Raw genomic sequence first — 57,671 nt, 5'->3', positions numbered from 1 at the left:
TGATCTTTGTTGGATTAGGAGCGCTCGCGTCTGCCGTATTGATCACAAATGTTCATGCTTTCCAGGGGACACCGGCCGGTTTCAGGATAGAGAATGGAAAATTCGTCGATATTGACCCTTGGGCGGCATTTTTCAACCCAAGCTTTTTTGTCACTTCGGGACATGTCGCTTTAACTGCTTATGTCGTTGGTGCTTTCGTCGTTGCGTCGGTGGCGGCCTTTAAAATGATGCGGAATCCACATGGCTCGCGGCTATACGCATTTCACCAAAAAGCGCTGATGATCAGTCTTGTTATCGGCGGGATTTTTGCAATTCTCTCCGCTTTAAACGGGCATGCCTCCGCTCAATACTTACATAAATACCAGCCTGAAAAGTTGGCTGCGGCTGAAGGGTTGTTTGAGACGCAATCCCATGCCCCGCTGGCAATTGGCGGAGTCACCGACAGAGAGACAAAAGAAATCAAAGGGGCGATTGAAATTCCTTGGGCCCTTAGCTTTCTTGCCGGAAACAGCTTTGATACGGTTGTCGTCGGCTTGAATGATTTTCCAGAAGAGCTCTGGCCCCCTTTATTCATCCATACCCTGTTCAATGCGATGGTATTGATCGGCTCCTTGCTTATTATGATTGCCATAGCAGGGTTTGCATGGAGAAAGTGGCTGAAGAAGGATAAATATCCGAAGCCTTTTCTGTGGCTTTTAGTTGCCTCGGGGCCTCTGGCTGTTGCAGCGATTGAGTGCGGATGGATTTTCGCCTGTACCGGCCGTCAGCCATGGGTCATTTACCATGTGTTAAAGACATCGGAATCTGCGACAACCGCAACGAACCTGGGCATCCTCTTCATTCTGTTCATTTCGGTTTATGTCATCCTGGCCATTGCTGTCGTAGCGGTTCTCTTATACTTCTTCAGAAAAAATACGGAGTTGGATGATTTTCGCAAAGCCGAGGCAAAACTGCTGGCGAGCAAAAATGGAGGCGGTCCAAAATGACGAGTGCTTTACTTGCAATCTCAGTCTTATGGGGATTTGTGTTTATCTATTCCATCATGGCAACGATGGATTTCGGGGCCGGATTTTGGTCCATGCTTTATATAAACCGGGAAAAAACAAAAGCGACCAATATTGCGAACCGCTATTTATCCCCGACATGGGAAGTGACCAATACATTCATCGTCGCCCTTGTCGTGGCTGTATATAGTCTGTTCCCCAAAGCCGCCTATACCCTCGGGACAATCCTGCTCATCCCGGGCAGCGCCATACTCCTGCTTCTCGCCTTACGAAGTGCTTTTCTCGTGTTTTCCAATATTGCGATCGAATATAAAAAGCCGCTTACGTATATATCAGGAATTACCGGAATCCTGATCCCGGGCCTGCTGATCAGTGTACTTCCGATCACCCACGGAGGCTTCATCGATTACATCAATGGCAACCCGGTTCTGAACTTGGGAGCGCTATTTTCCAGTCCGAATGTGTATGCCTTTATCGGTTTTGCAATCAGCAGTACGTTATTCTTGTCCTCACTGCTTCTGGCCGATTATTCAAAGGCTTCCGATGAAATGGAGGCATATAAGGTATACATGCGTGACGGCCGCGTTTTAGGCCCGGTTTCCGTCTTGATGGCCTTTCTTATCATGCTCACGATGAGGGGAGAGGCTCCCTGGCTATTTGAGCGGATGATGGATCACCTCCCGTTATTGCTGCTCTCTTTGGTATTCTTCCTCGTTGCCGGGGTCGGGCTGTTCTCTCGCTCCGTTACGGATAAAAACGTCAGGGGGATGCCGAGGCTGTCCGTCATCGCGGCCATCCTGCAATACTTTGTGGCAAGTTATGTGTATGGAAAAGCCCATCTGCCTTATATCGTTTATCAGGATATTAACATCCATGATGCTTTCACGGATCCCAACTCCTTCCGGGCCGTGTTCATCACCTATATCGTGGGATTCGCCATCCTCTTCCCGGGCTTCATCTATTTCTGGAGTCTTTTTATGAACGACAAACGCTATCTCCGGCAAAAAAACTAAGGGGGTCTGTTCTCTGCTGTAAAGCAGCAGAGACAGACCCCCTTTTCCTCATTTTCTCGAAGGAAGAAGAAAGGTGAGGAGGAGAATGAATGCACAAAAGGCGAGACAGATGAGCGCGACATTATGGAGGTGTTGGGTGTCCAAGTGCCGGTTGAAGGCGATGCCGAGCAGGCTGGAGGACAGAATGGAGCCGATGTAACGGCTTGTTTGGAATAGGCCTGAAGCTGACCCTGTTTCCTCCGGCTTTACATGTTCATACAGTGCTGTTTGCATCGAAATGTTGTTAAAGCCATTGCTCATGCCAAGTACGGCCATAATAACGAGCAGCCACAATAAAGAAGAATCTTCATGTAATGTCAGCAATAGAGCCGTTCCTGCAGTTAAAATGGCGGCCCCGGCAAGCAGCGGCACCTTGGAGCCGTAACGTTCAATCATCCGGCCGGCAATAGGTGCGACGATGACTCCGAATCCGGCCAGCGCAAGCATGATCAGCCCTGTATGCCTTTCGCTGTAATGGTGCACCTGAAGCAAAAATGTCGGAAAGCCGAAAAAGTAACAATAGTAGACAAGGTTGATGAGGATAAATTGAAGATAAATCCGCGTTACGGCATGGCTTTTCCCCAAACTGCGAACATCAATGAACGGCTCTTCATGCCTGCTCTCATAAAAAAAGAAGAGGCCTCCTGCAGCGAGAAAAAGAGCAAGTGCCAGTAAGTTAATGCTGCCTTCGAGCGAAAGCAAAAATAAAATCAAGCCGCACATCGCACTAATGAAAAGAGCGATACCAAGAAAGTCGATCTTTTTCCATTCAATTTTTCCGGGACCGGATGACGGCAGGATAAAAAGCGCCATCGTAAATCCGAGGAGGATAAACGGGAGATTTATGAGAAATATCGCCGGCCAGTCCCATCCTTCAATCAGAAAGCCTCCGATCGAGGGACCGAATGCCGCTGAAGTCGACGCGAAGATAGATAATGTCGCGAGCGCCTTGGCCTGTCCTTCAGTTATATGAGTGCGTACCATGCTCATACCGCTTGGAAACAGGGTCGAACTTCCTATCGCTTGCAATGCTCTGCATCCGAGAAGAGCACCGAAATTTGGTGAAAACGGTGCAAGAATAGAAGAAGCCGCGACAATCGTCAATCCGGTCATAAACAGCTTTTTCGGCCCGAACATATCGCTCAGCTTGCCCATAACCGGCTGTGCAGCTGCACTGGCAAGGTAAAATACGGAGATAAGCCAAGATGCATCGGAAAAAGTCAGGCCGAACTCTCGCTGCATCCGTGTCAAGGCAACGGAGATCATAGAAGAATTAAGCGGGTTCAGCAATGTGCCCAACCCGATTGTCAATACGAGCAGCCTTGGGCTGTACCCGGCCTTCCTCATCATGCGAACCACCCTTTCATGAACCCTTCCCCATAACATTCCCTCTCCTCCGATTAATATTGCTTTGGGGGGCTAGTCCCTTTGTTCTTTTTTGAGCGGGTGTCTTGATGTGCCGCTTGGGAAAGGTGTAGTATTTAGTAAAGTGGAGATTGGGGTTTTTTCGTATGAATGAAAGGATTCTTGCAATCAGTGATATCCATGGGTGTTATGAGGAGATGCTCGAGTTGCTGCAGACGGTGGATTACAAGCCGGAAAAGGATCAGCTCATCCTGCTCGGCGACTATGTCGACCGGGGGGAGAACAGCGTGGATGTTCTTTACTATATAAAGGAACTGGTTGAGCATCACGGTGTAGTCGCACTGAAAGGGAATCATGATAAGATGTTTTGCGACTGGCTTGAAGATCCGCTCGGACTGTTGGACAGATACTCCCGGAATGGCGGCATGGAGACGATTCGCTCCTTTCTTAATTTGCCGGCAGCTCCTTCTGTTGATGAAGTTGCGGCACTCCAAGAAGCGGCAGAGACAATTCGAATGAAGCATGCCGGCCTGATCCGATTCATCGAAGAACTACCTTACTATTATGAGACGCCTGACTATGTGTTTGTCCATGCAGGCATCAATCCTGTGCATGGGGATTGGAAAGAGACAAGCGAATATGAAATGATTTGGATCCGTGAACCGTTCCTGGATTCCGGCCATTCATTTGACCAAGTATTTATTCATGGCCATACGCCGACAATATATTTGCATAAAGAAGCTGGCATCTTTTTCGGTGAGAAAAAGATCGGCATCGACGGCGGATGTGTTTTTGGCAACCAACTGAATTGTCTGGAACTGAAAGACGGAGCATATAAACAATTTTCAGTAAGAAAAAAGAAATTGCTCCCTTCAAGCATAAGAGAGAGCAGTTAGGAAAGGCTGATGGAAAATGGAAGATAAGATAAAATTGACGTCCTTATCATCAAAAGGAGGCTGCGGCTGCAAAATCGGCCCGAGCGATCTCGCTGACGTTATCCGCATGCTGCCTGCAGCTGTGCCGGACCAGAATCTACTGGTCGGACTCGATACTAGTGATGATGCAGGAGTATATAAGCTGACGGAAGATTTGGCAATTGTTCAAACACTTGATTTTTTTACACCGATTGTAGACGACCCTTATTCATTCGGCCAGGTTGCAGCCGCAAATGCAATCAGCGATATCTATGCGATGGGCGGCACTCCGATCACGGCCTTAAATATCGTTGCGTTCCCTATAGCAGATCTGGATAAAGAGATTCTCGCCGATATTCTTCGCGGGGCAGCGGATAAGCTAAAGGAGGCCGGAGCAACCCTTGTTGGCGGGCACTCCATTGAAGACCGCGAGCCGAAATTCGGAATGGCGGTAACAGGTACAGTCCATCCAGGAAAAATCCGTACAAATGCAGGAGCTAAGCCTGGCGATAAGCTGATTTTGACCAAACCGATCGGTGTCGGCATTTTGAGCTCATCGCTCAAGAAGGGTCTATTGAACGAGGCTGAAATCGAACGTGTGACGAAGGTAATGGCAACTTTGAACAAAACCGCAGCCGAAACGATGGCCGATTTCACCGTCAATTCGTGTACCGATGTAACAGGATTTGGTCTCCTTGGACATGCCTCGGAGATGGCGAAAGGGAGCAGCGCAGGATTGACGATTTACAAAAGCGAGGTTCCGGTTTTGGACAGAGTACGGGAATTGGCCGAATCGGGCGTAATCCCGGGCGGAACGAAAAACAACTATGCCCATTTGCAAGGATCGGTCACTTTTCCAGAATCGATGGATCAGATTGATCAATGGATTTTATGCGACGCGGTCACTTCAGGCGGTTTGCTTATGAGCGTAGCGGGTGAAGAAGCGGACACGCTGCTGAAAAAACTGACCGATGCAGGTGTCGAGGCGAAGATTATTGGTGAGGTAACCGCGGAACAGCCTGGACATGTTGTTGTAAAACCGTAAGACTGTGTCAACTAGGCGATAAGCGGCCTGAAAAATGCTTGGCCCCACACTTTCTTTCGATAAAGTGTGGGTTTTTCAAACTTTATACCGATGGAGAGGTGAGACAGGTGTTCAATGAGATCGGAATTAACGAAATGCTCGAGTTGCGGGAACAAGGAAAAATGAATCTGATTGATGTCCGTTCCCCGTCAGAATTTAAAGAAGCGTCAATCCCGGGAAGCTACAATATCCCGCTTTTTACGGATGAAGAACGGGCAGAAATCGGCATCCTTTATAAGCAAGTAAGCCCGGAAGCGGCACAGGAAAAAGGATTAGAGGTTGTTTCGGCAAAGCTGCCGGCGTTTATCGGCCAGTTCCGGGACATCCCCGGCGAGAAAACAGTCTTCTGCTGGCGCGGCGGAATGCGGAGCAAGACGGCTGCAACTGTATTGGACCTGATGAATATTCATGTTCATCGCCTGCAAGGCGGGATAAGGGCGTACCGGAAATGGATCGTTGACAAAATGGAGCATATGGAATTCCACCCGCCTGCTTATGTCTTGAACGGAAACACAGGTACAGGCAAAACAGTCATCCTCCGGAAACTCCAAGAAGAGGGCTATCCGGTTGTTGACTTGGAAGGAATGGCCAACCACCGCGGTTCCATATTTGGCCAGGTCGGCCTTGAACCGCATAATCAGAAAACTTTTGATGCGCTTCTATATGAACGGCTTCATCAGCTTCAAGACGCTCCTTTTGTCATGTTCGAGGGGGAAAGCCGAAGAATCGGCAGGGTCGTATTGCCTGAGTTTGTCAATGACCTGAAAAATGGCGGAATCCAAATTTTCCTCGACATGCCGATGGAGGAAAGGATCCAGCATATTTTGGATGACTACCGACCTTGGGAATACAAGGAAGAGTGCTTGGAGGCTTTCGGGAGAATCAAAACGCGGATCCATACACCTGTCGCTAAGGAAATTGGGCAGTCCTTGCAAGAGGAGGACTTTTCCAAGGCGGTCCGGCTGCTGCTCGAATATTATTACGATCCGCGCTATGAGCATTCGGCAGATCAATACGATGAGGAAAAGCGAATCATTTTGAAGGTGGCCAATGCAGAGGAAGCAATCGAAAAGATTGTCGGCTTGCTGCCAAAATTGAGCCTGAGCCATTGACAGTCCGACTTTGAAAAAAGGGAGAGGTTCAAATGGAGTTCAAAATGAACGAAAATGGTTTTCAGACGGAAACGGGTTTTGAGCTATTGAAAATATCCGGCAATGATGAATTCGGAGTCCGCCCGTACCAGTTGATGATTTCTTCCATAGCAGGCTGCAGCGGCGGAGTGCTGAAAAATATTTTGCATAGAATGCGCTTAGACTTTTCGGATATCACCATCACGGCAGAGGCAAAAAGGAACCCGGATATTGCGAATCGTATAGAAGAAGTCATCATGCATTATACGATCACAGGCAAGAATCTGGATCCGCATAAAGTGGAGAGGGCCCTGGAGCTCACATTTAAGAACTGCTCTATGATTCAGTCCGTAAAAGACCAGATCAAAATTACCGAAACCCATGAAATTCAAAATGACTAATCTAAAAATCAAGGGTCAATCTCACGTTGCCTAGGAGCGGGAGATTGACCCATTTTTTTAGATTAATCAGGCGCTGATGGGGTACATTATCCTTAAGAAGGTGATCAGGTGAAAAATATATTCGGCATTTATAAGAATGATCTACATAATATTGTAACAAATTGGGTGGCGGCTGTTTTAATCGGCGGCCTGATTTTCCTGCCTTCATTGTATGCATGGTTTAACATCAAAGCGATGTGGGATCCTTATTCTGAAACCGGGAATTTGCCTGTTGCCATCGTGAACGAGGACAAGGGGGCCGATATCCGGGGGCAGGCGATCAATGCCGGTAAGGAATTGGTCAGCACGCTGAAAGAGAACGAGACGATGGAGTGGCATTTTACGGACAGGAATACGGCGATGTCGGAACTGGAGTACGGTAATTATTTTGCCATGATTGTCATTCCGGCGGATTTCTCTTCCCGGCTCGCCTCAGTCATTTCCGATCATCCGCAAAAGGCGCAAATCGAATACTATGTGAATGAAAAACTGAATTCTGTTGCCCCGAAAATTACCCAAAAAGGGGCGACGGTCATTGCCCAGCAAGTCAGCAGTAAGTTCACTTCAACGGTAAACGGAGTGATATTCGGACTTTTTAATGATATTGGGATTGAAATAGAAAAGGACAAGCCGGATATTCAGCGATTTGAAGAGTATGTATTTACGCTGGAAAAGGATCTTCCGGACATCAATAAGACGCTCAATCAAACGCTGACTGATGCACACTCCGCACAGGAACTCATAGGAAAGGCTGAAAAGATGGTACCGGAGGCCCAAAGGCTGACGGAAAATGGTGTCAATACCGTGGATCGGGTCACCGGATATTTGGACAAGGCAGATGCCAGGCTAAAGGAAATGTCACCGCAAATCAATGCGGATCTAGCGAAAGTCCAACAGATTGCAAAAGAGGCGGACAGCTTTCTGGGCAAGCTGCAAAACATTACTATTGATTTAACCGAGGGCGAGAAGATCAAACAGGATCTCCATACGAAAGTGACAGATTCGATTGACTCCCTTACAGCTATTGAAAATTCGCTCAAGCAAATCCAGCAGCTGCAAAATGAGCAGACCGCTGCAGATCAAAATACTGCAACGGAGGGAAATCCCGCGGCAGCCCAGGACTCTGCCATTCGTGAAAAAGAAAATCAGCAAGTAGCCGCAGCATTGGAAAAGGTCGGCCAGCTCCGGGCACTTCTTCAGGAAGCGGATCAAAATGCAGCTCAACTCGATACATTCTTCGCTGGAAAAGAGGGTGAGTTCAAGCAGGCGCTTTCCGACCTTCATCAACTTGCAGGCAATACGTCTGTAAGGATTGATTCGTTCGCCAATGAGTACAGGAATACAATTGAACCGACTGTGCAAAAAGAAATTGCCAATGCCCGGAATACATTATCAGGTGCAAAAGGTCTTCTGACAGAGATCCGCTCCGCATTTCCGCAAATAACAGGGGTTTTAAGCAGAAGCGGTCAAAGTCTGAATGAAGGCACGGGAAAACTGGAATATGCGGAAGGACAAATGCCTTTTATCAACGATCGGGTCAAAAAGCTGGCTGATAAGATCCGCAATATCCAGAAAGAAGCCGATTTGAATGAAATAATTCAACTTCTGCAAAACAATCCGTCGGCTGAGAAAAGCTTTTTTGAGGAGCCTGTGACGCTGTCCGAGCACAAGTTGTTTCCGATTAAAAACTATGGAACAGGCATGACGCCTTTCTATACGGTGCTCGCCATCTGGGTCGGATCACTGCTGTTAATTTCCCTCTTATCAACCGACGTCATCAAGCCTGATGGATATTCGGGAAGGGAAGTTTATCTCGGAAAGCTGCTCACTTTCCTGTCGATCGGCTTTCTGCAATCATTGATTGTAACAATCGGTGATATGGTCATCCTTGGTGTTACGGTGAAGGCACCGTTTTGGATGATAGTCTTTTCTCTCTTTATCAGCCTTGTGTTCATGCTGATCGTCTATACGCTCGTTTCCGTCTTTGGCAATGTCGGCAAAGCGATGGCAATCGTCATGCTCGTCTTGCAAATCGCCGGGTCGGGCGGAACCTATCCGGTCGTGCTTCTACCGCCATTTTTCCAGGCTATCAGTCCTTTTCTACCTTTTACGTACGCGGTAGACCTGATGAGAGAAGCGGTTGGAGGCATCATCTGGAGAAGAGTAGGGACCGATGTAGCTGTATTGGCCGCCTTTGGTCTGGCAGCACTGGTACTTGGGACGTTTTTTAAGGAACCGATCAACCGGAGAACGAAGAAACTGCTGAAAAAATCCCATGATTCGGGGATTTTCCATTAAGAAAGACCTATGTGCGGCAAAAAACAGTGTTGACAAGTCAAATTCAAAGTGATTAAATAAGAGAAAGCGTTAACAAAAACTTAATGGGTTGTTACTGTTCGGCAGGCAAAACCTAATTTTGGGGAAGAATAACCGTTGTGATATTCTTCTGTCAAATTTAGGTTTTTTTTACTTGTTCAGGGGGGGAGTGTGAGAGATGAGGATAAAGAAGATACTAAATAATAATGTGGTCATCTCATTGAATAATGAAAACCAGGAAATTGTCGTAATGGGCAAGGGGCTGGCCTTTCAAGGGAAAATCGGCAATCCGATTGATCCCTCTAAAATTGAAAAGACATTTGTTTTGGAAACTCAGGGAATCGCGGAAAAGCTTGCAAAGCTGTTAGCAGATACTTCAGAACTTTATTTGAACATTTCTTCGAAAATCATTCAATATGCTCAGTCACTTCTTCCTTATAAACTGGATGAGTATCTCTATGTTGCGCTAACGGACCATTTGAGCTTTGCGATAAGCAGGTATAAACAAGGGATTTACCTGCAAAACCCTTTGATTTGGGAAATTCGGAAGTACTATAAACTGGAGTATCAGATTGCCCTAAAGGCACTCGAGATGATTGAAAAAGAGACAGGTGTAGTTCTTGGTGAGGATGAGGCTGCATCAATTGCATTACATCTGGTCAATAGCCAGATTTCCGGAGAGAATATGTCGGCTGCGGTACAAGTAACCGAAATAGTAAATACAATTTTGAGTATCGTTAAGTACCATTTTAAAATGGAATTGGATGAGGACTCCGTCAATTACGAACGATTTTTAACACACCTCCGTTTTTTTGCAATCCGATTTATCCGCAAGGAAAAAAGGGACGATAGTGTGGATGATTTTTTCTATAATCAAATTAAATTAAAGTATGCAGAAGCATATGGCTGCACAAAAAAAATTGCCGCCTATTTAGAAAACAACTTTAAATGGACGATAACAAATGATGAAGAGGTTTATTTAACAGTCCACATTCATAGGGTCACGGACCGTCATAAACTGAACTCCGTGGATTCTTAATAAGGAGAAAGCGGTAGTAAATTTATAATCGAATAACTTTTAAAGGAATGTTACCTAACCGGGCATAACCTGAATTGTTTTGTTCGCACATCCAATGTGTGAACCAATCAATTCAGGTTTTTTGTTTGCCAATAGTACTAAAAGGGGGTGGTGGGTTTTCAGAACGGATTCATGTGCAAGGGGCCATCTATAAATATTCTAAGGGGGAGAAAAAATGAAAAAAAACGTAATGAGTGTATTATTTGCGTTTGTGTTGATGTTGAGTTTGGCAGCATGTGCCAACTCAGAACAAAAGACTGAAAAGAAATCGAATGAAGAGAATAAAGTAGCGGATCAATCAAAGGAACCGGGAAAAGTAACGATATACCTTGTCCGTCATGGGAAAACAATTTTGAATAATACTGACCGAGTACAAGGTTGGGCAGATGGACCATTAATTCCGTCTGGTGAGGAATTAATTAAGAAAGTTGGTCAAGGTCTGTCAGATGTCCCGTTTGTCGAAGCCTATTCCAGTGATAGCGGGCGTGCTATTCAAACAGCAAAATTAATTTTAGCTAAAAACAACACCACTGCAAAAGACTTAATACTTTCAGAAAACCCGGCAATACGTGAAGCTTACTTTGGAGTTTATGAAGGGGAAAAAAATGAGGTTATGTGGGATGAGGCAGCTAAGAAGCAAGGGTTGAATTCCTCGAAAGAATTGTTTGCAGCAGGGGGAAATCCAATTGAACTACTGATGAATGCAGTTTCGGAACTCGATGAATCCGGAGAAGCAGAAAGCTACAATGAATTAACGGACCGTGCTTATAATGGCTTTTTGAAAATTGCCGAAGAAGCCTATCAAAATGGCGGCGGTGACGTACTAGTCGTCTCTCATGGAATTACAATAGGCGCCATTGTAGCCCAAATCGATCCGGCCAAGGTCCCTTCGGGCAGCTTTGAAAATGGCAGTGTGACGAAATTAGAGTTTGACGGTAAGGACTGGAGTGTATTGGAAGTAAATGAAATGAAGTATGCTGAATAAGTTTATTGGGTGTCAGCGTCAAAAGAAAGCGTTGACATAGGCAAAATGGAATGATACTATTTACTTGAAAATTGAATAATCTATTTAAGGAATGTTACCTTTTACGGGCATAACCTGAATCATTTTGTGATAGCTTTCGTGTGCGCACACGATAAGCATGATCAAATTGATTCAGGTTTTTTATTTTAAAAAATTCCAAGGAAAGCAGGATCGATTATGAAATATGAACAATTGGCCAAAGACATTATAAAAAACGTCGGCGGAAAAGAAAATGTCAACAGTGTTGTTCATTGTATTACTCGTTTACGCTTTAAGTTAAAAGACGAAAGCAAAGCAAATACAGATGTACTAAAAAGTATGGATGGCATTGTAACCGTTATGAAAAGCGGGGGCCAGTATCAAGTGGTTATCGGAAACCATGTGCCGGATGTATACAAGGCAGTTGTTGAGGAAGGCGGGTTTCACACCCAATCTCCTATAGTGGAAGAGGATGGCAAGAAACAAGGATTAATTAACGGATTTGTCGATATCATATCAGGTATCTTCACTCCGACACTTGGTGTGCTGGCCGCAGTAGGGATGATCAAGGGATTTAATGCTCTATTTATCGCATTGGGCCTGTATGCAAATACCTCCGGGACGTATCAAATCTTAAACGCAGTCGGGGATTCCTTGTTCTGGTTCTTCCCAATCTTCCTTGGCTATACAGCAAGTGTTAAATTTGGCGGTAATAAGTTCATTGGAATGGCGATAGGTGCTTCCTTGGTTTATCCGGCGTTATCCACTTTATCAACGGGTGAACCGCTCTATACTTTGTTTGCGGGAACGATGTTTGAATCGCCGGTCTATATTACGTTCTTAGGTATCCCGGTTATTTTGATGAGCTATGCATCATCTGTTATTCCAATTATCATCGCAGCTTATTTCGGAGTGAAATTAGAAAAATGGTTTACGAAGGTCATTCCTGATGTTGTAAAAACATTTTTAGTTCCATTTTTCACTCTGTTGATCATTGTACCGTTAACATTCATCGTAATCGGACCTGTTGCAACATGGGCGGGTCAGCTTATCGGGCAGGTTACGCTATGGCTGATTAATCTAAGCCCAATCATTGCAGGAATTTTCCTTGGTGCCCTTTGGCAAGTATTCGTTATATTCGGTATGCATTGGGGGCTAATCCCAATTGCCATAAATAATATCATGGTAATTGGCGAAGATTTAATCTTAGCTTTAATTTTCGCTGCATCTTTTGCCCAAATCGGTGCTGTCCTGGGTGTTTGGCTTAAAACGAAAGATAAAAAGCTAAAGTCGTTGAGTCTTTCAGCGTTTATTTCGGGTATTTTCGGTGTAACCGAGCCCGCGATTTATGGGATTACGCTCCCATTGAAAAAACCGTTCATCATGAGCTGTATCGGTGGAGCTGTCGGTGGAGCAATCCTCGCTTCATTTAAAACAAAGGTTTACATCATGGGCGGATTGGGGATATTCGGTTTCCCGGGTTTTATCCATCCAAAAGAAGGGATTACCTCTGGATTATTAGGTTCAGTAATCGCTGTTGTTGTGGCGTTTATCATTGGTTTTGTTCTAACCTACTTATTCGGCGGTGTAGGAAAGGTTAAGAAATCCGCAGATTTTCAGCCTGGAGAAGCGGGAACAAAGGCATCTCAAAAAGAGGGGTCTGAAATCAATGCAATAAGTGAGGTTATTTATAGCCCTTTCAACGGAGAAGTAAAGCCTTTGTCAGATCTTACGGATGCTGCATTTGCATCTGGCGCACTTGGAAAAGGTGTAGCCATCGAGCCGTCTGAAGGAAAGTTACTTTCTCCTGCAGCCGGGACTGTTTCAGCCTTATTTCCAACCAATCATGCAATTGGAATTACAACAGATCAAGGTACAGAAATTCTTGTTCATATCGGGATGGATACTGTACAACTGGAGGGTAAGTTTTTCACCCCCCATACGGTGCAAGGCTCTCGTGTGGAAAAAGGTCAGCTGTTAATTGAGTTTGATATGGAAGAAATTAAGAAGGCCGGCTTCCCATTAACGACTCCAGTAGTTGTGACGAATCAGGATCAATACAATTTGGTGGCAACACATGAAATGAAGGTAAGTGCTGGGGAACCTTTAATCAAATTAGAAGCAAAATAAATCAATGCGAACAGAAGGGAAATCCTTTCCCTTTAAATATAATAAAAAAGGAGTTTTGATCATGACTATGAATTCATTTCCGAAAGATTTTTTATGGGGAGGCGCTACAGCTGCCAACCAAATTGAAGGAGCCTATTTAGAAGATGGTAAAGGTTTAACAACAGTTGATCTTATGCCAATCGGCAAAAACCGTTGGGATGTCTTAGTAGGAAATGTTCGTTCCTTCACACCTATTGAAGGTGAATATTATCCATCGCACGAAGCAATCGACTTTTATCATCGATATAAAGAAGATATCGCCTTGTTTGCAGAAATGGGCTTTAAATCATTCCGTCTGTCCATTTCTTGGGCGCGTATCTTTCCGAATGGAGATGATGAACAGCCAAATGAAGCGGGATTACAATTTTATGATGATGTGTTTGATGAATTATTGAAATATGGTATGCAGCCGGTGGTGACGATCGCCCATTTTGATGTACCCGTTCATCTGGTAAAAGAGTACGGAGGGTGGAGAAACCGCAAGCTTGTAGACCTCTTTGAAAAGTATGCTACAACTCTTTTCAACCGTTATAAAGATAAAGTGAAATACTGGATGACTTTTAATGAAATTAATATGCTTCTGCACTTACCGTTTGTCGGTGCCGGGCTCGTATTTGAGGAAGATGACAACAAGCTGCAAATTCAGTATCAAGCAGCACACCATCAACTTGTAGCAAGTGCGTTAGCAGTTAAAGCATGTCATGAAATTAGTCCAGATGCCATGATTGGTTGTATGCTTGCAGCAGGTATGACATATCCATACACTTGTAATCCTGATGATATATATAAAGCGATGGAGAAAGACCGTGAGTCCTTTTTCTTCATTGACGTCCAGTCCCGTGGTGAATATCCAGGGTACGCAAAACGTTTCTTTAAAGACAATAACCTATCCATTGAAATGGAAGAAGAGGATCAGGAAATATTAAAGAATCATACTGTTGACTATATCGGCTTCAGTTATTATGGAAGCAGAGCCACTAGTACAGATCCCGAAATTCTAAAACAAATATCTAGCGGAAATGTGTTTGCTTCAGTTGAAAATCCGTATTTGGAACAGTCGGAGTGGGGCTGGCCAATAGATGCAAAAGGTTTCCGGATTACTGCAAATCAGTTATATGATCGCTATCAAAAGCCGCTATTCGTAGTGGAAAACGGACTTGGCGCGGTTGATGAAGTGACGCCTGACGGAAAAATCAATGATGATTACCGAATTGACTACTTGCGCAAACATATTGCTGCGATGGGGCAAGCCATTGAGGATGGAGTGGAGATCCTCGGGTATACGAGTTGGGGTCCGATCGATCTCATCAGTGCTTCCACAGGTGAGATGAAAAAGCGATACGGCTATATTTATGTCGATAAAGATAATGAAGGGAACGGGTCTCTAAAGAGGCTGAAAAAGAAAAGTTTCCATTGGTACAAACAAGTAATTGAGTCAAATGGGGCAAATCTGGACGATATCAATTAACATAGTAATAACCGCATAAAGCCTAAATAAGTTTGAGAGATAAAAACCCCTCTTAAGACTTATTTAGGTTTTTCTGTTTGAAGGAGGCATCATCATATTTTTTTGAAACCTTCCTTCGACATGGTGCGTAATACATCGTATACTGAAATATAATCAATATGCTCGAAAAGGGAGTGTAAGCTTGACACGAAAACTGTGGTTTCAGGTCGGCATCGGTATTTTGCTGGCAATCCTGATCATCAAATATTTTATGGAAGTAAGCTGGATCTTTTCGCCGATTATCATCATCGGAAAGGCGATCATTTTGCCGTTATTAATTGGCGGAGTTCTATATTATATGACCGTTCCGATCCAGCGTTTTTTGGAAAAACGCAAAATGCCCCGCTGGGGGAGCATCTTGTCGATTTTGGCCCTGCTAGCCGCGATTATTTGGGGGTTTTTTGCAATTATAGGTCCTCCGGTAGTACGTCAGGTAAATCACTTGGTTGAAAGTGCCCCGGTCCTGACAAAAGAGCTGGAGAATCTGAAAGATCTTGCGCTCGATCATAAGAAAGACCTGCCTGATCAGCTGCAAAATTCGATTGACAGCGCTGCGAATTCTGTCCAGTCGATCGCAATGAAATTTGGAATCTGGATTGTCCAGTTTTTACAGTCATTTTTCCAGGCAATGTTCTTGCTTGTGCTCGTTCCATTTTTCTTTATTTTCATGTTAAAGGACCATGAGAAGTTCTCTCCGATGATTTATAACATATTTTCTGGAGAGCGGAGAATGTGGATCAAGAAAACGATGAAGGATATTGACTTTGTATTAAGTTCTTACATACAAGGGCAGCTGCTCGTAAGTACCATTCTGGCAACACTGATTTTTATCGGCTACAAAATCCTTGGGCTTCAGTACGCCCTGCTGCTCGCTATCTTCGCACTTTTCATGAACTTGATTCCGTTCATCGGACCATGGATCGCTGTAACGCCAGCTGTTCTTATCGCATATTTGCAAGATCCGAAGCTAGTTATCGGCGTTGCGATTGTGACATTGATTGCACAGCAGGCAGACAGCAATCTCATCACTCCGCACGTAATGGGAAAAACATTGGATATCCATCCATTGACCGTTATTACCGTCATTCTCGCGGCAGGGAATATTGCTGGTTTCCTTGGTATCATTCTAGCGATTCCAGTCTATGCCGTCGGCAAAGTGATTGTCAAAAACATTTATGAAAGACGGAAAGAGATTAAGATGGCAGCAACGAAAACCGTTTGACTTACTCCCCGGACCCCAATGGTTCCGGGGATTTTTATTGCCCAAGACAATAATAAAAACGCCCTGCAGAGATTCAATCTGCAGAGCGTTTTGGTAGCGGAGAAGGTGGGATTCGAACCCACGCGACAGTTGCCCGTCCTAATGCATTTCGAGTGCATCCCCTTCAGCCGGACTTGGGTACTTCTCCATAATCGGTATTCATTTTTTGAACATAAAATAGTATAACGCTAAGTTTTTCATTTGGCAAGTAGTTGGGGAGGATTGTCCTGAAATCCCACCTTCAAAGTTAACCTAAAATAGGCAAGGAGCGACGCCTTGCCCATCTGGAATATCTTATCCGCTTCTTTTTTCTTACCTCTTTACTGCTCAATCTTGATCACTCTATTTTTGCTGTCCCAGTCTACTTTGGCACCTGTCGATTCTCCGATAAAACGCAGCGGAACCATTGTTCTGCCATTCTTAACAGTTACAGGTGCTTGGAGATTATAGGTTTTGTCATTCACAACAGCGCTTTTGCTTCCTATCGCCAACTCAATCATTACTTGTTCATTAGACCCTGTGACGTATTTTGCACTTGGACTGTAGGTAACTTTTAAGCCAAACGCCTCTGCCAACGATCTGAATTCCACAAGCGTTGTTCCCTTCTCAATCATCGGGTCAACATCAAATTTTATTTGGCTGCCGTTATAAAACACTTTGACAGGCGATGTCGCTGCATGGGCGGAAATGGTACTCAAGGATAGCAGCATCATCGCCGCCATGAATAAAGCAGATAGCTTTTTCACTTTAAAATTTCCCTCCTTTCTATTAGCTTTATCGTAACATCTGAGGTGATGAAATCCACAGTAGAGATTGAGTATTCAGCTAATACTTTTCCTTAAAAATCGACAAAAGATTGGAGCTGAATCATATAAAAAAAGCGAACTCCGATTATGAGGAGTTCGCCTTTCTATGTATGCTGGTGATAGGATTTGAACCTACGACCTCTTCATTACGAGTGAAGCGCACTGCCAACTGTGCTACACCAGCATGTTATTCAAAATTACAATCATATTATAATCCTTTTTTTAGGAGGTTACAATATTGTTGCCCGGGGGCGGACAAGGGAATTTCATCCATCAAGAGACCGCCTTTAACCCCGTTACACCAATGACAATCAATAGTACGCTGGCAATCCGGCCCCAGTCCTTGGACTCGCCAAAGAAAAACATATTCAGCAGGACCGCTCCAGCCGTCCCGATGCCAATCCAGACCGAGTAGGCAACGCTCACCTGCAAGTATTGAAAAGAGGCATACATCAACACCATCGAAGCAGCAAATCCGCCAAAATAGAGGATGCCATTTAATAATTTTTTTCGTTGGCTGTACAGCTTTAGGCCGACGACGCCAGCCATTTCGCTAACAGCCGCGAGTAACACAAATATCCAGCCCATCTTATGCCACCCCTTCCGTTTCTTTTTGCTCCGCCCGATTATCCGCAAGCTTCAAACCGATGACACCCGCTGCAATCAATGCAATGAAAAGCAGCTTCGTGAAATTGATTGTGCCATGGAATAAAAATACATCCATTAAGACGGTTCCGATCGTCCCGGCACCTGCAAAAATAGCATATACTGTTCCGGTCGGCAATGTTTCGCAGGCTTTCGGCAAGAAATGAAAATCTACATAAATCAGTCCGATCACAATTACCCAATGCCACCAAAGATGAGCGGCATTGAAGCCATAAACCCAAATCAACTCAAAAATACACGTCAATGCGACATAAAACCAAGCCTTGTTCATATGTTCCTCCTAAGATGACTGAATATCATTCATTTTTTTAAAAGCTACATGCCGCGGGTAGGACAGCCTATGCTTCCGCCCCGAGTGCATGCCGAAGAAAGTCCAGAACCTCTGCTTTCTGAATCGAAGCATGGTCTTCCTTTTGGTGATCATATAAATAAATCTGCTCCGCGGCGGATTCGACCAGACCGATGAGCAGTTTGGATGTCCGTTCAGGATTAACTGTTTCCCGGATGGTTCCCGCATCTTTTGCCTTTGTTAAAAACTCGCTGATCCATGAATAGAAAGGTTGATAGACCGCTTCCCATTCCTTTAAATGCTCGGTTGATGAAAGGCCGGCGTATACAAGAGCGAGTACTTCCCGATAGTTTTTCGTCATCGAAAAAATCGCTTCGACAAGCTGTGAGAGCTGGACAAGGAAAGGATCCTCCTCCTTAACCTCCTCTTTTACCGCTGCGATCATTTTTTCCACCATCACTTCCGCAATGGCTGGCATCACAGAAAGCTTAGAGGGGAAATACAAATAAAAAGTGCCCTGAGCAATCCCCGCGCGCTGGACGATATCGGAGATCTTTGTCTTTTCGATCCCTTTTTCCTGAAATGCGGCAATGGCGGCATGGATAATTTTCTCTTCTTTATTCATATTACCCGCTCCTTTTCATTTTGCCCCTGACTGAATATCATTCATTATAACATAAATAGAAACTCCCCTCAATGGAAGGGAGCCGGCAAGGATTTTATTGTGCTTTGCTGAAGCGCTTCGCTTTCCAAATCAATCCTTGTTCAAGCAAGATACCGATGATGCTGCCGCAAATAAGGCCGTTATGGACGATCGCCTCGAGTGCAGGCGGCAGATTTGCCCCTGCCTCAGGCGGGAGAAACATCAGGCCAATGCCCGCAATTAGAGCGATGCCGCTCACGATAAACGTTCTTTGCTCATCTTCTACATTCTTCAATTCCGAGAGAGCTAGGCCGAACATATTGACAAAGATGACGAATGTAACGGCATAGCCGATCGGTGCCGGGATGGCAGCGATCAAATTCATCATCGCCGGAAAAAGGGAGACCGCAATAACGAATCCGCAGCCAAGCAAAAAAGGCAGCATCTTTTTCATGCCCGTTTGTTTTACAAATCCGGCCGCTCCTGATATAGGAACAGGACCGATCGCCCCGAGGAGTCCGCTGAAAAGGTGATTTACACCGGATATGTAGCTGGCCCGCAAATACCGATTCGGATCTCGCTTTTCCCTATTTTCGACAATCGTGCTCATGAGCCGGATCGAGACGATTGCATTCGTAATAAGCAGCAGAGTGAGCAAGGTTGCGGTCACCGCAGTTCCTGAATCAAATTTGGGTGCGCCGAACGGCAGGATCGATGGCAGCTGGAACACATGCTCTGGCTTCTGAATTGCATGTGCTTGGCGGAAGAGTGCGAACAAGATCCAGCCGACGATAATGCTGATCATGATGGAGTATTGCTGAAGAAACGCTTTTTTATGTTTTCCGAGCCAAAATGTGATGCAAACGGTGGCTAGGCTCAGCATAAAAATGACAGGACTCACATCGGCATGCGTCGAAGTGATCCCCAGCATCCCTTTCATGAATGATCCGCTCAACTGGAAAATCAGCAAAATCAAATAAATAAAAGTAATCGTCGGGGTGAACAAGGTAGAAATTTTATCAATCAATTTAAAGACAGCAAGCAGGATAAACAGTACGCCGCTAACGAGCATGCCGCCGCTCAGAGTTTTTAAAGCAACCACATTGGAGCTGTACATCACACCGATCATGCCTGCATAGATTGTGAAAATGCTCCACCACAGTCCCGCAGGGCCTTCATGAATGGGAAGCTTATGGCCGAATAATCCCTGCAGCAGTCCGGCCAAGCCCAAAATAAAAATCGTCCGCTGGATAAATTCGGACGTGTCGGCAGGGGATAGGGCAAATAAATCGGATATTGCAATCGGTGCAGCGATGGCTCCGGCCACCATAAAAATCATCCATTGCACTCCGGAAAGAAAGGTCTTCATCCGTTTTCCCCACTCTCAAAAAAGTAATTTTTCAGGCTGATGTTATCACAAAACTGCCTTTATATCAAAAGATGATGAAAATTTATATATGACCAAAGCTGAAAGAAAAGGGGATGGGGGCATCGTTCCCGGTAGGCATAGGAAAGGCTTTTTGTTAAACTGAAAACCATACATATATCCGTTTAGTAGGCAGGTGATGGAGTGGAAAACATGGAACTGATCAGTATTGTTGTTATTCTTGCACTTGGGATTTTTTCGCAGTGGCTTGCGTGGAGAATCCAGTGGCCGTCCATCGTCATCATGTCGATCGCCGGACTGCTAATCGGTCCTGCTTTTGGTTTTGTTAACCCGGAAGCGGCCCTTGACGAGCTATATAGCCCGCTCATTTCCCTGTCAGTTGCGATTATTCTATTTGAAGGAAGTTCAAATCTTGATATCCGCGAAATCAGAGGGATTTCCAAATCAATATTCCGGATGACGACGCTTGGCGCTTTTTTGGCTTGGATTTTCGGTTCCCTGGCCGCTCATTTCGTCGCCGGGCTCCAGTGGGAAATCGCTTTTATTATCGGCGGTCTCTTCGTCGTAACAGGTCCGACCGTCATCATTCCGCTGCTTCGGAATGCGAAGCTTAAACCGCGGACTGCGGCTGTGCTCAAGTGGGAAGGGATCATCGTCGATCCGGCAGGCCCGCTGCTCGCGCTTTTTGCGTATGAGGTCATTAAGGTGATGACCAATGAACAATTGTCGATTCATTATTTGCTCAGTTTTTTCGGCGGATCGGCATTGGCTGTCCTTCTCGGTTTGCTGATCGGCATGCTGATCAGCCTGATGGCGAACAGGGGCCAGTTCCCCGAATATTTGAAAACGCCGATTGTAATTGCGTTCGTTTTACTCTGCTTCACCGTTGCTGATGTAATCATGCATGAAACAGGAATGCTTGCCGTCACCGTCATGGGTCTGACGGTTGGCCGCTCGAAAAAGTATGTCTCTTCAATCGGGAATATCGGCCACTTTGTCGAAGGGATCTCTGTCATGCTGACGTCTACCGTTTTCATCTTGCTGACAGCCTCTTTACCGAGAGAGACGATTGCCCAGATTTTTACTCTGCCGATCATGGGCTTCGTGTTTGCCACACTATTCATTGTCCGGCCGCTTTCGGTCTGGCTGGCAACACTTGGAACGGAATTGACCCGCAATGAAAAGGTGTTGATCGGCTGGATCGCTCCACGTGGAATTGTCGCATTGACAGTGGCCGGATATTTTGCGAGTACGCTTGTGGCCGACGGATATGAGGATGCTGCTTTGCTGACAACTCTCACATTTGCACTCGTCATTATCACGGTGTGTGCACACGGCTTTACAATCGGCCCGCTTGCAAGAAAGCTCGGGCTGGCAAGTACCGAACTGCCTGGTGTATTGATGGTCGGCTCGAGTTCTTTTTCACTCGCCATGGCTGCGCAGCTGAAAAAGATGGATATACCTGTATTGATTATCGATCCGTCCGGAGACAGGCTGAGACCAGCTGCGAAAAAAGGCATCGAAACTCTGCAAGGACAGATTTTGTCGGAGCAAATCCAGTTTTCAGCAGATCTAACTCCCTACAACACTATCCTTTCCATGACAGGAGACCCGGCGTATAATGCGCTCGTCTCCCAGTCATTTGCACCGCAATTCGGCTTTAAGAATACCTTTTCACTGCCGGTTGCTCCTTCTCATGAAATGAAGGAATCAGAGCTGCCGATCACGTTGCAGAGCCATTTGCTGTTCGATGAAAAAGCGACGTTCCCTGAACTGAACCGGAAGATCAATACTGATTATCAGATTGACGTGCTGCAAGCAGATGAAAAGGAACGGGTTGCCGAGTTGCAGACAAAACTGCCTGAAGATATAACTCCACTATTTATTAAAAAAAGGAACAACACGATCGAATTTATTACGATGCGGAGCAGGCTTGTCCTTGATGAAGGAGACAAACTTGTCGTTCTCCGCTTGAAAAAGTAAAACAACACTGTCCGGTGTTTGGGTTGCCCAAAAAGTCTAACTTTCAGAGGCAGCTTAATGCCGGGCAGTTTTTTTTCTAAAATAAGTGTTGACCCTCACGTTGCGTGACAGTCTATAGTGAAAAGAGAAAGGGGGAACCGTCATGAAAGTGAAAGAAGTAGCTGATCTGGCAGGGATAAGTGTGCGCACGCTTCACCATTATGATGAAATCGGCCTGCTGACCCCTGATCAAACGACCGAATCGGGCTACCGGATTTATTCTGAGGCGAATCTTGAGACGCTGCAGCAGATCCTCTTTTTCAAAGAGATGGGGATGACGCTCAAGGAAATCAAGGAGCTGATCGATAGCCCGGAGTTCGACCGGAAGGATGCTCTTGAACTGCACCGTAATATGCTGCTCGAGAAGCGGAGGCGGCTCGATCGGATGCTGGATATGGTAGAGAACACAATCAAACACGAGAAAGGTGAGATTCAAATGGCAAAAGAGGAACGATTCGCTGGCTTCGACTTTAGTGAGAATCCGTATGAACAGGAAGCAAGGAAAAAATGGGGTGATAAAGCAGTGGAGGCTTCAAACAAAAAAATGGCGGCTTTAAAGGAGAAGGGAAAAGGAGAGCTTGCGAATGCCGTCAATGAAGTGTACAGGGAGCTTGCGGACCTCCGCCATTTGCCGCCGCAATCCGAAGAAGCCCAAGCAGCAATTGGCGAATGGTATAAGCTGCTCAACAAGATGGGTACCTACTCGCTTGAAGCATTCAAGGGGCTCGGGCAAATGTATGTGCTGGATGAACGTTTCACAAAAAACATCGATCAGTTTGGTGAAGGATTGGCGCAGTTTATGTGCGATGCAATGGCTGTCTATGCAGACCGCCGTTCCTGATTGAGAGCAGGGGCTGGGCAGGAGAGGATTTTCTCCTGCTCTCCGTTTGTTTTGTGGAAGGCACTGAAAGAAAGTGATATGTTGGATGCTTCCAAAGTTAAGATGGGCTATAGGCATCGGAAGCAAAGTAAATTAGCAAGTTTGCGGTGTCAAAGCGGGTTATAGGTACCGGAAGAAATATAAATTAGCAAGTTACCGGTGTGAAAGATCGGCAAAAAAGGAGGGCTGTCGCAGACTATCAGTTTTTCACTGACATCTCTGGACAGCCCTTGTCATTATAAATCTTCGATTTCCAACTCTGTAACCGGACTAAATTCATCTCCTGTATCAGAATATGTCATGCTTACCTTGTCTCCTGGCTCGAGGTAAATGGCGAGCGGAACGTTTTCAGAAGAAACGATGTAGTTTTGTTTATTGTCCAAGTAAAAGGAGACGATGATCGCTTGTTCGGTCTTTTCCTTGAAAACCCTAAGCACAGTGCCGGACGCTGTTTTCGACTCTGCTTTGGATGAGCCATCTACTGAGCTGCCGCCGCGTTTCAAAGCGGTTTTATACAGCTTGAGTGCTTCGTTTGGCGTATTCGCATATACGGAAATCTCCGGATTGGCTGCTGAAACGATAAAGTAGTTTTGCAGGAAGCCGTTCGAATCAAGGACAGGCGTCAGCCAACTCGCTTCTCCGTAGAAGTTGTAGAGAACGGGCATTTCACCGGACCATTTTTTCTCAATGAATTTCTTGTCGATGATCTGCAGGGCCCCTTGCGAATCCATATAGGATTCTTCCAGGTTTCCGGTGTAATACGTTGCCTTTCCGGTTCTGGCATTTGTCAAAGAGTATCCGAGCATCGAGTCGACTCCTTCTTTCGGGCTGGTGAAGTCGGTGAAGTATACCATTTCGCCGTCCTCGTTGAAAATTGGACTGACATTGGCGACTGTTCCTTCATCAGAAGGCAATTTCACGTCGCGCTTGCCAAAAAGGCTGTTCCAGAAGCCGTGGACATATTTGCCGTAATAGCTGTTTTGCAAGCTGACGGCTTCCGGTGAAACGGCTCCGTCAATGAAAGCAGGCACTTGATCGAGCGGATAGGTTTCCGTCTTGCCGTTAGCGGGGTCGACAAGGACAACGCCTTCCATATTAAAGCCATTTCGGGCAGAGATGAAGTGGCCATATGTCCGCACATAATGCGGCTTTCCGTCATTATCGATTTCGAGGCGCGGGTCACCGTAGAAAATCAGATCCGGATGTTGATTGCGGATATACCGCTCAAGCTTTTTATTCAAGTACGCGGATGGAACAAATTTCATTTCCGCCTTCACAAACTTTGGATTATCGGCTGCATCTGTTGCGCTCATTGTAAAGTAGCCGGGGGTTGTTTTCCCGTTCCACCATTTAAACAGGCCGGAAAATTCAACCGGTGCAATATAAACGAATTTCTCTCCGACTTTTTGAATCTGCAATTCGCCCAGTTCATAGTAGCTCGTGTTCGGAACCTGGCCGAATGCTTTTTTCATTTTATTGCGCGCAAACTTAGGCGGAACGCTTGCAGGCGTCTTTGTTTCGTCAAACGGCTGGATTTCCACTTTTTCTGCCATTTTCGCCGCCTGATATTTTTCGTCAGCGTTGAATAGAAAGGCACCTAGCATATAGAAGGAAAGCACTAGGCTCCCAAGCAGGATGGCCGCTTTCACCAATCGTTCCTTCCCTTTGGAAAAAGCGAAGCCCAACACGGCAGCGCCGAGCAGGAAGCCCCATAGAGATAAGAACGTCCGGTCAAGATTCGCCATATAATAGATGATGAAAATCAACAGAGATAAAGCAACAAAAACCCCAACAAACTCTGCCGGCTGATTTCGCTTTATTTTTTTCTCTTTTTTCGGCTTTTGGACGGCGAATGGCACGATGATAACTGTTAGCACAACGGCCGCCAGCAACGAAAAACCAATTAGACTGCCCATAGTATCCTCTCCTTTGGCATGTGTCTCGTTTTTATACGGTCCAGCCTGCCAAAAAGTTTCAAGGAGCTTCTCAAATTAGCACAGAAGCCCGCGAAAAAGCCCCGGCCAAATCGACCGGGGCTCTTGCAGCTTTTATGGACGGAAAATCTTGTTATACATCAAATGATCATCTTCCATGTCGTAGATTTTTAGGATATTTCTGTTTTTTGAGTAGATGCTCTTATAGCTTTTGCTTCCCTCATATGTGACGACACGCTCTTCCTCGTCGTCTTTTTCTACGTTCACCTTGTAGTCTCCCTCGCCGACCTGCTTGATTAATTCACCATACTCAGGCACGTCTTTGTGTTGATCGGAGGCAGAGCTACTTTCTTCGGAAGTGTTGCTTCCGCTGCCTGATGTCTTGTCCGAGCTGTCTGTGCTGCCGCATGCGCCTAGCACAAGCACGAGCGCCAGCATCAGTAAAAATGAAAACTTTTTCATACTGTATTGCACCAATCTTTCTTAGAAGTATTATGTCCATACCCAGATGAGGCCCAGATATGGGCACATAGTCTATCCTACCTAATTTCATTTTATTTTTCAAATATAAAGAATCGGTATAGGTAGAATTGTCAGGCAAGACGAAATACAGGGAACTTTGTTTCTATCTGGACTTCACGATAATGTCTCCGCTTTTCGTTTCAAGGTCGACTAGAATTGGATTGTCGACCAACTGGGTTAGCTGCTTTTTCCCGAAGATAATAATATCGCCGTATAACGTGTTAGCTGTGAACGATACACGGTCCGGCACTTTGTCTGTCAGGATCAAGATGTCTCCGTTCTTCGTTTTTCCCTTTATTGGCTGATGAATGTCTTTAAGCTTGACAGTAATGTCACCTGAACTTGCTTCAAGCTCCAAGGCTCCCTCGATATGACGGCCGCTCAAGTCACCTTGCTCAGTCAATGATGTGAGGGTATTGCTTTTCACCTGATTTAAACCGATATCTCCGTTCTTTGTACGAATGCTGATATCGGAGGATTGCAGATTCTCCAGTAAGATGTCTCCTTCTAGAGAGGTAACTTCCAAATGATCGGCTTTTATGCCTGTCACGAGAATGTCAGACTTCTCGCCTACTGCAGTAATGCTCTTTAAGGAAGATTCGGGAAGGTATAGGACCAATTTCTCACTAACCGAAAAAGGATTGATTTGGATCCATTTCTGTTTTGGTTTCGGCACCTGAATGGTCAGTTCTCCGTCTTCTTGAGTAACGTCTGCAACGATATTTCTTGTCTGCTTCAACTCTACCTTCGCATCTGCGGGGTCAGTTACGGTTTTTATTACGATATCCAATCCGGGAGATTTCAACATAACCGAGACGATCGGTTCGCTCGTATCGATCTTCTTAACAAATGAGCTGCTATTTTTGTTCGCTGAGCCGAATGTGGTAGCCGCTCCCGCGAGTCCAACTCCAATGAGTATCAACGCCGCAATGGATAGTTTTTTAAGCATGGTGCATTCCCCCTTTTACAATTTTGACATTGAACTTCAAGTACCGGAGGACCCCGTTGAAAAAGAGCGGCGTCAGTCGCCACATTAGTAGGGTAATGAAATAACCCGCACCACAAAAAACAAATGAAGTGAATAAGTCAAACCACTCGAACGTACCTGGCACTCCAACGGCGCTTATCAAGACAAGAGGAGGACTCGCAATGCCGGCAATTCCGATAGTCCAACCAGCAAACAACAAAGCGGCGACAACGAGAAAGGGCGCAAGAACGATAACCAAATTGACAAATCCCAGCCCGATAACAGACCAGATGGCCCTGAACAGGTTGCCGGCGGTCGATGAGACTTCTGCCCTGCCAATATGATGGGATGCTGTCAGCTCCTTTGCGAGCTGGCGAGGGTCTCCCAAGGCCAACGCAATCTCTTCTTCCGTTTTTCCTTCCTCTTCCGCAAAGAGGAAGTACTCTTCATAATCATTGATAATTTCTTGCTTTTCAGAGCTGGAAAGGCCCCGTAGATGGCTTTCCAATGCCTGGAGAAATTGTTTCTTATCCACGCGCTATTCCCTCCTTGATCAAATGGTTTACGCCTTCGGAAAAGACAGTCCATTCATCGACAAGTTCATACAGATACTGCCTGCCTTTTTCCGTGAGGGTATAATACTTTCTCGACGGGCCCTCACTGGATTCCTGCAAATATGTTGTAAAGTAATCCTCTTTCGTCAGTCTCCGTAATAATGGATAGACGGAGCCCTCTGAAATTTCAATTTGACTTGAAATTTTCTGCACGAGTTCATATCCGTACCGGTCTTGTTTATCGAGCAATACAAGGACACAGAGCTCAAGCACACCTTTTTTGAATTGAACATTCACCGTTTCAGCACTCCTTCCTTTCGGTATTGTATTATGAACAGTACCATATTATGCTTTGTATCATTTGATGTGATGATAGCATAGCCTATTGTATATTGCAAGGTACTGAAAGATGCTTTTTACAATTGAAAAGTGTAAACTATTATTTGAAAAGTCTATATCTTATGAAGGGAAGAGTGCCCATTTATTATCTGGAGACAGGAACATCGGATGATAGAATGCTCGTCTTTTTGCACGGAGGCGGAGTGAGCAACTGGATGTGGGAAGAACAAATCGCCTACTTTTCCAACAACTATTACATACTGGTGCCTGATTTGCCGGGGCATGGAAAGAGCGCGGATCAAACAACCTTTTCAATCGATTCTAGTGCGGAAAGGGTGGCTGAGATCATTGAGAAAAAAGCCGATGGCAGAGAAGTGATTCTTTGCGGGTTTTCTCTCGGTGCACAAGTTTCCTTGGACATTCTTAGGCTCAGCCCCAACCTTGCGGATAGGGCAATGATCAACAGTGCGCTTGTAAAACCGATGCCCCTCGCTGCAAAGTGGGTGAAACCGGGAGTGGCTGCAACTGCTTTTTTGATAAAAAACCGGCAGTTTGCAAGACTTCAGGCAAAGGAACTTTCCGTCGGAGCCGAACAGTTCGAACGCTATTTCGAGGATTCAAGAAATATGGCACCCGAGGTGCTGGTCCAGGTTTTGGAGGAGAACATGTCTTTTGCCCTTACACCGGACCTTGAAAAGGCCAAGGCGAAGGTTCTTGTAACGGTCGGTGGCAGAGAAAAGACAATGATGAAGCAATCGGCCCGTATAATTCTGAATAGCGTGAGTATAGGGGAGGGGTTGATATTCAACCGCTGCAAACACGGAGCGCCACTGGCGGATCCGCTTCTATTTAACCGTACGCTTGAAGCGTGGTTGAAGGACGAGCCTTTCCCAGCAGGAATATCAATAATAAACAAGGAGGAATAAACATGATTCCATTTTCAAAACCAACAGTAGAACAGTTTTTGCGTACATATAATATTTCCGATTTTGCTGTGAGCAAAGATGAGAAACGGCTGATTTTCAGCACGAACTTGAATGGCAGCTATAATTTATGGGCGATCGATTTTCCTAACCAGTTTCCCTATTTGTTTGCCCAAAAAGGAGAAATGAGCAATTTTATTACAATTGAAAAAGACTCCCGGTTTGTACTTGCCGGTTTTGATCATGAGGGGGATGAAAACTATCAGATATATGCCCTTCCATATGATGGCGGCCTTCCGGAAAAACTGATCGAGGCGGAAGCGGAGGACAAGTTTTATTTTTCACATTTGACCGAAAACGGTAAAAGGCTCTACTACAATACGAGCGTCGGGAATGAGCAATTCTTGAATACAAAGGTGAGAGATTTGGAGACAGGGGAGGAGAAGCTCCTGCATGAAGGGGAGGGGGCCGCAACCTATCTGGTGGAGGTCAGTGACGATGAGGAAACACTTGTCTTCGTCCAGACGCTTGCCAATACCTATATCAAAGGCTTTGCTTTGAGGGATGGCGAGAAAATCAGCCTTGTCCCGGATCCGGAAAAAGTCCATACGGTGAGCGATGTTGTTTTTGCCGGCGGAAACTCAGTCTACCTTGTGACCGATTATGAAAAGGAATTCAGCTATGTCGCGAAGTTTGATCTTGTCACGCAAGAATTTTCCTCGGTGGCAGAGTTTGAGAAAGAGAGTGTCTCTGCGATCAAACGCGATAAGTCGACGGATAGTCTGTACATCGTTACAGAAAAAGGTGTCGAGGATCGCTTTTACCGTTACTTGACAGCATCCGGGGAGATAAAGAAATTGGAGGCGCCGGTAACGGAAGTGAGCAAGCTTCATATCACCGAGTCCGGAGCGTTATATGTGCTCGGAAGAGGGGCGGTCGAGCCGGCTAATATTTTCCGCTCTGAGGATGGCGAGAAGTGGGAAAGGGTCACAAGCAATAAGGTTCTTGGCGTACCGGAGGAGATGATGGTGGCCCCTGATGTTGTCTCCTACTCTTCGTTCGATGGGCTGGAAATAGAAGCCCTTCTGTTCAAGGCAAAGCCTGAGTTTGACAACGGCTATACGATTTTTTGGCCGCACGGAGGTCCGCAGGCTGCTGAACGGAATGTGTTCCGGGCGATGTTCCAGAGCTTTTTAAATAGAGGCTATACGATCTTTGCCCCGAACTTCCGCGGCAGTACCGGATACGGAGCGGAATTTGTAAAGCTTGTCGAGCGAGACTGGGGAGAAGGACCGAGGAAAGATTGTATCGCTGGGATCGACTGGCTGATTGAGCAGGGAATCACCAACCCGGAGAAGCTCTTCCTCGTCGGCGGCAGTTATGGCGGCTATATGGCGCTGCTTCTTGCTGGGCGCCATCCAGAGTATTTTAAGGCAGTAATCGATATTTTCGGGCCGTCAAATTTATTCAGCTTCCTCAACTCGGTGCCGGAGCATTGGAAGCCGATGATGGAGCAATGGCTCGGGGATGCAGAGAAGGACAAGGAGAGGCTGACGAAGGATTCGCCGATTACGTATTTGGATACAATGGTGAAGCCGATGTTCGTCATCCAGGGTGCGAACGATCCGCGGGTCGTCAAGGAAGAGTCGGATCAGATTGTCGCCGCGCTGAGGGACAAGGGACGGGACGTTGAATATCTCGTGCTAGAAGACGAAGGACATGGATTCTCGAAGAAAGAGAATGAAATCAAAGTCTATACAGAGATGCTGAAATTTTTGGAGAAGCACCAATAAAGTGAGAGTTGGCCCTCCGTTGAAAGAAAATCGGATGGCCATTCAACTGAGGGATGCCAAAAACGTCACGTTTCTGCCGAAAAGATGGACATGTGAAATTTTTCCTTAGGGCTATAATGAAGAGAGAGATGTGAAAGGTGGTTTTCGAATGACGAATGAAGAGAAGAATGCTGCCCTGCCTCCAAAGACCTGTTCAGTCGAGAGACTGGTGACAGCTGCGCGGGATGTTGAAAAAGTGATCAACCACGAAAAGACAGCAACGCGCAGGAATGGCAGATATGCGGATATCGGGGAAATCATGGAGCTCCAAGGCAAACGATTTATCGTGACAGATGTTTATAGGCAAACACTTGGAGAGATGACGGATGATCATGCCGCACAAGAAGGGTATGGGAATTTGGACACATACAAGGAAGCCATTCTTTCCTTCCATCCGGGCATGCCCTGGGCATCAAAGATGAAAGTCTGGGTCCACGAGTTTGCACCGATTGACCAGGTTGATTAAGATTGACGATGGGCTATAAACTCCTCCTTTACATCCATGTGTTAAGCACAATTTTATCGATCGGACCATTTTTTGTCCTATTTGCGGTGACCAAGCTGCTCCGTCTGGCGAAGACTGAGGAACAGGAGCAAGGATTATTGGGCATTTTCACCTTTTCCATCCGGCTCGTAAAGCATGCGGGCCATGTACTTGTTGTATCTGGAATCCTGTTGATCATCGTGGCGAAGTGGTCATGGAGCACCCCGTGGATTGTCATGACATGGGTAGTCATGTTCGGTTCGATCTTCTTTCTGGCGAGAGCATTTTCGCCGACGATCCGCAGATTTGCAGAGCCGGATCGAAAGAAAGCTTTGCTGGTAGATAAGTTGAACCGCTCTATTGTGATTTATGTCGTTCTCCTTCTTGTCATGCTTTGGCTGATGGTCGGAAAACCGTATTTTTGGTAAGGGGAAAGGCACGGGAGACCGTGTCTTTTTTTGTTGCTTTTTTTTGCTAACGCTCCCCTAGCGCTCTATAATGGAGGACAACATCATTATACATAGGAGGGGTGAGATGATTTCTTTTTCAAAGGTGACGAAGGAATATGCAGAGGGGGTCAGGGCTGTCGATGAGCTGGATCTCAATATTGAAGACGGGGAAATTTTTGTGCTGATCGGGCCGAGCGGCTGTGGAAAAACGACGACGCTGAAAATGATTAACCGTTTAATTGATGCGACGGCCGGATCTGTCTCCATTAACGGAAAAGAGCTATCCCGCTACAACATCCATGAGCTCCGCTGGAATATCGGCTATGTTCTCCAGCAAATCGCCTTGTTTCCGCAAATGACAGTCGCAGAAAACATCGGAGTTGTCCCTGAGCTGAAAGGGTGGCCGAAAGACAAGCTGCGTTCGCGGGTGGATGAATTGCTCGGAATGGTCGGACTTGATAAGGAGACATACCGCAGCAAAATGCCGAATGAGTTATCGGGCGGCCAGCAGCAGCGGATCGGGGTCGCCCGGGCGTTGGCGGCAGATCCCCAAATCGTTCTGATGGACGAACCATTCAGCGCACTCGATCCGATTAGCAGGGAAAAACTGCAGGACGATGTGCTTTCGCTGCAAAGCAAGCTCAAGAAGACCATCGTGTTTGTAACGCATGACATGTCTGAGGCATTAAAGATGGGAGACCGGATTTGCCTTATGAAGGAAGGCAAGGTTGTACAAATAGGGAAAAAGGAAGAGTTCATCCGCCTTCCCGCCAACGACTTTGTCCGGGAATTTATGGGGCCGCATATTCAGCAAAATGAGGAATGGCAGCATTATATACATGAAACATCGCTGGATGGCGTCCATCCTGAAGTGTCGTTCCATGCTTCGGAGGATGAACTGCTTGCCGCCCTCCTGCAAAATGAAAGAGTGGCTGTACGAAAGGACGGAAAACATGTAGGGATGATTGAACGGAGCGACGCAATTCGCCTTCTTGCTTCCCGGTCAAGGGAGGTGGCAGGCGATGAATGATTTGCTCGAAGTGTTCCAAGATCGGAAAGGACAGTTGCTTGCTGCGATCCTTGAGCATATTCAACTTTCGCTGATTGCCTTGTTCTTTGCCGTCCTGCTTGCCATCCCGCTCGGCATCTTTTTGACGAGGCGCGGAAAAGCGGCAGAACCAGTAATGGGCGTGGCTGCAATTCTTCAAACCATTCCATCCCTCGCCTTGCTTGGATTGCTCATTCCGCTTCTTGGCATAGGCAAAATACCGGCCATCATTGCACTTATTGTCTATGCGCTGCTGCCGATTTTGCGGAATACATACACTGGAATCAACGAAGTTGACCCGTCGCTCAAGGAAGCGGCACGCGGTATGGGGATGAACACGAGACAGCAGCTGCTGAAGGTGGAACTGCCGCTCGCACTGCCGGTCATTATGGCAGGAATTCGCACAGGAGCGGTGCTGATCATTGGAACGGCGACGCTGGCTGCCTTGATCGGCGCAGGCGGTCTTGGTGATATCATCCTGCTCGGGATTGACCGGAACCAATCTGCGCTGATCTTACTGGGGGCAGTGCCCGCAGCCCTGCTCGCCATCTTGTTTGACGTGGTTCTTCGCCGGTTTGAACACCTTTCTTTCCGGAAAACGATGATCGTTACCGGCACTTTTGCCTTTGCTGCCTTGCTGCTTTTGCTTCTGCCTTTTATACAGGGGGGCAAGAAAGAGATAACGATCGCCGGAAAGCTCGGATCGGAGCCGGAAATTTTGATCAACATGTATAAAGTTCTGATTGAAAAGGAAACGGATTTGGACGTTGAGCTGAAACCAGGGCTTGGCAAAACCTCCTTTGTGTTTAATGCGCTGAAAAACGGCAGCATCGATTTGTATCCTGAATTTACCGGTACAGCGATAAGTGAATTTTTGAAAGAGACAGCAGAGAGCACAAACAGGGAAAAGGTGTATGAACAGGCAAAGCATGGGCTTGAGAAGCAATTTGATCTTGTGATGCTGGAACCGATGGCCTACAACAATACGTATGCGCTTGCCGTGCCTGCGACGATTGCCGAACAGCAAGGATTGGAAAAAGTATCGGACCTGAAGACGGTGGAGAATGAGTTGACTGCCGGCTTTACGCTGGAATTTTCCGATCGCGAGGATGGGTATGTCGGGATTCAGAAGAAGTACGGCATCCACTTTTCAAAAGTCGTGACGATGGAGCCGAAGCTGCGGTATAAGGCGATCGATAAGGGGGACATCCAGCTTGTCGATGCGTACTCGACCGACAGTGAAATCCGCCAGCATCAGCTCGTCGTGCTTGAGGATGATCAGGAGCTTTTTCCACCGTACCAGGGGGCGCCATTGCTGCGGCGGGAAACACTCGAACAATATCCTGAACTTGCCGGCGTTTTAAACAAGCTTGCCGGCATGATTACGGATGACGAGATGCGCGAGATGAATTACCGGGTGAACGTGGAAGGAGAGAGTGCAGCAAAAGTTGCCAAGCAATTTTTGCAGGAAAAGGGGCTGTAACCGACTCAAACTTCCCAGCGGCTGCTATCAAGATCAACACGGGTTTCTGTAAGAAAAGCAACTCCCTCATCTTCAAGAAGTTCCCGCTGTGTGAAGGCGGCCTCCGGATCGCGGATGACAATCTCCCCTTGCGCATTTACAATCCGGTGCCACGGCAAATTATGCTTTTTGCTTGAGGAGTGGAGCAGCCGGGCGACTTGCCGTGCCGCCCGAGGATTGCCGGCAAGTTTTGCAATCTGGCCGTATGTGGCAACTTTTCCCTTTGGTACCGCTTTGATCGCTTCAATAACAGTCTCTGAAAAACGTTCCATAACTAATCTCCTTAAGGGCCCGTCCACACTTTGGACGGGCATTTTTGTGTGATTTATAAAAATTATATCAAAAAGCAGAACTGCTTTTTCAGTATAAGAGGAGGGGGAAGATGATCTCTCTTACATAGATGGGGAAAGGAATAGTCGGAAGAGACTAGAGCAGTTGATGAGTGATATTGAAATTATGGAGGGGGATATCTTTTGCTGACCGGACCGATTGCTAAAATAAAACCAAGAAAACAGCCGTGCTCATCACCCGGGCCATTTCAGAGGCCATGCGCGTTGAATTCGGCTCAATTCCCAATATGGGCTGGTAATTTCATTGACTTGAGATGTACATATTTGATTGATGATAAGATGTTTATAAGTATGTTTATGAAGGAGGAGTCCAATGAATGACCTGACAATTAAAAGTTATGATTTACAAAACGAGATTTTTAGAATTAGATATGTTAACGAAAGATGTTATACAGAAATGAGGCAAACACATTATCATAATAGCTATGAATTATATTATCTACTAAGAGGGGAAAAGCTATTCTTTATCAATGATCAACTATTTCGAGCGGGAAAAGGGGACTTAGTAATCATTCATCCCTATGATGTTCATAAAACCTCCAGTTTAAAAGAGGTAGAGGCCGAAAGAATCGTTATTCATTTTAAACCGGAATTTATTGAAAAAGGGATTGGTGGGGAAGGATTTGATTTATCCTATTTGAAACATCTACCTAAGAAAATTCAACTTTTAACTAAAGAACAGATGCAAGTTGAACGCCTGTTAAATGAAATGCTTAAGGAGTGTGAAAAAAAAGGAGAGAAATATGGATTATATATTAAATCCATACTTTTCATGCTTTTAATCACTCTACACAGACAAGGTTTGCGAGGAAAAGAGGTGGAGGAAGAAATAACGAATATAGTTGATAAAAAGATGTTAAACATCGCCTTGTACATCAATAAATATCTTAATACCAAACTATCACTAAATAGCATTGCTAATGAATTTTACATTAGTCCCAATTATCTTAGCCGATCATTTAAAAAAGTCACCGGTTTTAATATAAGCACATATATACAGCTCGTCAGAATCAGAGAAGCACAGAAACTGTTAAGAGAAACGAATACTAAGATTATTGATATAGCCAGTTCAGTTGTTAAAAGGATTACAAACACATCACCACTAAAGTATCGAAAAATACATAGGCAATGACTTTTTTATATCTTCAAAAATAAACTATGAAGGTTAAAAAAAGCAAAGTTTACGGGTTGAAAGGGTGAAAAAGAGTAAGATTAGAGCTTGAATTTTTTATATAATCTGAATACGGGAGCTGAAGAACCATTATTATGCGCCGTGAAACCAAATGATAATGACGGAGGTGGTTATGGAGTTTTTCCGATATGGCCGGATTTGAAAGCGTATTCAAAGTAATATGCATAGGGAGGAGAAGAAAAGGATGAAGATGTTCAAGCAACTATCGGCAGCTTTTTTAACTATTGTTCTCGTGTTGTCATCCATGAATTTTGCAGTTTTTGCGGAGGCAGAAGAGCATGCCTACATAGTGAATGATGATTTTGAGGACAAAGCAATAGAGACCGCTGTAGAAGACTTTCCGGATACAGAAAAATATAGTGTGCTGGACCCGTGGAATAAAGCCGGAACAGTTAAAAGTGTACCCAGAGTGGCTGAAGACCCGTTGGGCAAAAATGGAAATGTATTAATGGTAGAAGATAAGGGGGATTCTCCTGTAGCGGTGGTTAAAGACATTCCTAGACAGGAGCAACCCTTTACGGTCGAAGTGGATTTTATGACGGAAACGTTCGGGCATGCTACAAAGGTTCTTCGTTTGCTAGATGGAAGCACTGTAGCTGTAGAGGTGGAGTTAAGAACCATCGACGGAAAGAACATTCTGGGATTTTCCATACCAGGCGGACATGAGATTCTGGTGGATGATTTCCAACTGAACACTTGGTACAATATCAAGCTATTAGTCGATCCGAAAAAACAGGAAGCAACTCCCATTATAGACAACGTGGTAATGCCAACGTATAAGTGGAGATTTTTGAATGCCACCGGGATTACAAGAGTGCTTACGATGACACCTGCCGCTCCGGCGATATCAACATACATCGATAATTTAAAGGTGTCTGAAGGAGTCGACGAGTCAATAGTAAACCCTGAAAATCCACCAGCAAAGGTAGAGAAGATAGATGTCAGTACAGATGATTTGTCTGTTTTCCTGGATTGGGATGCTTCAGATGGTGCTTCATCCTATACGGTTAAGATGGCCACTGATCCCAAGGGACCGTTTGAGGCGGTGGCAGGTGCAACTGAACTGGTCTTGACCTATACGAAAATTGATGTGGTGAAAGATGGAACCTATTATTACATCATAGACGCCAATAATAAAAAAGGTTCAACTCCATCGGAATTAATTTCAATCGATGTAAGCCAGAGGGCAGATAAGGTGATTGCGTTTCCAGGGGCCGAAGGCGGAGGGAAATTCACATCAGGCGGCAGAGGATATGATGTCTACACCGTAACAACTTTAGAAGATTATGGACCTGGCGAGGCACCGATCGAAGGTTCATTGCGTCATGCATTGAGCGAAAACAATCGTACGGTCGTATTTGCGGTATCGGGTACGATTTATTTAAAAGATGATTTGAACCCCAAGCTTAAAAATGTGACGATTGCCGGGCAGACTGCACCTGGAGACGGTATTTCGTTAGCAAATTATGGACTTGATGTAGGCAATTCGGAAAATGTTATCATTCGCTACATGAGATTCCGTCCAGGGATTATTAACACGAAAGATGAACCGGATGCGATTGACGGAACGGATGCGAAAGATATAATCCTTGACCATGTTTCAACAAGTTGGGCAACAGATGAAACTCTATCTATCTACCGAAGTGAAAATATTACGGTTCAATGGAGCATTGTAAGTGAAAGTTTAACCTTATCCGGGCATGAAAAAGGGAAACATGGATATGGCGGCATTTTTGGAGGGAAAAATTCAACGTACCATAATAATATCATCGCTTCGCATACGAATAGGAACCCTCGAATCGGTGGATCTACACCAGGACAAACGACTGTCGATTTTAATAATAATGTGATTTATAACTGGTCATCCAACTCCATTTACGGGGGAAACTTTTCAGATGTAAATATTGTAAACAACTATATGAAACCCGGCCCGGGGACTCAAGATAGCAAAAAGAAGATTGTTGTAAATCCAGGTATTTTAGGCAGTCCGAGTTCTTGGTACGTTAGTGGTAATTATATGCATGGCTCACCAGAAGTAACAGCAGATAATTCAAAGGGGATTTATAGTCCTGCAGCTGATGCAACAATTAGAAAGGAAGCTGTTCCTCTTCCGGAAAGAATTATGAGAGAACCGGCATCGGCAGAAGAAGCGTATCAGGAAGTCCTCAGAAAAGCCGGCGCTACTCTTCCGAAAAGGGATGCTGTGGACGCAAGGGTTGTAAATGATATCATTAATGGAACCGGCAGATTCATTAACAGTGAAGATGAGGTCGGAGGATATCCCGAACTTAAATCTCTACCTGCACCGCTTGATACCGATGGAGATGGCATGCCAGATGTTTGGGAAAAAGAACATGGACTAAATCCCAAAGACCCTGAAGATGGAAAAGAAACTACAGAAAGCGGTTACTCCAATCTGGAACTATACCTCAATTCCATTGTAGATATGGATCATGTTGCGGATAACCCGGTTGCTGAAATTACAAGTCCAAAATTAAACTCGCTTCATGAGGCGAATCAGGACTTGGAAATAAGTACGAAGGTTTCCAGTGCTAATGGGATTGAAAAAGTCGAATTCTTTAATGGAGCAGAAAAGTTGGGTGAAGCAGCAGCTGCACCTTATACCTATACTTGGAGAAACGCTCCGGATGGAACCCATTTTATCAGTATCCGTGTTACAGATAAAAAAGGGCATCAAACGCAATCAACATCAGCACCCATCCATATTAATAGTCCGTTAAATAGCGATGTGTGGAAATCTGCCGATATAGGTGAGGTAGGAATCAAAGGTAATACGAGCGTAGATGAAGACGGCGTAATAACTGTTAAAGGTTCAGGCAGAATTACGGGCAATCATGATTCTTTTCAGTTTGCATACCAGGAGCTGAAAGGTGATGGAGAGTTCGTGGCAAAAGTCCACTCAATCACACCGGTTGATAATAATGCCATCGCGGGAATAATGATAAGGTCTAATCTCGAAAAGGATGCGGCAACTGCGATTTTAAGCACGTCAATTATCAAATCAGATAGAATTGAGTCTAAAACTCCATATTCCATCAATCTATCTTCAAGGGGAGCTGATGGCCAGACAATTGCAACATTGAATGATGCAAGTTATCCTGATCAAACGCTGCCAAGTTTGTTATCGACACATTTTCCTTACTGGCTGAAGCTGGAGCGGAAGGGAAGTAATATCACTGCTTATGCATCTCCCGATGGAGAAGATTGGTCATTAGTCGGAAATCGAAGTATCAATCTTGGTGAAATAGCATATGTGGGATTCGCTGTAGAATCTGCACAAGATAAGAGTAAGATCAATAACTATAATACCGCGATATTCTCTGATGCAAGCACGACAATGTTACATCCGGATGAGGAAGCAGAACCTGAAATTCCTGTAGAATATGAGACAATTATTGAAGATGATTTCTCAAATGCCACAACAGGCACCCTTCTTACAGCTGGATACAAGTCACTTCCAAGTGACCCATCAAAGCCAATGTACCTAAGTAAGGGCGGAACAATCACTGTAGATTCCAGTAATTTAATTCTAAACGGCAGATTAACGATCGGGGCAAATAGCTCAGCCGATACAACAGCAGAATTTACACCGGGCGGTGCGCTTAATTTAAGTAAACCATATCGCATCATTATAAATGTTGCAGATACTGTCCTGGACCCAAATAACGCAGGCAGGAGGCTGCAGGTGTTTGTTGATAATAATACAGCAAATGACAATAACTCTGTGCATGGAGCTGAATCCAAGATATTCCAACAGACAGTTTCAACCATCGCTCCAGGCGAGATTATCATTGAGTCGGAAACGGGAACAGAAGAATCATTTATCCAATTGCGCACTGAAGGAAATTCAGTGGTTGCTATTGATCGGGTTAAAGTTGAATTCATTAAGGAGAATGAAGTTCCAAATCCAACGCCTGTTCCGGACCCAGAACCCAATCCAGGAACAAATATAATTGAAACGACACCTGTATTATCCGGGGAAAAAGCAGAAGTGGCAGTGACGGAAAAAGCACTGAAAAAAGCCTTTGTCAACGCCTCAAAAGAAAAAGGCGTGCAAACAGTAGAGGTTGTGCTTGGAAAAGTGATTGGCGCGAAGTCGTATGAACTGAATGTCCCTGCTGAGTTTTTGACGAAGTCAGGGAAAAACAAGCAGATTCAGGTGGCAACCGAATTCGGAATTGTGACATTGCAAGGGCATATGCTCAGCAACGCAAAGCTGTCGGGCGCTGAAACGGTGACGCTGGCGATTGCAACCGGCATACCATTTGAAAATCGTCCAACGATTGAATTGAGCATTTTAGCAAACGGGAAAAAGGTTGATTATAACCATCCGGGCGCACCAGTAAAAGTGGTAATCCCTTATGAACCGACAGCAGAAGAATTGAAAAGCCCAGAAAAAATTACTGTCTGGTATATCGATGACGCCGGAAAACCGACACCTGTCACGACGGGACGCTATGATTCAAAATTAAACGGTGTGACATTTACAACAACGCACTTCAGACAATTTGCCGTCGTGTATGTGGATAAAGCACGGAATGAAGGAATTGGCGGTACAAGTGATATAAATCCCTCTGAAACTGAATAGTACAAGAGCTGAATCTTCAACTTGGCTTGTTGAAGGCCGGGGACCGGGTTTGCCAGTCAAGGGAAGGGAAATCCGCCCTGATCTGGAGACTCAGTCTGCAAGTTTATCGGCCCTCATTGAGACGCAAGGGCCATCACTCCTGCCTCTTGGTCAGCGGCTCTCATCGGCAGCCCGTCCACACTTTGGACGGGCATTTTTGTGTGATTTATAAAAATTATATCAAAAAGCAGAACTATTCTTGTAGGTATTCGTATATAAGGAGAATGTGCATGAAAGGGGGAGGACATATGGATAGAATTTTATCCGTAAAGGGGCTTGGGAAGTCTTTTAAGAACAAACAAGTTATCCGCGATATTTCCTTTGAAGTGAATAAAGGAGAAATCATGGCAATATTAGGGCCGAACGGGGCGGGAAAGTCGACTACAATCCGTAACATCATGGGGATTCTTTATCCAGATGAGGGATCGGTCAATTTTCACGATCTGCCGCCGGGAGAGATACCCCGGCATGAAATCGGCTATTTGCCAGAAGAGCGGGGGCTTTATAAAAATGTAAAAGTGATGGATATGATTCTCTATTTGGCGGAGCTGAAAAACTATCCGCAAAAGAAGGCCAGGGCCCGTGCAATGGACTACTTGGAGAAATTCGGATTGAAGGGAAAGGAAAAGGCGTCAGTGGAGGAGTTATCCAAAGGGATGGGGCAGAAGGTGCAATTTATCGGTTCCATTATCCATGAGCCAAAGCTGCTTATCTTAGATGAACCGTTTTCCGGACTCGACCCGGTCAGTCAGGAAGTGTTCAAAAAGGAGATTCGGAATTTGGCGGATCAGGGCACAGCCATTCTACTTTCTTCTCACCAGATGAATATGGTTGAAGAACTATGTGACAGATTGTACATGATTCACCGCGGCCAAAAAGTCATTTCCGGCTCGATCGGTGATGTGAAAAACGAATATGCTAATTTTAAATGTACGATCCGCGGGCATAATGATGCGGAAAGGCTTGCGGCCCTCCCGGAAGTTCAGCGTTATGAGGCGAAAGGCGATGTGTCAATTCTGTATTTGGATCCAGATGTGCAAGTTTCCAACTGGCTTCGCCAGCTTCCCGAAACAATCGACATCCAGGAGCTCTCGATCGACCGGATCTCCCTGCATGAGATTTTCATCGACGTAGCCACGGACGGCAAAGGATTAGAAGAAGAGAAAGGAGGAAGCCGGAATGAAGAATAGCCTGAAGGTGGCAAAGTGGGAAATAAAGCGTAATATGACGAACAAATCATTTATCATCTCTCTCATCATGACACCTGTCATTTTCGCGTTTTTCATGATTCTGCCAACTTTGTTTAACAAAGGGGATGATGCAAAAACGATAAACATGTATGTCCTTGATGAAATCGGCGTATTCGAACAGCTGGAAGGAATCGCCGGGTCCTATCAATTGGACTGGGATCTGAATAAAACCGATCTGTCAGAAAGTGAGATTGAAAGAAAGGTAAAAGAGGAGAAAAATACAGCGTATCTCGCTTTGACCGAATCAGCACTTGAACAGGGAGGAATTCACCTTTATAAAACGGATGATGTGAGCGACGATATCCTGTTTGAAGCGAGCGTACTCGAGGAGCCGCTGCGTCAATATCAAATACAAGACCTCCCTCTGCCGCCTGAGCAGAAAGAAGCACTGATTAAGGGGATGTCCATCCAACTGGTTTCTTCCGATGAGACAGGAGGAGAAGAATCTGAGGCCGGTTTTACAGAGGGAGAAGGGTTTAAACGAGCTGCGCCGGGAATCTTTGCAGGAATCATCTTATTTTCAATCGTCATGGCTGGAATGATGATCTTCACTTCGGCTTCGCAGGAAAAGAAAGAAAAGGTGGCGGAAATCATCCTTTCTTCCATTACACCGGTAGAACTGATGCAAGGGAAAATCATCGGGTATTTTGTCCTCGGCATCATCCAGGTGGCTGTAACGCTTGTATTCCTTATTCCGCTGCTCATTTGGAAAACCGGACTGCCGCTCCTTTCGTATATACTCGTGCCGCGGCTTGCCTTGCTGCTATTCATTGCACTTGCCGGCTACCTTCTGTTCGCGGCCATTTTCGTAGCGCTCGGTGCGACGGTAGAGGACATGACGTCGACAGGGAACTTCCAGAGCATGGTCATCATGCTGCCGTTTCTGCCTGCGCTCTTCATTGGGCCGCTGCTTGATAACCCGGATGGCTTGATCGCAAAAATCGGGACATTCATTCCCTTTACCTCACCTGCCATTCTCATCTTCCGCTTGTCGATGCTTGAAACGTGGCCATGGGTGGAAATTATCCTGGCACTCGTTGTCCTGCTCATCAGCATTTGGTTCATTATGAAACTCGCAGGGAAAATCTTCAAAATCGGCATCCTGATGTACGGAAAAAATGCAACGCCAAAAGAAATCTGGAAATGGATACGGGCATAACGGAAAGGACAGGCGGAAGCCTGTCCTTTTTGTGTGGGAGTTAGAGGTGGTAAGGACTCTCTAGAAATGACTAATGGCAATGTGCCCCTCGTCCGGTGAGCTGGAGTGCGAGGGTCACATAGAAGAGCCCAATGTGCCCCTCTGCAGGGAACCAGAGTGCGAGGGTCGCATAGAAGGCCCCACTGTGCCCCTCGTCGGGGAAACTGATCGCGAAGGTCACATAGAAGAGCTCTATGTGCCCTTCGTCGGGTGATCTGAAGTGCGAAGGTCACATAGAAGGCCCCACTGTGCCCCTCGTCGGGGAAACTGATCGCGAAGGTCACATAGAAGAGCTCTATGTGCCCTTCGTCGGGGAACCAGAGTGCGAGGGTCACATAGAAGAGCCCAATGTGCCCCTCGGCAGGGAACCAGAGTGCGAGGGTCACATAGAAGGCCCCAATGTGCCCTCGTCCGGGGAACTCGTGCGCATCGGTCACATTGAGGAGGAAGACCACATAAAAAAGGCGGGGCCTCAGCCCCGCCTTTTTCCTTAAAATGTGAAGTCGACTTCCTTTTGTTCTTGTTCTTCCACGCCTTGCATGTATTTGATGCGGCGCTGGGCAGAGGCTTGGCTCACTTGTTCGTCCGCATGGTAGGAGGAGCGAACGAGCGGACCGGCTTCACAATGGCTGAAGCCTTTTGCCAGGGCGATTTCCTTCAGTTCGGCGAATTCATCCGGATGGTAATAGCGTTCTACCATCAGATGCTTTTTCGTCGGCTGCAAATATTGGCCGATCGTCATGATGTCGACATTGTTGGCGAGCAGGTCATCCATCGCTTGGAGGATTTCTTCCTTTGTTTCGCCGAGGCCGACCATGATGCTCGATTTTGTCGGGGTGTTCGGTGAGACTTCTTTTACGCGGCGCAGCAATTCCAATGAGCGGCGGTAAGTAGCTTTCGCCCGGACTCTTGGAGTAAGGCGCTCGACGGTCTCGATATTATGGTTGAAAATATCTGGTCCGCTCGACATGAGAGTTGTCAGGCTTTCATAGTCGCCTTTCATATCTGACGGCAGAATTTCGATAGTACAGGTCGGAACGGCCCGGCGGATTGCCCGAACAGTTTCGGCAAAAACAGCTGCACCGCCGTCATTTAAATCGTCGCGGGCAACTGCTGTGACGACGACGTGCTTAAGATCCATGATTTTCACCGATTCCGCTACGCGTTCCGGTTCATTCCAGTCCAGTTCATTCGGCAGGCCTGTTTTTACAGCGCAGAAGCGGCAGGCACGGGTGCAAGTATCACCAAGAATCATGAATGTTGCCGTTTTTCTCTCACTCCAGCATTCGTGGATATTCGGGCATCTTGCTTCTTCGCAGACTGTATTGAGGCCTTTCTCGCGCATTAGTTTCTTCAGCCCGGTATAAGCTTCATTTGTATTGATTTTCGTTTTCAGCCATTCAGGTTTTCTGATGTATTCCTTTTTACGAGTTTGCATGGTTCAGCACCTTCCTCTCTCTCATATTCCACTCGTCCGACCGGTATTTCGTATCGGCGAGTTCATGGACTTCCTTCCATTGTTCCTCGGATAGCTCAAAAGGAATCAAATCTAATTCGAGCGCAGCTTTGAATCCTTCGGCAAACGCTTCGGCTGCCTGATCATATGTAATAGGGTTTTCGGACACTTCGTTCATCGTTGTTGCTTTATCCGAAAATGCATCTTGCTTCCTCTTTCTTATGTCTTCATTCGGAAACACGAACAGATCAAAAAGCATTTCCTGATTGATGGAGAATGGCAGAGAACCATGCTGCATCAGCACGCCTTTTTTCCTTGTCTGGGCATGGCCGGACAGTTTTTTTCCATCGACCAGCATTTCGTAGTCTGACGGTCTTTCAAAACAGACGGCGGTATGTTCCCTTTTGAACCTTTCGACCGGGATGGAGTAGTCCGCCCGGATACCGAGACGTTCAAAACCAGCCATGATGCCTTGCGAAAGCGTAAAATAGGCTTCCCGAATCGAGGCGGCGATATAAGGTTTGTCTTCAGAGACGACAACACTGTATGTAAGTTCATCATCATGCAGTACTGCGCTTCCTCCCGTCAATCTGCGGACAAACTGGCAATGATGCCGGGAGACGGCGGCCATGTCTATTGTTTTTTGGGCATTTTGAAAATGTCCGACGGATAAGGTCGGTTCGGACCAGCCGTAAAAACGCAGGATAGGCGGAATTTTTCCTTCGCTATGCCACATCAGCAGGCACTCATCCAGCGCCATATTGATGGCGGCCTCACAGTGTCCGGTGTGGAGCAATCCCCAAGTATCTTTCACAGTGTTCAGCTCCTTTTGCCTTGATGTTAACTCCCGCAGCCCGAAAAAGTATGCTGGCTTTTCGGGAGGGTGACTTTTTTCCACTTTCCTGCCAAGTCAGAAAATGATTGAGGCACTTCTTCCTGAATTTGGGTACAGCCCGAAAAGGAAGACGCCATCTCCATTATAGGAGATGGCGTTGTTGAAAACAATTATTTGAAGGCAAGGTTTGGAAGGAGTGGCAACCGAGAAGATTACTCGGTCTGGGGTGCGGGTCCATCGAGCCGCATTTCGATACCTGTTAATGCTTTGCCGATGAGAGACTTGATCTCATCATTGCCAAAGCCGGGAATCAATTCCCCGCTTTGCTCTTCCTTTTTGATTTTAGACACTTCCTTGTGCAGCCACTCCATCTTCCGATCAAGTTCGGCGGCCACCTTTGCGGAGTTCTTCAGCTCTTCAGCGAGATGCACGGGGATGTTTTTATCGTATTTATAGTAAATTTTGTGCTCCAAGCTTGCCCAGAAATCCATCGCGATTGTTCTGATCTGAATTTCCACATAGGTGTGCTCGGTGCGATCCGTCATAAAAATCGGGATTTGCAAGATCATATGCAGGCTTTGGTAACCATTCGGCTTCGGATTTTTAATATAATCTTTCACTTCTATTACCTCGATATCTTCCTGCTTTCCAAGCATTTCGGCAATTAGGTAGATGTCGGATATAAAGGAGCAGGTGATGCGGACGCCGGCGATATCCTTTATGTTTTCCCGGATGGCGTGAAGGGTGAAGTCGTAGCCCTTCCGTTTGATCTTATTCAATATACTTTCAGGTGATTTGACACGGGACTTCACGTGTTCAATCGGATTGTAGTCGTGGAGATAGTTGAACTCATCAGACAGGATATTAACCTTTGTATTGATTTCGTCACAAGCAAATTTATATGCCATCATAAAGCGGGTCAATTCTGTTCTCATTGATTTTAATTGGTTCAAATGTAAGTTTTCCTGGTTTTTCATGCTGTTACATCCTTTCATGCCCAAGGGTCATAGAGCAATTTTAGCATAATCAACGTTCAGGGCCGATGGACAAACTGAGAACTTTCCTTTTTTTTTGTTGCAATTTTTCTGAATATGGAATATAGTACATTACAACAGTAATGCACTACCGTTGAAGGGCGGGATTGATCTTCATGATCGAAATGGACGGATCGAAACCGATCTATGTACAAATATCTGAATGGCTCGAGAACGAAATCATTAGCGGAAATTTTAAAGAAGGCGGCAAGGTTTATTCACAGTACCAGCTTGCGGATCTGTTCACGATCAATCCTGCAACAGCCGCCAAGGGGCTGAATCTGCTGGCGGATGAGCAGATCCTCTATAAGAAGCGCGGCTTGGGAATGTTTGTGGCAAAAGGCGCGAAGCAGCAAATATTGGACAGGAGGAAGAATGAAACGTTGAAAGAGTTGATTGAGGAACTGGTCAGCGAAGCCATGAGATTGAATGTCGAAGAAGAAGAACTAGTCACCATGGTAAAAGAAGCAAGCAAGAGGAGGGGAAAAGAATGAATGCGGTGGAATGCAAGGGAGTGACAAAAAAGTACGGCAGGAAGAAGGCACTGGATGAGTTGGACTGCATAATCGGCGAAAACAAGTTGATCGGATTGATCGGAAGAAACGGAGCGGGGAAGACGACATTGCTGAAGCTCATTTCCGGATTCCTCCGGCAGACTTCTGGTGAAATTCGTGTTTTTTCCCGTGAGCCCTATGACAGTTTATATGTCGCTGCCAACCGAATTATGATGGATGATAGAGTCTCATTCGCGCCGGCTCTAACGCTTGAAGACATCCTTTTCTCGGCGGAGGATTTTTATCCGAACTGGAATCGTGATTTGGCATGGGGTTTGTTCTCGCACTTCTCCTTGGCGAAAAAACAGAATTATGACAGTTTGTCAAAAGGGATGAAAAGTACGTTCAATATGATTATCGGCCTTTCCGCAGGATGCGCGCTCACGATCTTCGATGAGCCGACAACAGGAATGGATGCTGCATCCAGACAGGATTTCTACAGGGCGCTGTTAAAGGACTATATCGCCCGCCCGCGGACAATCATCATCTCCAGCCATCATTTGAATGAGGTAGAGGATCTGCTTGAAGAAGTGATTCTCCTGAAGGAAGGGAAGGTTCGTCTCCATCTGCCCGTCTCTGAAATGAAAGAGTGGGCGGTCGGTGTCCAGGACCATACTGGCGCAGCGAAAGGGTGGCTGGCGGGCAAGGCAGTGCTTCATGAACGGAAAGTCGGGCCGGCGGGCTGGCAGGCTGTTGTCAGAAATGACTTTTCTGCTGATGAATGGCAGAGAGGCAAGCAGTCGGGTCTCAAGTTCACCACCATCAGTGCTGAGGAGCTCAGCATTTATTTAACGGATGACGGAAGAGGGGGAATCGACGATGTCTTTGCATCAAATGAGCCTGTTTGAAGCGGTAAAAAAGCAATTTTCATATAAAATGAAGTCGCAGATTAGCATATTCGGTTCGCTCATCCTGCTTCAGTTGCTGGGTCTCCTGTTTACTCAAGGTTTTACAGGATCTAGCAGTTCAGGCAGAGGTTCACATACAGTTTATACGGAAATCTATTCGAGTGACGTGAGCATTATTTTTACAATACTTTGGGTTTTTGTGACGGGCGTTTACTTGACGACAAAAGCAGTCCGATATGATGATTTTGCCTTTATCTCGAATCGGCTGAGCAGCACAGTTGCGAATGTGTTTTTCCTGCTGACTGCAAGCGTGATCGGGGGAGTATCGGCATTTCTCTCCGGATACCTTGCCAAACTATATTATTTCTGGGATAAGTCGGACATCATTACACTGACCGGCAGCAGTATCGTGAGAGCACCGCTTGAATTCATAATCGGAATTGCGGCGGCGGGCCTGTATATGTTTTTCTTCAGTGCGCTCGGCTATTTGATCGGAATGCTTGTCCAGTGGAGCAAACTGTTCATCTTTATCCTTCCGGCAGCCCTGCTTACATTTTTGGCCCTGATGGGGAGATACGGATATGAGCAATTTCTTCTGTCTATACCGGCATTCCTGTTTAAAGAATCGTCCCTGCTGCTTTTCTTCATTAAAATAATCATTCTTTCCTTCTTGTTTTTTGCCGGAGCACAAATGGTATCCAAGAAACTGGAGGTGAGACTGTGAGCATTCTCGTGACCTTATTGCCAATCATCGTTATGTTGGTTTTGTTGTTTCTCATTTGGAGCGGAATTAAAAAGGCGGGGAAAAATCTTTTTAACAATAGAAGAATAATGATCGGAATCTTCGTTCTTTATGCCGTCGTCCTTGTCATTTGTGCAATTGGGGTGGAGGCGCTCAGTGAGGATGACCAGCCGGTACCCGTAAATATGAAGAATGCAGAAAAACGGATTGACAGGTTCAATAAATTGATCCGCGAAGGGAACACCGAGGCAGCCGGGAGCAGCTGGCTGCGGAAAGAATGGGAATTCCAACTGCCAGGGGATGAACTTGTGTTGAAAACACCGATTGGCCTGCAAACAGACGATATTATCGTAGAGCAGCTGGAAGAAGAAGGGGAAAATATCAAAGTGAGCTACTATTCCTATGCCGTCAATGGGGGGCTCGATTATACCGAACAGCTGCCAGTACCCGAAATTGAAATGACAGGAAATGAACTGCGGCTACTCGGTTCTTCGGAACAGGTTCAAATTAGCATGACGATGTTCAAGAAAGAGTTTCCAATCTCTCAATTCACAGGCAGCGGCTTCTTTGTCGACGTGAAGGAAACAGAAGTGATCTATCTGCAAATCCCCCGCAATGTCACGATTAACAATGAAGGGACTGTTTATTTGGAGTATGTTGGTCAATGATTTTTCCGAAAAAACGGTTGCCCGGGTCTTCAATTGGCCATCCTGCTAGAGAAAAATAAAATGCAGGAGGTACTACAATGAAAAGATTTATCATTGCCGGCGGGTGTGCGGTACTGCTGCTAGGTGGATGCAGCTCCGCCAGTAAGCCGAAAGCGGAGGAAGAAGCAGTGCCCAGTGCGGCTCAGGAAAAGATTGAGGCGCCGCTTTTAAACAATGAAGGAAAACAGGCAGGTACGGTCACATTGTCTGAAGCGGGCGAAGGGGTCAAAATTTATGTGAAGGCCGAGGGTTTCTCGGGTGGAGAGAAGGCGATCCACATTCATCAAACCGGCGTCTGTACACCGCCTGATTTCACTTCAGCCGGACCTCACTTTAATCCGGAAAAGAAGGAACACGGCTTCGACAACCCGAAAGGTTTCCATGCCGGTGATCTGCCGAATATCCCGGTTGAAAAGGATGGGAAAATTGAGCGCGAAATTATCGCTCCTTCTGTCACTCTCAAAAAAGGAGCGGCAAACTCCCTTCTAGATGAGGATGGAAGCGCGGTTGTGATCCATGCGGGTCCTGACGATTATAAAACTGATCCGGCCGGGAACTCGGGAGAACGGATCGCCTGCGCTGCATTCGGACAAAATGAATAAGTGAAACAGCTGCAAGCTGCTGCGACAACTCAGGAATTGTTGCAGCAGCCCTTTTTTTATTTTCGATTCTATCGTACAATTACTTTTCAGAAAAGTCGGTCGAGGGGGGAGGGTTTGAATGAAGAGAGTCATGGTAATCGGCATATCGCCGGGTACAGGCAAATCCACTTTTGCCAGACGGCTTGGTGAATCTATTAATATACCTGTCTATCATCTCGACTCCTATTTTTGGAAGCCCGGTTGGCAAGAGGCAGGGAAAGATGAGTTTCTCGAGGCACAAAGGAGAATCACGGCAAAAGAAGGATGGATCATTGAAGGGAATTATTTTTCCACCTTTGAGGAGCGGGTTCCCGCTGCAGACACGCTTATCTATCTGGAAATGCCGCTCACAGTCTGCTTGTATCGTGCTGTAAAAAGAAGATGGCAATACAGGGGGAGAACGCGTGAGGACATGGCACCCGGTTGCCCGGAAAAGCTTGATTGGGAATTTCTCCGCTATATCCTCACGACGTATCGCCCTCGCAAAGAAAGGTTGGCCGGTCAGTTTAAACAGTTGAAAGATCAATATCCGAACCTCGAGGTCATTGAGCTAAAGGGAAGACAGGCCATCAGGATGTACTTGGAAGAAGCCAGAAGCCGGAATCATCAGTAGAATTGATTCCGGCTTCCTCTTATTCCTTTTTTATAGCCACTGCCGTTTCATGGGTCTGGCGGACAAAGTTATGAATCTGCAAATGCTTATCGGCGAGCATTGCGAGATTCGCATTCATCTCTTCCAAAGCCGCACTGCTTTGTTCCACAATTGAAGCAAATTCAGTTGTTGTATCATGAATCACTTGTGAATCTTCCTGTATATTCGTGGACATGGTTTGGAAGCGGGATAGCTCATTTTTGAGTTCTTTCATGGCATCAATAACAAGCATAAACTGTTTGGCTGTATCAGTAGAGGCATCCACCCCTTTGAGAATACTATCGGTGCTCGTTTTTAATATATGGTCCGTTTCCTTCGTCACTTGGTGCACTTCATCAAGATTCGTGCGGATTTGGGCGAGTGTTTCATCGGTAAGCGTCGACAATTTACGGATTTCCTCAGCTACGACAGCGAAGCCTTTTCCCGATTCTCCTGCTCTCGCTGCTTCGATCGAAGCATTTAAAGATAGTAGATTTGTTTGCACGGTGATCGCTTGAATGGCTGATGCCATCTCATTGATGCCAGCTAATTTTCCGGTTAGGTTGCTAAAGGAATGATTGAGCTGGACGAGAAGGGATTGGACGCTGCCCATTTCAACTGTCATCTCATCCATACTTTTTGCGCCGCGTCCGGCCTGATGCTGTGCCTGTTGGGCATTCGCCACAATACCTGTCAATTCATGGGCAAAAGTGTGGATGGCCCTGTTCGTCTGTTGCGCTCTCTCCGCAATGGAAGCGATTTGGTCAGCCTGGCGCTGCCCTCCAATGCTCACCTCATGGACTGCTTTCAGCATTTCCTCCTGCGCAGCCTGGTTGGCCTTGGATAGTTCCGAAATTGAATTCAAGTTTTCAATAATATGTGAAACGCCGTTCCCAAGGAGTGCGCGCTGGCTGGCTTCGAGATCCGCCCTTTGCCCATTTTCCTGGACAAATTGCTGGACTTTTTCAAATACGAGGCGACTTTGCCTGATTTGCAAAAACAAAGCGAAGAATAGAAGCAGTACGACAAGCAGCAGGTTGCCGCGATTTGCAGCCATTTCCTCCTCATTGGGATAACCGCTGAGAAATGCGAATAACACAGAAAGCGCGAGTACACCCCCGTATACCATCACTTTCCGATCTGCATGGATACTGGCAATGCCGATTGCAAAAAAAACGATAGCAAGCGTCGTCATCGATGGCGGGCTGATCAGGGCGCTAACAATTGTTGCTCCGGCAAGAACTGTCAAAATAATAAAAGGGAAAAGGCGGGAAATAAAACCGTAGTTTTTCCGGGCGAGAAGATAGAAAATGAGAGAGATTGTAAAGGCAGCCCCAAAGCTCGCTGTCTTTGGCCATTCTTTCTGTGTCAGCAAATAAAACAAAAGCGTCAGGCCTGCAGAAATCTGAAAGGCTGTAAATAGGATTGTATTTTTATTCTGCCAATCTCTTTTGATTAACTCCTCAACACTGTTCATTGTGCAGCCCCCATATTTGAATGATCAATCATTCATAATTTACCATAAAAGGAAACGGGCAGTAAAGAGGGGAGGGGAAAATTGTACTGGGTCCCGAAAAGGAAAAATGGCAGGCATCTTGGATAAAGATGCCTGCCATTTTAAATCGATATGATTAGACCAAAAGCCATTTGTGCTGACGGTCTCTTGTTTTTTCTTCGCCTTTATGGTTGATTTTAACTGTATAAGGCTTCAGTTCAGGCAATTTTGCGCCTTTTTCCACTTCTACACGTTGAGCTTCCTTGATTTTTCCGCCGCCGTGTCCTACTTCTACATAAGTGCCAGCAACTGGTGCTGCTTCACCGGATTTAACGAATTGATTCATAGAAAATACCTCGCTTTAATTTTATTCCATTCCACATAAAGAGATTATAACAAATTCCTGTAGAAAAAGGTAATGGAAGCGCAAAAAAATTAAAGTTTTCATCATAATGTACGTGTTTCCAATCGAAGTTTAGGAGTTTAAAGGTCACATGTCTCCTTTTTGAAGTGAATTGTTTACCCCGGCAAACAATGTTTGAAGGGATTGAATTTGATGAATAGCGACAAGATTATTGCTGTAGACCCACTAGAATGCAGCTTGGTATGATAATTATACATACGGGGGACAGTATTTTTCTCCAAAGTATGGGAGGAAGACGAATGGAAGAAAGATTGAAAGATTTAAAGCTCGGTGAAAAAGGGGCTATGCTAAGCATTGCTGTCTACCTGTTCTTGTCAGGGGTAAAATTATTTGTTGGGCAATGGGCAAATTCCCATGCCATGCAGGCGGACGGGTTAAATAACATGACAGATATCATTGCATCTGCTGCAGTATTGATCGGACTCAGAATTTCACAACGACCTGCCGACAAGGATCATCGATATGGGCATTGGAAGGCAGAAGCGGTTGCTTCAATGGTTGCCGCGTTCATTATGGTGGCCGTAGGAATTCAAGTATTGCTGAATGCTGCTGATTCTGTCATGAACGGGAAAACCGTGACTCCAGACATGTTGTCCTTATGGGTAGGGCTTGCAAGTGCGGTGATTATGTATGGGGTATACCGCTATAACCTGAAGCTGGCACGGAGGATACGGAGCCAGGCAGTTTTGGCGGCCGCGAAAGACAATCTTTCCGACGCGTGGGTGAGCATCGGAACTGTGGTGGGTATTGCAGGCTCGCAGTTTCATCTACCCTGGCTTGACCCGATCACCGCTGTAATTGTTGGTCTCCTAATCTGTAAAACAGGCTGGACGATCTTCAGAGAAGCTTCCCATGACCTGACGGATGGATACGATGAGGAACGTCTTGAGACATACAAGGAAACAATTTCGGAAGTGCCGGGAGTGGAGAGGATCAAAGACATTCGTGCACGAAAGTATGGCAGCAATTCTGTGGTCGATGCGGTAATCTTCGTAGATCCGTCATTGAATATCAGTGCGGCTCACGCTATTTCCAGTCGAGTGGAGGAACGACTGATTGAAGACTTTGATGTGTTCGAAGTCCATGTCCATGTGGAGCCGGAGGGCGAGAAAAAAGACTGCAAATAAGGCCGCAGCTGCAATGGCAGCGCGGCCTATTTTGATGATGAGATGCCGGTATCAGTCGTCCTGTAAATGAACTTCAACCGTTTCCCTGATTTTTTTTGCCGCTTCCCGGACATCCGGGGCAGCTGCAATCGCGGAGATAACGGAAACACCGCTTGCGCCAGCCCGGATGACAGGCGGGGTGTTTGCAGCTGTCAGCCCGCCGATTGCCGTGATCGGCAAATCCGGATAACGTTTGTGAATCTGGCCGAGCACAGTTGTCCCGGCAGGCTTTTTCGCATCTTCTTTTGACGGTGTCTCATAAATGGGGCCGACACCAACATAACTTGCCCTCCATGATATAGCATGATCTGCTTGCGTCAGGTTATGGACGGACAGCCCGGCGAGTTTCCCTTTGTCGATAAAGCGGGGAACCCAGATATCGGGGGAGTCTTCCTGGCCGACATGAATGCCGTCAGCATCAAGCTCCATGGCAAGTTCGGGATCATCATTGACGACAAATGGGATGCTATATTGCCGGCAAAGTGTCTGGCACTCTTGGGCAAACAGCTTCTTATCCGTTCCGGTTAAAGCATCTTTGCCTTTTTCGCGGAATTGGAATAGGGTGATCCCGCCTTTTAGCGCTTCCTCTAAAATATACAGGGGATCACGGCTCCCGGCCTGGTTGGAGCCCATAATGAAATAGCAGGCTAAAAGTGAGCGGACGTCCCTAATTTGTGTGGATGGCATCTTTAATTTCTACCCCCTGATCAATAGCTTGCCGGTGTCCCCAGTGGTTCGTCGGGCCATGTCCATGTCCGATCCCTAGTCCATTTGAAATGGCGGCTTGGATAAAAACTTTCGCATCCTTAACAGCGTCCGGTACTGGAGCACCTGCAGCGAGCCGGGCTGTAATGGCAGCTGAAAAGGTGCAGCCTGTTCCATGTGTATCCTTCGTATCAATTCTCGGTGAAACAAGATAAAACTGCCGGCCGGTCCTGTCAAGATATAGATCAGCTGCTGATTCTTCGTCGTTCAAGTGGCCGCCCTTTAGCACGACGGCTTGAACGCCGAGCGTGAGAATCTTTTCGGCCGCCTGGATCCTTTCGCTTTCTGACAGAATCGGCATGCCCGTGAGCAATTCTGCCTCGGGAATGTTGGGTGTCACCATGTCAGCGACTGGCAGGAGCCGGTTTACCAACGTGTCCACTGCTTCTTCCTGCAGGAGAGGCTGGCCTCCTTTCGCAATCATGACGGGATCGACGATGACGTTTGGCCATCGATAGCGCCCAATCGCCTGTACAGTTTCCTCGATCAGGCCAGCATTGAATAGCATCCCAGTTTTTAAGGCGCCTATTTGGAAATCCTCACCGATTGCATCCAGTTGCTTGCGCAGGGCAACCCGTTCCATCGGATAAACCCCGCTTACTCCCAATGTGTTCTGCGCGGTGACAGCTGTCAGGGCAGAGGTGCCGAATACGCCAAGCTCCTGGAAAGTTTTCAAATCTGCTTGGATGCCGGCCCCGCCGCCGCTGTCCGATCCGGCAATCGTCAATCCAATGCTCGTCATGACAGCACCGCCTTCTCTACTGTGACCCGTGCCGCCTTTTCAATTGCTTCAGGAGTAATGGAGTAAAGCGAGTTCAGGAAATGCGGGATGAAATCTCCCGGACCTTCTGAACGGGCTGCCGCTTCTTCTCCCGCGATGCCATATGCGGCGAGTGCTGTCACAGTTCCCGCAAATGGATCGTCCGCTATGCTGATGAAGGCGCCTGCGACACTGCTCAACAAACAGCCGGAGCCGGTGACAGACGGGAGAAGCGGGCTTCCGTTCTCTACTTCTGCATAGGACCGGCCGTCCGTAATGATGTCCGTTTCCCCGGTTACGGCAACGATGGTCTCATATTTCAGCGCTATTTTTCTAGCCAGATGCCCAATATCGAGATTACCTTCTCCGGCATCAACGCCTTGCGCTTCCCATTTCGCTCCGGCAATTGCCGCGAGTTCTCCGGCATTGCAACGGATCAGCGCCAGCTTGACCTTCCCGATGATCGACATTGTTGTGGCTTTACGGAAGGAGGAAGCGCCTGCTCCGACAGGGTCCAGCACTACCGGGACTCCATTTTGATTGGCTCCTTTCCCGGCAAGAATCATTGATTTTACCGTTTCTTCCGACAATGTGCCAATGTTCAGTGACAGGCAGGAAGAGATGCCGGCAATTTCAGCTGACTCTTCCGCAGCTTCAGCCATGACAGGGGAAGCGCCAAGGGCGAGCAGGCCATTTGCCTGAAAGTTGGCGACAACATAATTGGTAATACAGTGGATGAGCGGATTGCGGGAACGCAGTTCGCTAATTAGTTTCGGTTGAAGCATCAGTTACGCCCTCCCTTCAGCGAGAACATCAGTGCATACACGCCAATTTTGCTGTTTCCAAGCCATCTCCCAAAAATTCCACTCATAATAGCTGCTCTTTTTGAAATGCTCTTTCAATAGCAGACGCTTTTCAGGTGAGGCGGCTTCGGCGAGCTCATTCATCCGGTTGATCTGCTCCTTCACTTTTTCAGCAAACCATTCGGATCCATAAGTCCCGATCCACCGTTCATAGATCGGGTGTCCAGGTTTTGCATCCTTCAGCCTTTCGCCAATCTCATAATAGAGCCAATAGCAAGGGAGGAGGCCGGCGAGTATTTCTGCCAGGTCCCCATCAGCACAGCGGTATAAATGGGATACATAGGCATACGCATTTGGAGCTGGTTCAAACTCTTTCAGCTCCTGTTCTGTCACATCGAGCAGGGTCATGAAGGATTCATGCAGGCTCAGCTCGGCTTCACAAGTGGCAAGCGCATGCTCTGCAAACGCCTTTGTCACGGCAAGATCCGGAGATTTGGCAGCCCCGTAAGCCTGTACTTTGGCAAAGTGGCTTAAATAATAGGAATCTTGTTTCACGTAAAACCGGAAAGTATCGAGCGGCAAAGTACCGTCCGCAATCCCTCTCACAAACGGGTGGGTAAAGCTCGCCTCCCACAAATCATTGCATTCTCTGCGTACTTCTTCACAGAAAGTCAACACGTCATCCCCTTTTCCAAAAATAGTCGATCGGGATAAAGGGCAGAGGAAGGAGGATAAAAAAAGCTGCTCCCCCTGAAAGAACGGGAAGCAGCATTATGCTTGAAAAAAATATGCGCCTCCACTTCCCTACGCTGGTATCATCCAGATCAGGTTCCAAGGGTCCGCGCCTCACATGCGCGTCTCAGCCTTTCATAAAGGCTCCCCCAGCGGTTTGACAAAAAGATGAAATTGTCCTCTTGAGTATATCATATAGAAAGATTTCAGTAAATTTTCTTACGCATCTTGTTTGGACAATCCGAATATTGAAACTTTTTTAGTCTATAATCAGTAAAAGAACAAATGGATGGCAGAGGAGGAGATGGAATTGGATTTTCATTATGGCGGCTTTACCTTTGTTGAATTTTTGATGCCACTGATGTTTTTGCTAGTATTCGGGCTTATTCTTTTTTCGATTATCAGGTCAGCGATCCAAGGTGCAAAAAATCGTAACTCTCCCCGACTGACTGTTCCGGCAATCGTGTCTGCCAAAAGAGCAGAAGTGAGTGGGGGGGCAGGAGATATGATGGCTTCCACGGACTATTATGCCACGTTTGAAGTGGAGAGCGGAGACCGCTTGGAATTCGCGGTCAATGGGAAGGAATACGGCCAGCTTGCGGATGGGGACATTGGGAATCTAACGTTCCAAGGGACTCGGTTTATTGGCTTCTCCAGAACGGGGAAAGCAGGTTCAAATTCTTGACAGAAGCTCCTCTCGTAAGGAAAAATATAGGGTGATAGTAAATATTCTGAAAATGGGGCTGATAAAATGAAGTATCGCAGACTGGGACGAACAGGTTTGAAAGTCAGTGAAATCAGCTTGGGCAGCTGGCTTACATATGGAAAGTCAGTTGAAGATAATACTGCCGAAAAGATTATACATAAAGCATATGATCTTGGAATCAACTTCTTCGACTCCGCGAATGTTTATGAGCGGGGCGAGGGGGAGCGGGTAATGGCCAAGGCCCTTAAAGCATTTCCCCGCGAGTCATATGTAATCACTACAAAAGCTTTCTGGCCGATGGGAGACCTGCCGAACGATCGCGGGTTGTCACGCAAGCATGTATACGAACAGGTCAACAACAGTTTGAAGCGGATGGAGCTTGATTATGTCGACATTTTTTATTGCCACCGCTATGACCCTGAGACGCCGGTCGAAGAGACATTGCGCGTCATCGACGATCTGATCCGTCAAGGGAAGATCCTGTATGCGGGTGTTAGTGAATGGAGTGCAGCGCAAATCGAGGAAGCGGTCGGCATCGCTGATAAGTATTTGCTGGACCGGATTGTCGTGAACCAGCCGCAATATAACATGCTGAACCGATATATCGAAAAAGAGGTGATCCCGGTTTCAAGCAAATATGGAATCGGTCAGGTCGTCTTTTCTCCGCTTGCGCAAGGAATGCTGACAGGTAAATACAAAGGGGGAAAAATCCCTGAAAACAGCCGGGCGGCCAATAATTCAATCAATTCCTCGGTGAAGAACTTCCTTACTGCGGAAAATTTCAATCGAGTCGAACGTCTGCAAGGATTGGCTGAGGAGCTGGACACAAGCTTGCCATCGCTTGCCTTGGCATGGATTCTTCGCCAAGACAACGTCGCGAGCGCTCTTGTTGGTGCCAGCAAGCCGGAACAGATCGAGGATAACGTCAAAGGAAGCGAGCTTAAGCTGCAGCAAGACGTGATCGATAAAATCGAGGATATTTTAAAGTAATATGAAAAGGTGAAGAGGCTGGGACAAAACCCCCTCTAATCTGAAAAAAGCCGGCGAAATTTTACGATGAGTAAAATTTCGCCGGCTTTAATTGTCTTTCATGAAAGATAAGGACCACTTCTGATAAAATTAAGTCACCACAACAAAATATTAC

Annotated in this window: 54 protein-coding genes, 2 tRNA genes and 1 riboswitch (1 of these 57 running past the window's edge); of the genes, 33 read left to right on the top strand and 23 right to left on the bottom strand. The window is 46.2% G+C overall.

Going from position 1 to position 57,671, the window contains the following annotated elements; all coding sequences use genetic code 11:
- Together AC0TWI_RS11415 and AC0TWI_RS11410 are read left to right on the top strand one after the other, a co-directional pair.
- On the top strand, positions 1-986 hold the 3' portion of the coding sequence (locus AC0TWI_RS11415; RefSeq protein ID WP_488126475.1) for a cytochrome ubiquinol oxidase subunit I. 382 nt of this gene lie to the left of the window's left edge; only the last 986 of its 1,368 coding nucleotides appear in the window; its start codon lies beyond the left edge, outside the window; its stop codon occupies positions 984-986.
- The gene (locus AC0TWI_RS11410) at positions 983-2,017 is read left to right on the top strand and encodes a cytochrome d ubiquinol oxidase subunit II (protein WP_488126474.1); all 1,035 of its coding nucleotides are present in this window, start codon (positions 983-985) and stop codon (positions 2,015-2,017) included. Before AC0TWI_RS11415 ends, AC0TWI_RS11410 begins: the two co-directional genes overlap by 4 nt.
- Positions 2,018-2,065: 48 nt before the next feature.
- Here the strand turns inward: AC0TWI_RS11410 and AC0TWI_RS11405 are convergent, their stop codons facing one another.
- Complete coding sequence (locus AC0TWI_RS11405) at positions 2,066-3,442, bottom strand: MFS transporter (RefSeq protein WP_488126473.1); 1,377 nt, start codon at positions 3,440-3,442, stop codon at positions 2,066-2,068.
- Between the two features lie 125 nt (positions 3,443-3,567).
- Between AC0TWI_RS11405 and AC0TWI_RS11400 the strand changes: the two genes are divergently transcribed.
- From AC0TWI_RS11400 to AC0TWI_RS11355, 10 genes are all read left to right on the top strand, one after another.
- The gene (locus tag AC0TWI_RS11400; RefSeq protein ID WP_488126472.1) at positions 3,568-4,317 is read left to right on the top strand and encodes a metallophosphoesterase family protein; all 750 of its coding nucleotides are present in this window, start codon (positions 3,568-3,570) and stop codon (positions 4,315-4,317) included.
- 16 nt (positions 4,318-4,333) lie between these two features.
- Complete coding sequence (selD, locus tag AC0TWI_RS11395; protein ID WP_488126471.1) at positions 4,334-5,380, top strand: selenide, water dikinase SelD; 1,047 nt, start codon at positions 4,334-4,336, stop codon at positions 5,378-5,380.
- Positions 5,381-5,487: 107 nt separating this feature from the next.
- The gene (mnmH, locus tag AC0TWI_RS11390; protein WP_488126470.1) at positions 5,488-6,531 is read left to right on the top strand and encodes a tRNA 2-selenouridine(34) synthase MnmH; all 1,044 of its coding nucleotides are present in this window, start codon (positions 5,488-5,490) and stop codon (positions 6,529-6,531) included.
- Between the two features lie 32 nt (positions 6,532-6,563).
- The gene (locus AC0TWI_RS11385) at positions 6,564-6,950 is read left to right on the top strand and encodes an OsmC family protein (RefSeq protein ID WP_488126469.1); all 387 of its coding nucleotides are present in this window, start codon (positions 6,564-6,566) and stop codon (positions 6,948-6,950) included.
- A 108-nt stretch (positions 6,951-7,058) separates the two neighbouring features.
- Positions 7,059-9,287, top strand: coding sequence for a YhgE/Pip domain-containing protein (locus AC0TWI_RS11380; protein ID WP_488126468.1), 2,229 nt, complete (start codon positions 7,059-7,061; stop codon positions 9,285-9,287).
- 196 nt (positions 9,288-9,483) lie between these two features.
- Positions 9,484-10,344, top strand: coding sequence for a BglG family transcription antiterminator LicT (licT, locus tag AC0TWI_RS11375; protein WP_488126467.1), 861 nt, complete (start codon positions 9,484-9,486; stop codon positions 10,342-10,344).
- 214 nt (positions 10,345-10,558) lie between these two features.
- Positions 10,559-11,368 carry a histidine phosphatase family protein gene (locus tag AC0TWI_RS11370; protein WP_488126466.1) on the top strand — a complete coding sequence of 270 codons (810 nt, stop codon included), beginning with the start codon at positions 10,559-10,561 and terminating at the stop codon, positions 11,366-11,368.
- Positions 11,369-11,584: 216 nt separating this feature from the next.
- Entirely contained in the window at positions 11,585-13,516 is a 1,932-nt protein-coding gene (locus AC0TWI_RS11365; protein WP_488126465.1) for a beta-glucoside-specific PTS transporter subunit IIABC, read from the top strand.
- A gap of 61 nt (positions 13,517-13,577) precedes the next feature.
- Positions 13,578-15,023 (top strand): 6-phospho-beta-glucosidase, encoded by a 1,446-nt coding sequence (locus tag AC0TWI_RS11360; RefSeq protein ID WP_488126464.1) that lies wholly within the window; start codon positions 13,578-13,580, stop codon positions 15,021-15,023.
- Between the two features lie 181 nt (positions 15,024-15,204).
- Positions 15,205-16,284, top strand: a complete 1,080-nt coding sequence (locus tag AC0TWI_RS11355) for an AI-2E family transporter (protein ID WP_488126463.1) — start codon at positions 15,205-15,207, stop codon at positions 16,282-16,284.
- A 97-nt stretch (positions 16,285-16,381) separates the two neighbouring features.
- Here AC0TWI_RS11355 and AC0TWI_RS11350 read toward each other — a convergent pair.
- The 7 genes from AC0TWI_RS11350 to AC0TWI_RS11320 all read right to left on the bottom strand — a co-directional run bounded on the left by AC0TWI_RS11350 (position 16,382) and on the right by AC0TWI_RS11320 (position 20,096).
- A tRNA-Ser gene (locus AC0TWI_RS11350) sits at positions 16,382-16,471 on the bottom strand.
- Positions 16,472-16,643: 172 nt separating this feature from the next.
- Positions 16,644-17,069 (bottom strand): copper amine oxidase N-terminal domain-containing protein, encoded by a 426-nt coding sequence (locus tag AC0TWI_RS11345; protein WP_488126462.1) that lies wholly within the window; start codon positions 17,067-17,069, stop codon positions 16,644-16,646.
- A 171-nt stretch (positions 17,070-17,240) separates the two neighbouring features.
- Positions 17,241-17,313 (bottom strand) — tRNA-Thr (locus tag AC0TWI_RS11340).
- A gap of 89 nt (positions 17,314-17,402) precedes the next feature.
- Complete coding sequence (locus tag AC0TWI_RS11335) at positions 17,403-17,717, bottom strand: DMT family transporter (RefSeq protein WP_488126461.1); 315 nt, start codon at positions 17,715-17,717, stop codon at positions 17,403-17,405.
- A 1-nt stretch (position 17,718) separates the two neighbouring features.
- On the bottom strand, positions 17,719-18,066 hold the full coding sequence (locus AC0TWI_RS11330) for a DMT family transporter (protein WP_488126460.1): 348 nt from the start codon (positions 18,064-18,066) through the stop codon (positions 17,719-17,721).
- Between the two features lie 67 nt (positions 18,067-18,133).
- Positions 18,134-18,709, bottom strand: a complete 576-nt coding sequence (locus tag AC0TWI_RS11325; RefSeq protein ID WP_488126459.1) for a TetR/AcrR family transcriptional regulator — start codon at positions 18,707-18,709, stop codon at positions 18,134-18,136.
- Positions 18,710-18,803: 94 nt separating this feature from the next.
- A complete protein-coding gene (locus AC0TWI_RS11320) occupies positions 18,804-20,096 on the bottom strand; it encodes a purine/pyrimidine permease (protein WP_488126458.1) in 1,293 nt (430 codons plus the stop codon).
- A 210-nt stretch (positions 20,097-20,306) separates the two neighbouring features.
- Between AC0TWI_RS11320 and AC0TWI_RS11315 the strand changes: the two genes are divergently transcribed.
- Together AC0TWI_RS11315 and AC0TWI_RS11310 are read left to right on the top strand one after the other, a co-directional pair.
- Positions 20,307-22,097, top strand: a complete 1,791-nt coding sequence (locus AC0TWI_RS11315; RefSeq protein WP_488126457.1) for a cation:proton antiporter — start codon at positions 20,307-20,309, stop codon at positions 22,095-22,097.
- 142 nt (positions 22,098-22,239) lie between these two features.
- The gene (locus tag AC0TWI_RS11310; RefSeq protein ID WP_488126456.1) at positions 22,240-22,977 is read left to right on the top strand and encodes a MerR family transcriptional regulator; all 738 of its coding nucleotides are present in this window, start codon (positions 22,240-22,242) and stop codon (positions 22,975-22,977) included.
- A 275-nt stretch (positions 22,978-23,252) separates the two neighbouring features.
- On the opposite strand, the gene AC0TWI_RS11305 is transcribed toward AC0TWI_RS11310, so the two are convergent.
- The 5 genes from AC0TWI_RS11305 to AC0TWI_RS11285 all read right to left on the bottom strand — a co-directional run bounded on the left by AC0TWI_RS11305 (position 23,253) and on the right by AC0TWI_RS11285 (position 27,290).
- Entirely contained in the window at positions 23,253-24,932 is a 1,680-nt protein-coding gene (locus AC0TWI_RS11305; protein ID WP_488126455.1) for a hypothetical protein, read from the bottom strand.
- A gap of 132 nt (positions 24,933-25,064) precedes the next feature.
- Entirely contained in the window at positions 25,065-25,412 is a 348-nt protein-coding gene (locus AC0TWI_RS11300; RefSeq protein WP_488126454.1) for a hypothetical protein, read from the bottom strand.
- A 163-nt stretch (positions 25,413-25,575) separates the two neighbouring features.
- Positions 25,576-26,421, bottom strand: a complete 846-nt coding sequence (locus AC0TWI_RS11295; RefSeq protein WP_488126453.1) for a DUF4097 family beta strand repeat-containing protein — start codon at positions 26,419-26,421, stop codon at positions 25,576-25,578.
- On the bottom strand, positions 26,414-26,974 hold the full coding sequence (locus AC0TWI_RS11290; RefSeq protein ID WP_488126452.1) for an HAAS signaling domain-containing protein: 561 nt from the start codon (positions 26,972-26,974) through the stop codon (positions 26,414-26,416). Before AC0TWI_RS11290 ends, AC0TWI_RS11295 begins: the two co-directional genes overlap by 8 nt.
- Entirely contained in the window at positions 26,967-27,290 is a 324-nt protein-coding gene (locus AC0TWI_RS11285) for a PadR family transcriptional regulator (protein WP_488126451.1), read from the bottom strand. Before AC0TWI_RS11285 ends, AC0TWI_RS11290 begins: the two co-directional genes overlap by 8 nt.
- A 164-nt stretch (positions 27,291-27,454) precedes the next feature.
- Here AC0TWI_RS11285 and AC0TWI_RS11280 point away from each other — a divergent pair, with 164 nt between their 5' ends.
- The 6 genes from AC0TWI_RS11280 to opuFB all read left to right on the top strand — a co-directional run bounded on the left by AC0TWI_RS11280 (position 27,455) and on the right by opuFB (position 33,551).
- Positions 27,455-28,258, top strand: a complete 804-nt coding sequence (locus AC0TWI_RS11280) for an alpha/beta fold hydrolase (protein WP_488126450.1) — start codon at positions 27,455-27,457, stop codon at positions 28,256-28,258.
- Positions 28,259-28,260: 2 nt separating this feature from the next.
- On the top strand, positions 28,261-30,048 hold the full coding sequence (locus tag AC0TWI_RS11275) for a S9 family peptidase (RefSeq protein WP_488126449.1): 1,788 nt from the start codon (positions 28,261-28,263) through the stop codon (positions 30,046-30,048).
- A 148-nt stretch (positions 30,049-30,196) separates the two neighbouring features.
- Entirely contained in the window at positions 30,197-30,553 is a 357-nt protein-coding gene (locus tag AC0TWI_RS11270) for an ASCH domain-containing protein (protein ID WP_488126448.1), read from the top strand.
- Between the two features lie 8 nt (positions 30,554-30,561).
- Positions 30,562-30,999 carry a hypothetical protein gene (locus AC0TWI_RS11265; RefSeq protein ID WP_488126478.1) on the top strand — a complete coding sequence of 146 codons (438 nt, stop codon included), beginning with the start codon at positions 30,562-30,564 and terminating at the stop codon, positions 30,997-30,999.
- Between the two features lie 106 nt (positions 31,000-31,105).
- Positions 31,106-32,050: an ABC transporter ATP-binding protein gene (locus tag AC0TWI_RS11260; protein WP_488126447.1), complete on the top strand. Its 945-nt coding sequence runs from the start codon at positions 31,106-31,108 to the stop codon at positions 32,048-32,050.
- Positions 32,043-33,551 carry an osmoprotectant update ABC transporter permease/substrate-binding subunit OpuFB gene (opuFB, locus tag AC0TWI_RS11255; RefSeq protein ID WP_488126446.1) on the top strand — a complete coding sequence of 503 codons (1,509 nt, stop codon included), beginning with the start codon at positions 32,043-32,045 and terminating at the stop codon, positions 33,549-33,551. Before AC0TWI_RS11260 ends, opuFB begins: the two co-directional genes overlap by 8 nt.
- A gap of 5 nt (positions 33,552-33,556) precedes the next feature.
- Here opuFB and AC0TWI_RS11250 read toward each other — a convergent pair whose 3' ends face one another.
- Positions 33,557-33,862, bottom strand: coding sequence for an MGMT family protein (locus tag AC0TWI_RS11250; protein WP_488126445.1), 306 nt, complete (start codon positions 33,860-33,862; stop codon positions 33,557-33,559).
- A gap of 391 nt (positions 33,863-34,253) precedes the next feature.
- Between AC0TWI_RS11250 and AC0TWI_RS11245 the strand changes: the two genes are divergently transcribed.
- The 4 genes from AC0TWI_RS11245 to AC0TWI_RS11230 all read left to right on the top strand — a co-directional run bounded on the left by AC0TWI_RS11245 (position 34,254) and on the right by AC0TWI_RS11230 (position 42,189).
- A complete protein-coding gene (locus tag AC0TWI_RS11245; RefSeq protein WP_488126444.1) occupies positions 34,254-35,072 on the top strand; it encodes a helix-turn-helix domain-containing protein in 819 nt (272 codons plus the stop codon).
- A gap of 244 nt (positions 35,073-35,316) precedes the next feature.
- Positions 35,317-39,741, top strand: a complete 4,425-nt coding sequence (locus AC0TWI_RS11240; RefSeq protein WP_488126443.1) for an Ig-like domain-containing protein — start codon at positions 35,317-35,319, stop codon at positions 39,739-39,741.
- A gap of 287 nt (positions 39,742-40,028) precedes the next feature.
- The gene (locus tag AC0TWI_RS11235) at positions 40,029-40,970 is read left to right on the top strand and encodes an ABC transporter ATP-binding protein (protein ID WP_488126442.1); all 942 of its coding nucleotides are present in this window, start codon (positions 40,029-40,031) and stop codon (positions 40,968-40,970) included.
- Positions 40,960-42,189 carry an ABC transporter permease gene (locus AC0TWI_RS11230; RefSeq protein ID WP_488126441.1) on the top strand — a complete coding sequence of 410 codons (1,230 nt, stop codon included), beginning with the start codon at positions 40,960-40,962 and terminating at the stop codon, positions 42,187-42,189. Before AC0TWI_RS11235 ends, AC0TWI_RS11230 begins: the two co-directional genes overlap by 11 nt.
- 529 nt (positions 42,190-42,718) lie before the next feature.
- On the opposite strand, the gene lipA is transcribed toward AC0TWI_RS11230, so the two are convergent.
- The 3 genes from lipA to AC0TWI_RS11215 form a co-directional block, all read right to left on the bottom strand.
- A complete protein-coding gene (gene lipA / locus AC0TWI_RS11225; protein ID WP_488126440.1) occupies positions 42,719-43,666 on the bottom strand; it encodes a lipoyl synthase in 948 nt (315 codons plus the stop codon).
- Positions 43,653-44,444, bottom strand: coding sequence for a lipoate--protein ligase family protein (locus AC0TWI_RS11220; RefSeq protein ID WP_488126477.1), 792 nt, complete (start codon positions 44,442-44,444; stop codon positions 43,653-43,655). The genes lipA and AC0TWI_RS11220 overlap by 14 nt, the downstream gene beginning before the upstream one ends.
- A 287-nt stretch (positions 44,445-44,731) precedes the next feature.
- Complete coding sequence (locus AC0TWI_RS11215; RefSeq protein ID WP_488126439.1) at positions 44,732-45,496, bottom strand: GTP pyrophosphokinase; 765 nt, start codon at positions 45,494-45,496, stop codon at positions 44,732-44,734.
- 173 nt (positions 45,497-45,669) lie between these two features.
- On the opposite strand from AC0TWI_RS11215, the gene AC0TWI_RS11210 reads away from it, so the two are divergent.
- From AC0TWI_RS11210 to AC0TWI_RS11185, 6 genes are all read left to right on the top strand, one after another.
- Positions 45,670-46,047, top strand: a complete 378-nt coding sequence (locus AC0TWI_RS11210) for a GntR family transcriptional regulator (RefSeq protein WP_488126438.1) — start codon at positions 45,670-45,672, stop codon at positions 46,045-46,047.
- Positions 46,044-46,955, top strand: coding sequence for an ABC transporter ATP-binding protein (locus AC0TWI_RS11205; protein WP_488126437.1), 912 nt, complete (start codon positions 46,044-46,046; stop codon positions 46,953-46,955). Before AC0TWI_RS11210 ends, AC0TWI_RS11205 begins: the two co-directional genes overlap by 4 nt.
- Positions 46,927-47,679, top strand: a complete 753-nt coding sequence (locus AC0TWI_RS11200) for a hypothetical protein (protein ID WP_488126436.1) — start codon at positions 46,927-46,929, stop codon at positions 47,677-47,679. Before AC0TWI_RS11205 ends, AC0TWI_RS11200 begins: the two co-directional genes overlap by 29 nt.
- A complete protein-coding gene (locus tag AC0TWI_RS11195) occupies positions 47,676-48,365 on the top strand; it encodes a hypothetical protein (RefSeq protein ID WP_488126435.1) in 690 nt (229 codons plus the stop codon). The genes AC0TWI_RS11200 and AC0TWI_RS11195 overlap by 4 nt, the downstream gene beginning before the upstream one ends.
- 77 nt (positions 48,366-48,442) lie before the next feature.
- Positions 48,443-49,006 (top strand): superoxide dismutase family protein, encoded by a 564-nt coding sequence (locus tag AC0TWI_RS11190; RefSeq protein ID WP_488126434.1) that lies wholly within the window; start codon positions 48,443-48,445, stop codon positions 49,004-49,006.
- A 118-nt stretch (positions 49,007-49,124) separates the two neighbouring features.
- Positions 49,125-49,658 (top strand): P-loop NTPase family protein, encoded by a 534-nt coding sequence (locus AC0TWI_RS11185; protein WP_488126433.1) that lies wholly within the window; start codon positions 49,125-49,127, stop codon positions 49,656-49,658.
- 19 nt (positions 49,659-49,677) lie between these two features.
- Here AC0TWI_RS11185 and AC0TWI_RS11180 read toward each other — a convergent pair whose 3' ends face one another.
- Both AC0TWI_RS11180 and AC0TWI_RS11175 read right to left on the bottom strand, forming a co-directional pair.
- On the bottom strand, positions 49,678-51,153 hold the full coding sequence (locus tag AC0TWI_RS11180; RefSeq protein ID WP_488126432.1) for a methyl-accepting chemotaxis protein: 1,476 nt from the start codon (positions 51,151-51,153) through the stop codon (positions 49,678-49,680).
- A gap of 154 nt (positions 51,154-51,307) precedes the next feature.
- Positions 51,308-51,517 carry a YjzC family protein gene (locus tag AC0TWI_RS11175; protein WP_488126431.1) on the bottom strand — a complete coding sequence of 70 codons (210 nt, stop codon included), beginning with the start codon at positions 51,515-51,517 and terminating at the stop codon, positions 51,308-51,310.
- A gap of 317 nt (positions 51,518-51,834) precedes the next feature.
- Between AC0TWI_RS11175 and AC0TWI_RS11170 the strand changes: the two genes are divergently transcribed.
- The gene (locus AC0TWI_RS11170) at positions 51,835-52,722 is read left to right on the top strand and encodes a cation diffusion facilitator family transporter (protein ID WP_488126430.1); all 888 of its coding nucleotides are present in this window, start codon (positions 51,835-51,837) and stop codon (positions 52,720-52,722) included.
- 51 nt (positions 52,723-52,773) lie between these two features.
- Here the strand turns inward: AC0TWI_RS11170 and thiE are convergent, their stop codons facing one another.
- The 4 genes from thiE to tenA are packed head-to-tail and all read right to left on the bottom strand — an operon-like array spanning position 52,774 to position 55,764.
- Complete coding sequence (thiE, locus tag AC0TWI_RS11165) at positions 52,774-53,448, bottom strand: thiamine phosphate synthase (protein WP_488126429.1); 675 nt, start codon at positions 53,446-53,448, stop codon at positions 52,774-52,776.
- A complete protein-coding gene (thiD, locus tag AC0TWI_RS11160; protein WP_488126428.1) occupies positions 53,429-54,268 on the bottom strand; it encodes a bifunctional hydroxymethylpyrimidine kinase/phosphomethylpyrimidine kinase in 840 nt (279 codons plus the stop codon). Before thiD ends, thiE begins: the two co-directional genes overlap by 20 nt.
- Positions 54,265-55,071, bottom strand: a complete 807-nt coding sequence (gene thiM, locus AC0TWI_RS11155) for a hydroxyethylthiazole kinase (RefSeq protein WP_488126427.1) — start codon at positions 55,069-55,071, stop codon at positions 54,265-54,267. The genes thiD and thiM overlap by 4 nt, the downstream gene beginning before the upstream one ends.
- A gap of 3 nt (positions 55,072-55,074) precedes the next feature.
- Positions 55,075-55,764: a thiaminase II gene (gene tenA, locus AC0TWI_RS11150; RefSeq protein ID WP_488126426.1), complete on the bottom strand. Its 690-nt coding sequence runs from the start codon at positions 55,762-55,764 to the stop codon at positions 55,075-55,077.
- 109 nt (positions 55,765-55,873) lie between these two features.
- Positions 55,874-55,982: riboswitch (TPP riboswitch) on the bottom strand.
- 149 nt (positions 55,983-56,131) lie between these two features.
- Here tenA and AC0TWI_RS11145 point away from each other — a divergent pair.
- The gene (locus AC0TWI_RS11145; RefSeq protein ID WP_488126425.1) at positions 56,132-56,506 is read left to right on the top strand and encodes a DUF2500 domain-containing protein; all 375 of its coding nucleotides are present in this window, start codon (positions 56,132-56,134) and stop codon (positions 56,504-56,506) included.
- A 66-nt stretch (positions 56,507-56,572) separates the two neighbouring features.
- Entirely contained in the window at positions 56,573-57,517 is a 945-nt protein-coding gene (locus AC0TWI_RS11140; RefSeq protein WP_488126424.1) for an aldo/keto reductase family protein, read from the top strand.
- Positions 57,518-57,671: the final 154 nt, after the last annotated feature.

The sequence above is a fragment of the Lederbergia sp. B243.17 genome, assembly GCF_057657925.1.
This window is presented reverse-complemented; position numbering and strand designations above follow the sequence as displayed.

Excerpts from the sequence above, each read along its gene's own strand:
- AC0TWI_RS11175 (WP_488126431.1), bottom strand. The coding sequence starts at position 51,517 with ATGAATCAATTCGTTAAATCCGGTGAAGCAGCACCAGTTGCTGGCACT.
- AC0TWI_RS11180 (WP_488126432.1), bottom strand. The coding sequence starts at position 51,153 with ATGAACAGTGTTGAGGAGTTAATCAAAAGAGATTGGCAGAATAAAAAT.
- AC0TWI_RS11245 (WP_488126444.1), top strand. The coding sequence starts at position 34,254 with ATGAATGACCTGACAATTAAAAGTTATGATTTACAAAACGAGATTTTT.
- AC0TWI_RS11230 (WP_488126441.1), top strand. The coding sequence starts at position 40,960 with ATGAAGAATAGCCTGAAGGTGGCAAAGTGGGAAATAAAGCGTAATATG.
- licT (WP_488126467.1), top strand. The coding sequence starts at position 9,484 with ATGAGGATAAAGAAGATACTAAATAATAATGTGGTCATCTCATTGAAT.
- AC0TWI_RS11190 (WP_488126434.1), top strand. The coding sequence starts at position 48,443 with ATGAAAAGATTTATCATTGCCGGCGGGTGTGCGGTACTGCTGCTAGGT.
- AC0TWI_RS11220 (WP_488126477.1), bottom strand. The coding sequence starts at position 44,444 with ATGGCGCTGGATGAGTGCCTGCTGATGTGGCATAGCGAAGGAAAAATT.
- AC0TWI_RS11205 (WP_488126437.1), top strand. The coding sequence starts at position 46,044 with ATGAATGCGGTGGAATGCAAGGGAGTGACAAAAAAGTACGGCAGGAAG.
- AC0TWI_RS11235 (WP_488126442.1), top strand. The coding sequence starts at position 40,029 with ATGGATAGAATTTTATCCGTAAAGGGGCTTGGGAAGTCTTTTAAGAAC.
- AC0TWI_RS11275 (WP_488126449.1), top strand. The coding sequence starts at position 28,261 with ATGATTCCATTTTCAAAACCAACAGTAGAACAGTTTTTGCGTACATAT.
- AC0TWI_RS11295 (WP_488126453.1), bottom strand. The coding sequence starts at position 26,421 with ATGCTTAAAAAACTATCCATTGCGGCGTTGATACTCATTGGAGTTGGA.
- thiM (WP_488126427.1), bottom strand. The coding sequence starts at position 55,071 with ATGCTTCAACCGAAACTAATTAGCGAACTGCGTTCCCGCAATCCGCTC.
- AC0TWI_RS11140 (WP_488126424.1), top strand. The coding sequence starts at position 56,573 with ATGAAGTATCGCAGACTGGGACGAACAGGTTTGAAAGTCAGTGAAATC.
- AC0TWI_RS11185 (WP_488126433.1), top strand. The coding sequence starts at position 49,125 with ATGAAGAGAGTCATGGTAATCGGCATATCGCCGGGTACAGGCAAATCC.
- AC0TWI_RS11280 (WP_488126450.1), top strand. The coding sequence starts at position 27,455 with ATGAAGGGAAGAGTGCCCATTTATTATCTGGAGACAGGAACATCGGAT.
- AC0TWI_RS11250 (WP_488126445.1), bottom strand. The coding sequence starts at position 33,862 with ATGGAACGTTTTTCAGAGACTGTTATTGAAGCGATCAAAGCGGTACCA.
- AC0TWI_RS11330 (WP_488126460.1), bottom strand. The coding sequence starts at position 18,066 with ATGAACAAGGCTTGGTTTTATGTCGCATTGACGTGTATTTTTGAGTTG.
- opuFB (WP_488126446.1), top strand. The coding sequence starts at position 32,043 with ATGAATGATTTGCTCGAAGTGTTCCAAGATCGGAAAGGACAGTTGCTT.
- AC0TWI_RS11400 (WP_488126472.1), top strand. The coding sequence starts at position 3,568 with ATGAATGAAAGGATTCTTGCAATCAGTGATATCCATGGGTGTTATGAG.
- AC0TWI_RS11305 (WP_488126455.1), bottom strand. The coding sequence starts at position 24,932 with ATGGGCAGTCTAATTGGTTTTTCGTTGCTGGCGGCCGTTGTGCTAACA.
- AC0TWI_RS11315 (WP_488126457.1), top strand. The coding sequence starts at position 20,307 with ATGGAACTGATCAGTATTGTTGTTATTCTTGCACTTGGGATTTTTTCG.
- AC0TWI_RS11335 (WP_488126461.1), bottom strand. The coding sequence starts at position 17,717 with ATGGGCTGGATATTTGTGTTACTCGCGGCTGTTAGCGAAATGGCTGGC.
- AC0TWI_RS11370 (WP_488126466.1), top strand. The coding sequence starts at position 10,559 with ATGAAAAAAAACGTAATGAGTGTATTATTTGCGTTTGTGTTGATGTTG.
- AC0TWI_RS11265 (WP_488126478.1), top strand. The coding sequence starts at position 30,562 with ATGGGCTATAAACTCCTCCTTTACATCCATGTGTTAAGCACAATTTTA.
- thiD (WP_488126428.1), bottom strand. The coding sequence starts at position 54,268 with ATGACGAGCATTGGATTGACGATTGCCGGATCGGACAGCGGCGGCGGG.
- AC0TWI_RS11360 (WP_488126464.1), top strand. The coding sequence starts at position 13,578 with ATGACTATGAATTCATTTCCGAAAGATTTTTTATGGGGAGGCGCTACA.
- AC0TWI_RS11240 (WP_488126443.1), top strand. The coding sequence starts at position 35,317 with ATGAAGATGTTCAAGCAACTATCGGCAGCTTTTTTAACTATTGTTCTC.
- AC0TWI_RS11405 (WP_488126473.1), bottom strand. The coding sequence starts at position 3,442 with ATGTTATGGGGAAGGGTTCATGAAAGGGTGGTTCGCATGATGAGGAAG.
- AC0TWI_RS11310 (WP_488126456.1), top strand. The coding sequence starts at position 22,240 with ATGAAAGTGAAAGAAGTAGCTGATCTGGCAGGGATAAGTGTGCGCACG.
- AC0TWI_RS11410 (WP_488126474.1), top strand. The coding sequence starts at position 983 with ATGACGAGTGCTTTACTTGCAATCTCAGTCTTATGGGGATTTGTGTTT.
- AC0TWI_RS11365 (WP_488126465.1), top strand. The coding sequence starts at position 11,585 with ATGAAATATGAACAATTGGCCAAAGACATTATAAAAAACGTCGGCGGA.
- AC0TWI_RS11170 (WP_488126430.1), top strand. The coding sequence starts at position 51,835 with ATGGAAGAAAGATTGAAAGATTTAAAGCTCGGTGAAAAAGGGGCTATG.
- selD (WP_488126471.1), top strand. The coding sequence starts at position 4,334 with ATGGAAGATAAGATAAAATTGACGTCCTTATCATCAAAAGGAGGCTGC.
- AC0TWI_RS11210 (WP_488126438.1), top strand. The coding sequence starts at position 45,670 with ATGATCGAAATGGACGGATCGAAACCGATCTATGTACAAATATCTGAA.
- thiE (WP_488126429.1), bottom strand. The coding sequence starts at position 53,448 with ATGCCATCCACACAAATTAGGGACGTCCGCTCACTTTTAGCCTGCTAT.
- lipA (WP_488126440.1), bottom strand. The coding sequence starts at position 43,666 with ATGCAAACTCGTAAAAAGGAATACATCAGAAAACCTGAATGGCTGAAA.
- AC0TWI_RS11300 (WP_488126454.1), bottom strand. The coding sequence starts at position 25,412 with ATGAAAAAGTTTTCATTTTTACTGATGCTGGCGCTCGTGCTTGTGCTA.
- AC0TWI_RS11270 (WP_488126448.1), top strand. The coding sequence starts at position 30,197 with ATGACGAATGAAGAGAAGAATGCTGCCCTGCCTCCAAAGACCTGTTCA.
- AC0TWI_RS11200 (WP_488126436.1), top strand. The coding sequence starts at position 46,927 with ATGTCTTTGCATCAAATGAGCCTGTTTGAAGCGGTAAAAAAGCAATTT.
- AC0TWI_RS11215 (WP_488126439.1), bottom strand. The coding sequence starts at position 45,496 with ATGAAAAACCAGGAAAACTTACATTTGAACCAATTAAAATCAATGAGA.
- AC0TWI_RS11325 (WP_488126459.1), bottom strand. The coding sequence starts at position 18,709 with ATGAATAAAGAAGAGAAAATTATCCATGCCGCCATTGCCGCATTTCAG.
- AC0TWI_RS11260 (WP_488126447.1), top strand. The coding sequence starts at position 31,106 with ATGATTTCTTTTTCAAAGGTGACGAAGGAATATGCAGAGGGGGTCAGG.
- AC0TWI_RS11320 (WP_488126458.1), bottom strand. The coding sequence starts at position 20,096 with ATGAAGACCTTTCTTTCCGGAGTGCAATGGATGATTTTTATGGTGGCC.
- AC0TWI_RS11385 (WP_488126469.1), top strand. The coding sequence starts at position 6,564 with ATGGAGTTCAAAATGAACGAAAATGGTTTTCAGACGGAAACGGGTTTT.